Here is a 41,949-nt window from a genome sequence, read left to right as displayed (position 1 = left end):
CCGCCCTCCTGATGCTCTGTCTCGCGGTCGGCTTCGCGCCGCGGCCGGCCCGCGCCGCCGCGGAGGGCGCGACCGAGACGGTGGAGCAGGCCCTGTGCCGGCTGATCGAGGGGTCGGCCCGGGCGCGCGGCCTGCCCGTGCCGTTCCTGACGCGTCTGATCTGGCGCGAGAGCGCGTTCCGCGTCGGCGCGGTCAGTCCCGTCGGCGCGCAGGGGGTCGCCCAGTTCATGCCCGGCACGGCCCGCGAGCGCGGCCTGACCGATCCCTTCGACCCCGAGCAGGCGATCCCGCACGCCGCCCATCTCCTCGCCGACCTGAACCGGCAGTTCGGCAATCTCGGCCTCGCCGCGGCCGCCTATAACGGCGGGCCGGGCCGGGTCTCGGCCTGGCTCGCGGGGACCGGGGGCCTGCCGGCGGAGACCCGGAACTACGTGCTGGCGATCACCGGCACGCCCGCCGAGGCGTGGCGCCCGGGCGCGGCGGTGGAGATGCCGGAGGGCGAGGCGCCGACGAAGGATGCGCCCGCGAAGGACGCTTCGAAGAAGAACCGCGAGGGCCAGGAGGCCGGGGCCAAGCCCGAGACCAAGTCCGAGACCAAGTCCGAGACCAAGTCCGAGACCAAGTCCGAGACCGAGACGAGCTGCCTCAAGGTGACGGCGGCCCTGCGCATTCCCTCGCGCGGCGACCGCTTCGCCCTCGGCGGAAACGAGGGACCGGCGGCACCCTGGGGCATCCAGCTCGCCGGGAACTTCTCGAAGGCCCTGGCGCTGCAGAGCTTCGCCCGGACACGGAAGCTCTACACAAGCGTCATCGGCGATGTTCGCCCGATGATCATCGGCACTCGCCTGCGCAGCCGCGGCACCCGCGCCTTCTACCGCATCCGCATCCCGGCCCAGAGCCGCGAGGCCGCCGACGGCCTGTGCGGCCGGATCCGCCAGGTCGGGGGGGCCTGCCTCGTGCTCAGAACCTGATCGGGAGTCCGATCGCTCCGAAGCGCCGCGATGGCCCCGAGAAACCCCAACCGCGCCATGAATCCGCCGCGCCAGCCCTGTCACAGGGGGAACGCGCCCCAACAGAGAGTTGCATGACCCGGGTTCTTGCCGTCCTTGCCAGCCTCGCCGGTCTCGCGCTCGTCGCGCTCGGCATCACGGCCTGCTCGCCCCTCGCCTTCTTCGACGCGATCGGCCCCCGCGACCAGGGCGGCCGCCTCAGCCTCAAGGACGCGGCGTTCGGTGCCCATCCGCGCCAGCGCCTGGACGTCTTCACCCCCGTGGCCGGCTCCGCCGGGGCGCCCGTGCTGGTGTTCTTCTACGGCGGCTCCTGGAAGAACGGCTCCAAGGAGGATTACGCCTTCGTCGGCCAGGCCCTCGCGGCCCAGGGCTTCGTGACGGTGCTGCCGGATTACCGGCTCTATCCGGAGGTCCGCTTCCCCGATTTCCTCGACGACGGGGCCAAGGCCCTGGCCTGGGTCGAGCAGAACATCGCCGCCTATGGCGGCGACCCGAGCCGGATCGTCCTCGCGGGCCACTCGGCGGGGGCCTACAACGCGGTGATGCTCGGTCTGAACCCGGCCTACCTGCGCCGGGCCGGGGTCGATCCCCGCGTGGTGCGCGCCGTGGCCGGCCTGTCCGGACCCTACGACTTCCTGCCCCTCGATGCCGGCACCGCCACCGAGCTGTTCGGCGAGGCGCCCGACAAGGCCGCGACCCAGCCGATCACCTTCGCGGGCCCGCACTCGCCGCCGGCCTTCCTCGCTTCCGGCGACGGCGACACCACGGTGCGGCCCGCCAACACCCGCAACCTCGCCGCCCGCCTGCGCGCCGCCCGGGTGCCGGTGCAGGAGCGGATCTATGCCGGGCTCGACCATGCCGACACGCTGCTGGCGCTCTCCGTGACCTTCCGCTCGAAGGCGCCGGAACTCGCCGAGATGGCGGCCTTCCTGCGCCAGCACGCCGGCGACCGGCCGCAGCAGGCCCGGATGATCGCCCGCTAGAGCATGGTCTTCACGGTGCGCCGGCCTCCTCCGCGCTCGAACATGCACGGGGAGGTCAGGCGCCGCGCAGGGCCTCCCGCGCCCGGCGGTGGTCCGGCGCGTCCGAGAAGGCCCGGTGCATCGCCGACCAGAGCGGCGTGCGGGCGAAGGTCTCGTCGAGCGGCAGGGCGCGCTGGGTCAGGCCGTCGGCGCGCCGGCGCTCGGGATTGGTGTTGAGCCAGCTGTTGCGGTTGGTGATGTCCCAGGTGAGGACGTCGAGCACGGCCGCCTCGTCCAGCACCACGTCGAGGAACCGTCGGGCGAGGTCGGACACCGCCCGGTCGCGGGCGGCCAGATCGGCCGGGTAGGTCCGGTCGTTGATGTCGAATTCCGTGATCTCGATGGCGAGGCCGAGGCCGGCGACCTCCCGCAGGAAGCGCCGCAGCTTCTCCTGGTTCAGCGGGTGCTTGGCGTAGAGATGCCCCTGCAGCCCGAGGCGGCGGATCGGCACGCCGCGCCGGCGCATCCCCTCGAGGGTGCGCAGCACCATCGCGCGGCGCTGGTCGATCCAGTCTGCGTCGAGTTCGAGGTCGTTCTCGTTCCAGACCCCGGCCGCGTCCGGCGCGACCGCGTGCTGGATCCGGAAGGCGAGATCGACGTAGCCGGGTCCCAGCGCCTCGAGCCAGGGCGTGCGCCGCAGCCCGTCGGCGCGTCCGTCCTGGGGCCCGCAGATCTCGTTGACGACGTCCCAGGCCTCGATGCGGCCGCGATAGCGCCCGGCCATGGCGCCGATCCAGCGTCGCAGGAAGGCCTCGCCCTCCCCCGCCGCGAGCCGGGCCGCCACCCAGGCCGGCAGGCGCTCGTGCCAGACCAGGGTATGGCCGCGCAGGCGCTGGCGGTTGCCCTCCGCGAAGGCCACCACCTCGTCCGCATAGGTGAAGTCGAGGGCATCCGGCGCGCGCCAGGCATAGGTCAGCTTCATCGCGTTCTCGGACACGAGGAGGCCGGCCTCCCGCGCCAGCGCCCGGCCATAGGCCGGGTCCTGCCGCAGGGTCACGCCGTTCACCGCCGAGCCGTAGGCCAGGCCCTTACGCGCGGCCGCCGCCTGGAGGCTGTCGGCGGACCAGGACGGCGACCCGGCGGAGGCGGGGCTTCTGGCTGAGGCGGGACTCCCCGCAAGGCCGAGGGCACCGGCGAGGACGGCCCGGCGGGAGGGCCCGCTTCGGCTCACGCTTCCACGGTCTCGCGCTCCGGCGGAATCACCCGGGGGCGGCGGTCCGCGCCGATCGCCACGAAGGTGAACAGCCCCTCCGTCACCTTCATGGTCTCCTCGCCCTCGCGCTCGCGGCGCCAGACCTCGACCTGGATGCCCATGGAGGTGCGCCCGACCCGCACGATCCAGGCATAGATGCTGACCTCGTCGCCGACGACGACGGGGCGGTGGAAGGTCATCGCCTCCACCGAGATCGTGGCGCAGCGGCCCCGGGAGCGCCGGGCCGCGACGTTGCCGGCGGCGAGATCCATCTGCCCCATCAGCCAGCCGCCGAAGATGTCGCCGGCCGGGTTGGTGTCGGCCGGCATCGCGATGGTGCGGACCACCGGCGGTCCACGGTCCTCGGGCTGGCGCGGTTCGGGGGCGTCGGTCGTCATGGGGAAAGTCTCTAATTGCGCCGGGCCCGACGCAAGGGGCGCGCCGAACCCGTTCCGTCTCATACCCGGCCGCGCTCCGGCGGGCGACGGGCCGACCGCATGGCCGGCCTCGCCTGCAACGGGATGCCCGTCAGTCGACGGCACGCGTCCCGGCCAGCATCGCGTCGCGCATCTGGCGGAGGCATTGCAGGTGCGCCCGGTAGCTGACGAAGGTCTCCTCCTTGTCGGCGATGTCCTCGTGCATCTGCAGGGCATCGATGATGCGGCCCGCCTGCCGGCGGAGACTTTGCTCGGCGGCCACGATGTGCCGGTTGAGAGCCAGAAGATGGTCGATCCATCCGGTATTGGTCGTGATCATGTCGCGCCCGTCGCGGTTTCGATGAATGGGTCGGATGTGAAAGCTTCCACCTTCGGCGTCGCGGCACCGGCCCCGGAGCCGTCCGGCCGATCGCCGGCCGCACCTCGGGTTCGGGCCATCGGACCGCATGCGTGACCGAAACCCCGCAGGCGGTGCGGCCGTGGCCGCCCTACTGGACCAGCACGGCCTGGTCGCAGCGCGTGCCTTCCACGGCGAGATCGGCGTAGCCGAGGCGGAGCCCGAGGACGCGCAGCGTGTTGTCGAGGACCTTGTCGAGGGCTGGGGTCACCCCGGCGAGCGCGGTCGCGACCGTGTTCTTGACGAGACCGGGCGCCAGGAGGCCGACGCCGTTCACCTGCAGGTCGAGGTCGCCGATCAGCCGACCGGTCAGGGATTGCGCGTATCCGGTCGCCGAGACCGAACGGACGGCGTGGCGGGTGATGTCGTCGTCGCTGAAGGTCACCGACTGCGCCGCCGGGCTGCCCAGGGTCAGGCGGCTGCGGCCGGCCACCGAGAGCGCGGGCGCAACCCGCAGCAGGATCGCCGGCTGATCGAGGTCCGGGGTGCGGGCATTCGGATCGAGGAGCGCCTTCGGAATGTCGGCGACCGCGAGATCGGCCACCCCGGTCTGAGCGTCCACGACGACCTGGCGGCTCTGTCGGTTCGACCACGGGCATGTCACCGAACGCAGGCGGCCCTGCGCCTTCGCGACCTGGACATAGAGCGGCAGCCGCAGCGTGCCGAGATCCAGAGGCAGGGTCAGGCTGGCCTCGACGAGAAGCCGGATCTGCGCCGTGGTCACCGTGGCCTTGGCGCTGCCGGGCTGGACGTAGCCGGAACTCTGGCGCTTCTCTCCGATCCCCAGGGTGACCTGTGTCCGCAGCAGGCCCGGCAGGTTGGCGCCGAGATCGGCCGAGACCTGGCGATCGCCGTTGGCGACCAGGAGCGCGGCCGACAGGGTGTCCATCAGGCTCATCGACGGGCCTTTCACGCCGTTGCCCGGCGCGAGGCTGGCCGAATCGCCGAGATCGATGATCTGGCCGAGCCGGACCGTACCGCCGACGCCCCGGGCCACGCCGCTCAACTGCGAGAGAGCGGCCGCGGCGGCACCGTTGCCCGCCGTCGCGCCCGCGACCGACTGCAGAGCCGAGAGCACCTGTCCCAGCGTCGCGTTCGCCGCGACCACGTCGTTGTAGTTGTCGACCTTCAGACCGAGCGTGGGCTGGAGGGCATCGAGCACGCGGAAGCCGTCGACCTGCGCCGCTGCCAGCGCCTCGTAGTCGCTCACCGACAGGGAGACGGGTTTGCCCAGCAACGCGCCGAAGAGGCCGTTGATGACGCCGGCATCCAGGCGCATCAGCCCGGACCCGATGTTGAAGGACGCGAACCGCGCCGAGGCCGCGGTCCCGCGCACATCGATCTGCACGTCGCGCTTGAAGCCGATCGCGGGGGCGAAGAAGGTCGGCGTCCGCGTGCGCAGGTCCACCCGGACGGCGCTCGGCGCGGCCGCGTTGGGGACGAAGCGATCCGCGACGGGGACTTTGGCATCGCCCACGTAGATCCCGGGCTGGACCTTGATCACCGTCTCGGCGCCGAAACCGTTATCGGCCAGGGACTGGCGCGCCAGCAGGTCGGCGCGCTGCGGATCGGACGCCGCGAGGGTCGCGGCGAGATCGACCGCCCCTTGCGCCTTGCGGCGGGCCACCACCATCGCCCCGTAATCGACGCCGATCGCCGTCGCGGCGAGGAGCGTGGAGAGGGCCAGAGCCGTGAAGATCGCGACGGCGCCGCGCTCGTCGCGCGCGATGCGGCCGATCACAGCCCGCCCCGGCGCACGCTCACCGTGGTCTGGATGAGATCCGGCGGCAGGGGAATCAGGCCCGAGAACCCGGAGAAGCCGAGCGACTTCGCATCGAAGGTCAGGGTCACGGTGAAGAGGGACGCATCCGCCGGGTTGGGTCCGACCGACACCAGCACGGTCCCGGGCTTGAACATCGCTCCCTCGGTCAGGGCGTCCGCGACCCGCCGGCGGGCGAGGTCGACCCGCTCCTGGTCGCTGACGCCGGCGATCGAGGCGCGGGCCGCTTCCGAAGCGATATGCTTCAGGTTGTGCGATGCGCCGAAATAGATTCCGAAGGCGACCATGCCGCCGAAAAGGACCAATAAGACTGGGACGATCAATGCGAACTCAATTGCAGCGTTACCGTCCTGTTCTAAAAGAAATCGTCTCTGTGTAATTGTATGATTATAGACGTTCCGCATAGCCGAGCCTCCGACTCGCTCTCAGATCTCGTTCAATTACACAACGATCACATCGAGTTGATAACGGAACCTTTCGGTCGAAATTCGGAAGCAGCGTAGATCTCGACCAGAAAAAAGGAATATTTGCGCCGAGGCACCGAGGGCCGACTCGGCGGTCGCGCTCTACAACCTGGATTATAATCTTATGTTATCTACCCGTCACCGCGGCTCGCCGCAGGATTGCATCGCCCTGCCGCAATCTGCGACATAATGACCAGAAGCAGGGAAATCCGGAAACCTCTCGTGGGGTGCGCAAGAGTTGTGGGGGCGCACCGCGGAGCATCGCCGCGTGCACGCTCGACCACTGGGCACGAGCCCTCGGCATCCCTGCCGCCGGGCTCGCCGGCTTCCGCCGCTCGTCTTGGCCGGCCGCTCAATCCGGCAGCGCGAACACCACCAGCGCATCGCCGGTGCCGAAACCGGAGCCCTTGGTGAAGGAGGCGCCCCCGGCCGCCACCGCGACGTATTGCTTGCCGTCGAGCGCATAGGTGATCGGCGGCCCACCGATCCCGGCCCCGCACTGGAACCGCCAGAGAATCGCGCCGGTCTCGGCGTCGTGGGCATCGAGATGGCCGTCCTCCTCGCCGGAAAAAACGAGGCCGGAGGCGGTGGCCAGCGTCCCGCCGGAGAGGCGGCTGCCGCCCTTCACGGTCCACTTGATCGCCCCGCCCCGGGCGAGATCCACGGCCGTGAGGGTGCTGAAGCTCGGCTCGCCCTTCGCCTCGGCGGTCTCGGTGTAGCGGATCGCCGGGCGGTCGCCGGCGGCGGGCACGGTCCTGACCACGTAGGTGGTCGCTCCGTGACGGACCTGCGCGAAGGCGGTGCCGCCGCGGGGGTCGTAGGCCACCGGATGCCACGAGATCGCCCCGAGGGGACCCGGGCTCACCACGGTGCCGGCCTCGGTCGGCGGGGCGTAGAGGTTCTTCTGTGCGATCAGCGGCTCGGACCGCGCCAGGAGCTTTCCGGTGCTGCGGTCGTGGACGTAGAGCCATCCGGTCTTCGAACCCTGCGCCACGGCCTTGACCGGCCCCTGCGGCGTCGGCTGATCGAGGAGGAAGGGCGGGCTCGCCACGTCGTAGCCCCACTCGTCGTGGGGCACCTGCTGGTAGTACCAGCGCAATTGCCCGGTGCGGACGTCGAGGGCGACGAGGCTCATGGTGTAGAGGTTGTCGCCCGGCCGCGAGAGGCCGAAGTTCTGCGGCGCCGGATTGCCGGTGCCGACATAGATCAGGCCGAGATCCCGGTCGTAGGCCGGGGTCATCCAGAGCGAGCCGCCGCCCACCCGCCAGGCCTCCGGATGGGCCGGAGCGGCGGCTTTCTCGGCGGCGATGTCCCGGTGCAGGGGCACGCCGTCCGGCGTGGTCGCGGAGAAGGCGCCCTCCCAGCCGTCGGCCTTCGTGACGTACCAGCGCCAGCGCTCGGCGCCCGTGGCGGCATCGTAGGCGGCGAGCCAGCCGCGGCGGCCATAGCCGCCCTCGATGCCCACCACCGCGCCGCCGTCGAGGCCACCCTTGGCGTCCTCCACGTGCAGACCGTAGCCCGCGCCGGCCACGCCGACGATGACGAGGCCGTCGGCCACCAGGGGCGGCATCTTGAAGCCGAGGCGGCTCGACCCCTGGACGGCGCCGGCCCCGAGCCGGTCCGCCAGGGCCGAGGCGGTCTCGGACTCGCCCTCCTCCGGGCGCACGGCCTCATGGTCCCACAGGACCTTGCCGGTGGCGGCGTCGAGGGCGATCACCCGCCCGTCCATGGTGGCCTCGAAGACCTTGCCGCCGGAGACCGCGACGCCGCGGTTCGAGGGCGGCCCGAAGATCTTCTCGGTGCGCGCCTTGTGGGTATAGGTCCACAGCACCCGCCCGCTGCGGGCATCGAGGGCGGCGACGTGGTTCTGGGTGGTCGAGACGTAGAGCGTCCCGTCCACCATCACGGGCTCGGCCTGGAAGTAGCCGGTGATGCCGGTCTGGAAGATCCAGGCCGGGCGCAGGGCCTTCACGTTGCCCCGGTCGATCGCGGTGAGCGGCGAGAAGTGCTGGTTGGTGTGGTCGCGTCCGAACATCGGCCAGTCGTCGGCCGCCCGGGCCGCGCCGGGCAGGCTCGCGATCAGGAACGCGGCCAGGCCGCGGCGGAACGTGTTCGACATGGGCATTCCTCACCTGGGTCGCCCCGTGACCGGGCGATCCGCAGCAGATCTTCCGACGGGAACGCGCCGGCTCAGCCCGTTGTGCCCGGGCGCGTCGCCCCGGCGAGCCGGGCGGGGGTGTCGGCCGCCCCCATGGATTCCGCCAGCGACGCGGCGGTCTGGCCGGAGGCGTCCCGGACATCCGGGTCGGCACCGTGGGCGAGCAGCAGGTCGACGATCTCGGTGCGGTTGAACATCGCCGCCGTCATCAGCGCCGTGCGGCTGCCCGTTCCGGTGCCGTCCACCCGGGCCCCGTGGGCGAGGAGCAGGCCCACGATGGCGATGTCTCCCTTGAAGGCGGCGCCGGCGAGCGGCGTCTGGCCCCGGTCGTTGGCGAGTTCCGGATCGCCGCCATGCTCCAGGATCACCCGCGTCGCCTCGGCCTGCCCGTTATAGGCGGCGAGCATCAGCAGGCTGTCGCCCTTGTCGTTGCGCAGGTTCGCCGGCAGGCCCTGCCCGAACAGCTCCGCGAGGTCCTCCGCATGGCCCAGGCGGGCGTATTGGAAGACCCGGGCCGCGAAGGCCAGGGTCTCGGCGTCGAGTTCGGGTTTGGGCGGGCTCTCGGGGTCCATCGGTGCGTCCGGTCTCGGGATGCGGCAGTGATCCCGCCCGGAACCTAGCTCCGTTCGGCCCGGTGTCGAGGAACGGAGATGCGAATCTCGATCGTGCCGTCGTTCAGAACCCGTGCCGGTCGAGGGTCTCGCGCAGGACTGCGATCGGGATCGCGTAGTCGGACTGCATGCCGAGGTCCGGCGCGACGCTGTCGCCGTGGATCGAGACGTAGCGGCCGCCCACGAGGCCGGCGAGGTCGAGGAAGAAGTCGTCGAGCATGTCCTGGTTGGTCAGCATCAGGCAGCGCACGCCCGGCTCGGAGAAGGCGAGGTTGCTGAGGGCGGCCCCCATGCCGCCGATCACGAAGCGCGCGGCGGCGAAGATCTGGACCTGGCGCACGAAGGACTCTTCCTCCGGGTGCACCGTGCGGTAGCCGCGCTCCGCCAGCACGGCGACGACCTCCGCCTCGTTGACGAGCCGCCGGCGGGCGTTGCGGTTGCGGCTGACGTAGATCCGGTCCGGTAGGGGCTCGGGAGGTGGTCCGATCCTCCCGCGAAGCTCCCGTGCGGCGTCGATGACGAGGGGCGACTTGGTGATCGGCTGCAGGGTGATCGGGGTCGGATAGACGAGCTCCTCGAACAGGACCTCGCGCTGGGTCGTCCAGACGATCCTGTCCGCGCCGATGCCGAGGGCCTCGAGCGACTCCCGGTACAGCACCGCCATCGACGGAATGGCCTGGACGGTGACCTTCGCGCCGTCGAGAAGGCCGGCTCGGGCGGCCACGTGCAGGCGCGGCAGGCATTCGATGATCCAGTGCCCGTAATTCTCCGCCCAGAGCTGCCAGAGATGCACCGTGCGGCCGGCGATCCGACGCGGGCGCGGGAGAGTGTGGTGCACCGTGCCCGTGCCGTCGGGCGCCAGCGCCAGCGCGCCGAGATAGCCGGCGCGGTCACGATTGATCAGGCTCTCCTCGACCAGGGCGTCGCCCACCTGGACCAGGGCAGAGCCGAACACGAGCGCGTCCGGGAAGCGGTAGACCCGCGCCTCGGGCGGCGTCGCCTCGGAACCGGAGAAATGCGCCGCGAACGCCGCAATCCGTGGCGGCGCACCGATCAGCTCGGCCGTCGCCCGGCTGTAGCGCGGCGCATCGACCGGAACGGCCGGAGGCGCCGGGATCTCGGCCGCGTGCCGCAGGTGGATCGGCCGGGGCACCCCGTCCGGCTTGCCGACGATGCGGTAGCCGCCCCGGTGGAGAGGAGGCCCGCCGGCTGCGGCGAGCCGCCGGTGGAGGGCGCGTGCCGAGCGTTTGAAGGCGGACAGGCGTGCCCGCAGTAGTCCCGTCGTCTCCCGGATCGCGTAGACGCCGCCGCGCGCGAGCGCCGGGTAGAGGAGGACGAAGGCGCGTGCCCGCGCGGCGTCGGTGCCGGTGCGCTGATCGATGACGAGGCTCGGCCCGTGCACAGCGGCGAGCGCCCGCAGCCAGCGGCGGTCGGCGAAGCGGCCGCAGGCCACCTCCATGCCCGCCGGAGCCATGGCCGAAAGGTCCGGATTCTCGGTGGCGAGACAGATCGGTGCCGCGATGAAGCGCCGGCCGAACGCCTCGAGTTCCGGATCGAGGTGATCGCACAGGACCAGGATCGCGCTCGGCTGGATCGCCATGGCGAGGACGGCCGGAACCGCCGCGAGGCGCGATAAATCGCCCCGTGCGGCACTCCCTGCCCCGGCGGAGCGCAGGCGGGACCCGATCCGGCTCCGGCGCACCCTTTCCCAAGCGGCTGGTAGAAACCATACTTGCAGCATGTCGACTCCGAAGAAGCCACGCGCCGCGTCCGACCCAGCTCCCGACGCCGAGGTTCTGAACAGGAACGTCGAGGATTCCAAGGGCGCGGGGACCAAGACCTCCGGAACGAAGGCCTCCGGAACGAAGGCCTCCGCGCCGCGGACGCCGAACTCGAAGGCGTCGAAGCCTGAGCTCCAACCCCTCGACGAGCACCTGGCCGCGCTGCTCAGCCCGGCGCTGAACCGGAACCGCCTGCCGCCGGTCGAGCCGCCGGCCCCGCCGCGTCCGGGCCAGCCGAAGCCGGCGCGCGGACGCGCCAGATCTCCCGCGGCCTCGACCCAGGCGCCGGCGGCTCCGGACAAGAACTCCGGCATGGGCTTCGGCGAGGCGGCGCAGGCGACCTACGCCCATGGCGAGGCGGCCGACGTCGACCCGCGTCTCGCCCAGGCCCTCGGCCTGCGGGCGCCGGAGGACGGTCCGGTCCCGGAGGGCGCGGACCCGGTCGGATCGGCGCAGGACGGCGACACCTCGCTCGCCACGGACGGCGTCTCCGCCACGGTGGACGCGCTCTCGCGCCTCCTCACCGAGGGCAATCCGCTGTTCCGGGACGGCAAGACCTGGGTGCCGCACCGGCCGGACCGGCCCAAGAAGTCCGAGGGTGGCCTCGCCTTCACGCTGAAATCCGAGTTCGAGCCGGCCGGCGACCAGCCCCGCGCCATCGCCGAGCTGGTGGACGGCGTGCGCAAGGCCGAGCGCGACCAGGTGCTGCTGGGCGTCACCGGCTCCGGCAAGACCTTCACGATGGCCAAGATCATCGCCGAGACCCAGCGCCCGGCCCTGATCCTGGCACCGAACAAGACCCTGGCGGCGCAGCTCTACGGCGAGTTCAAGAGCTTCTTCCCCGACAACGCGGTCGAGTACTTCGTCTCGTACTACGACTATTATCAGCCCGAGGCCTACGTTCCGCGCTCGGACACCTTCATCGAGAAGGAATCCTCGATCAACGAGCAGATCGATCGGATGCGCCATGCCGCCACCCGCGCCCTGCTGGAGCGCGACGACGTCATCATCGTCGCTTCGGTCTCGTGCATCTACGGCATCGGTTCCGTGGAGACCTACACGGCGATGTCGTTCACGGTCTCGCTGGAGGAGAAGATCGAGCAGCGCCAGCTGATCGCCGACCTCGTGGCGCTGCAGTACAAGCGCATCCAGTCGGACTTCGCCCGCGGCACCTTCCGGGTCCGCGGCGACGTGATCGAGCTCTGGCCGGCCCACCTGGAGGACCGCGGCTGGCGCATCGGCCTGTTCGGCGACGAGATCGAGTCGATCACCGAGTTCGATCCGCTCACGGGCAAGAAGATCAACGACCTGAAGTTCGTGAAGGTCTACGCCAACTCGCACTACGTCACGCCGCGCCCGACCCTCCAGCAGGCGGTCAAGGGCATCAAGACCGAGCTGAAGCAGCGGGTCGACGAGCTGACCAAAATGGGCCGCCTGATCGAGGCGCAGCGCATCGAGCAGCGCTGCACCTTCGACATCGAGATGATCGAGGCCACCGGCGCCTGCAACGGCATCGAGAACTATTCGCGCTACCTGACCGGGCGAAAGCCCGGCGAGCCGCCGCCGACCCTGTTCGAGTACCTGCCCGACAACGCCATCGTCTTCACCGACGAGAGCCACGTCACGGTCCCGCAGATCGGCGGCATGTACAAGGGCGACTTCCGCCGCAAGGCGACCCTGGCCGAGTACGGCTTCCGCCTGCCCTCCTGCCTCGACAACCGCCCGCTGCGGTTCGAGGAATGGGACGCCATGCGCCCGCAATCGATCCACGTCTCGGCCACGCCCGCCAAGTGGGAGATGGAGCAGACCGGCGGCGTCTTCGCCGAGCAGGTCATCCGCCCGACCGGCCTCGTCGACCCGGTGATCGAGGTGCGTCCGGCGCGCTCTCAGGTCGACGACCTCCTCGGCGAGGTGCGCGAGGTGGCCCAGGCCGGCTACCGCACCCTGGTGACGACGCTGACCAAGCGCATGGCCGAGGACCTGACCGAGTACCTGCACGAGAACAGCGTCCGCGTGCGCTACATGCACTCGGACATCGACACCCTGGAGCGCATCGAGATCATCCGCGACCTGCGGCTTGGCGCCTTCGACGTGCTGATCGGCATCAACCTCCTGCGCGAGGGCCTCGACATTCCGGAATGCGCCCTCGTGGCCATCCTGGACGCCGACAAGGAGGGCTTCCTGCGCTCCGAGACCTCGCTGGTGCAGACCATCGGCCGCGCGGCCCGCAACGCGGATGCCCGCTGCATCCTCTACGCGGACCAGATCACCGGCTCGATGGAGCGGGCGATGGCCGAGACCGAGCGCCGGCGCCAGAAGCAGCTCGCCTACAACGAGGAGCACGGCATCACGCCGCAGAGCGTGAAGCGCGGCATCGCCGACATCCTCGACAGCGTCTACGAGCGCGACCACGTCCAAGTCGATACCGGGCTCGCAAAGAACGCCGTCACCATCGGCCACAACCTCAAGGCGGTCATGGCCGACCTGGAGAAGCGGATGCGCACGGCGGCCGCCGACCTCGACTTCGAGGAGGCCGCGCGCCTGCGCGACGAGCTCAAGCGCCTGCAGGCCACGGAGCTGCTGGTCTCGGACGATCCCATGGCCCGCCAGGGCGACGTCGAGCGCGAGGCCGGGCGCTTCGGCTCCAAGCAGAGCCGCATCTCGAAGCCGACCCTCGACAACATGGGGCCGGGCACCGACCGCGAATTGCCCGTGGGCGCTCCCGTCTGGCGGGAGCGGCCGAAGGCCCGCTCGACCCAGGGGCTCGGCGGCCAGAAGCCGAAATACAAGGGCGGAGGTGGGCGCAAGCGCGGCTGATCGCGGGGCGCGCCGGCTTATTGCCCGCGGGGGGACCGGAACCCATCGGCGGTGGCGGGGCTTGGTCCGGCATCCGACGTCCCCTCGCTCCCGGAGACCGTCCCATGAGCCGCCCTGCATCTCCCGGCGCTTCGCGTCCGGCCTTCAGGCCCCGCGCCGGCGGCGCCGTCACCGCCCTGTTCCTGTCCGGCCTCGCCCTCTCGGGCGCCGTCGGCCTGCTGGTCGGGCCCGTGAGCCTGCGCCCGGCCACCGCGCAGTCGGTGGCCAACCCCAACGACCAGCCGACCCCCGGCACCCTGCCGGGCCGCGACAATGCGGCGGGCGCGGCCGAGCGGCCGACCGGTCAGGTCGCGCCGCCGAAGGCGATCTCCGCCACCACCGCCGTCACGGCCTCGGACGCCAAGCCCGGCGCGCGCACCAATCCGCTGGATCACCTCCCGGCGAAGGACCGGGCCGGCACAGGCGGGACCCGCCGCGACTAGGATACGGTTCCATCGTCAACACAGGGGAGAAGCGCAATGGGTCTGCTCGATCAAGTCATCGGCGGCGTGCTCGGTCAGGTGCTCGGCGGCGGCCGAGAGTCTGAGCGGGGCGACGACCGCGGCCATGGCGGCGGCGGGGGCGGCATGCTCGGCGGCGCGATGTCGCCGATCGTGCAGGCACTGCTGATGCTGCTGATGTCGAAGGGGGCCGGCGGCCTCGGCGACCTCCTCGGCGGCGGCCATCGCGGTGAGTCGCAGGCGCCGCGCGGCGGCGACGACGGCGACATCGGCGGCTTCGGCCAGGACCGCGGTCCGGGTGCGGGTTCCGGCTACGGCCGCGACACGCGCGACGATGCCCCGCCCCTGCCCGGCCGCGAGGGCGACTTCAGCGACCTCTCCGGCATGCTCGACGGCCCGGGCGACAACGGCCAGGCCCCGGGCGACCGCAGCGCCGGTGCCGGACCCTATGCCCATCTCGACCACGAGGCGCCGGACGGACGCAGCGGACTCGACGGGTTGATCGACCGCTTCCAGCGCGGCGGCCTCGGCGACGTCATGGAATCCTGGATCGGGCATGGCGAGAACCGGCCGGTGGCCCCCGACCGCCTCGCCGACGCCCTCGGCCCCGAGACCGTGAACGCCCTGGAACAGCGCACCGGACTGAATCGCAACGACCTGCTGTCGCAACTCGCCCAGGCCCTGCCCCAGGTGATCAACGGGCTGACCCCGCAGGGCCGGCGGCCCACCGGCGAGGATGTGCGGGGCTGGTGACCGGCCCTCAGCCCGGGCCGAAGCGCATCCCGGGCTCGTAGAGCCGGAAGGTGTTGCGGCCCGCGTCCTTGGCTTGGAACAGGGCGAGGTCGGCGTTGCGGCACAGGAGGTCGGGATCCGTCCCGTCCTGCGGCGCTACGGCGACGCCGATGCTGACGCCCACCGTCACGGCGCTGCCTTCCAGCGCGATCGGCTGGGACACGACCTCGATCAGACGCTGCGCCAGGGTGCGGATGCTGCCGACCACCAGCGGGCCGGTCTGGATGATCATGAACTCGTCGCCGCCGATGCGTGCCACCGTGTCCTCGGCGCGGACCAGTCCACGCAGGCGGGCGGCCACCGCGCAGAGCAGCGCGTCGCCGGCCTGGTGTCCGAGGGTGTCGTTGACGGACTTGAAGCGGTCGAGGTCGAGGCAGAGCACCGCGAAATTGGCGCCGCGGCGGTGGCTCATGCCTAGTTCCTGGACCAAGCGCTCGCGGAACAGGGTCCGGTTCGCCAAGTCGGTCAGGGCGTCGTGGCGCGCCATGTGGGCGATCTGGAACTCCGCCTCCTTACGGGCGCTGATGTCGCGCACGGCCGCCACGTAACCGGTCGCACGCCCGCCCCCGGAATCGTAGGTGAGGTTGAAGTTGACCTCCACCCAGATCCAGTTGCCGTCCTTGCGGCGGTAGCGCTGGGTCGACACCGCCCGGGTGATGCGCCCGGCGCACAGGTCGTCCAGCAGCCGGCCGTAGGCCTCGGCATCGGCCGGATGGACCTGATCCAGGGGCTTCGTGCCGATCAGCTCCTCCGCCTCGCAGCCGAGGAGGGTGCGGGAGGCGGGCGAGACGTAGCGGCGCACGGTGTCGAGCGTCGCCCAGATTACCATGTCGGAGCTGTTCTCGGCGAGCAGGCGGTAATGCGCCTCGCGTTCCCGCAGCTTCGACTTGGCCCGGTGCAGGCTCAGCTGGGCGACGACGACGGAGGCGAGGTCCTGCAGCCGGCTGCGGTCCTCGGGCGTGAACTGGCGCGGCACATGATCGAGGACGCAGAGGATGCCGACCCGCAGGCCGGCCTCGGTGACAAGGGGCGCCCCGGCATAGAAGCGCACGTGCGGCGCATTCATCACGAGGGGGCTGTCGCGGAAGCGCGGGTCGGCGCGGGCGTCCTCCACCACGAACACGGCGTCCGACAGGATGGCGTAGTTGCAGAAGGCGCCCTCGCGCGTCGTCTCGTCGAGATCGAGCCCGCACTTGGCCATGAAGCGCTGGTGATCCGCCGCGACGAGGGAGACGTAGGAGATCGGCATGCCGAACAGGGCCGCTGCCGTCCGGCAGATGGCGTCGAAATGCGGCTCCGGTTCGGAATCGAGGATATCGAGATCCCGCAGGGCCTTGAGGCGATCGGCTTCGGTATGCGCGATGGGGTCCATGGGTGCCCTGGATTCGAGCGGATCGGCCGGCGCTTTCAGACCGGCCCCGCATCCCCTCGGAGGCGGAGCCGGCCGAGTTGTCGCGGCCGAATGCTTTCATCTTGTGGTTGGACGAACAGTCTTCCGAAGATCCGGCCGCCTGTTCGTCGAAAATCACCCTGGCAGCTAATTATCAAATGAGCTTTAACGGCTCACGTCCGCCGAATTGCCGAACGCGCGGCGGCGCCATCACTGTCCACTGCTATTTTGCGGGGCGGGTCTGACAAGTCGCACAGAAGAATGTCGACCGGCCCGACTGGACGATCCTCTCGATTACACCAGTACATCCTTTGGCGCTGCAAGCATGTCCGACCCGGTCATAGACCCGGAAGGCATGCTGGAAGGCGCCGCTGCCACCGTCCGTATGGGCGTAATCGCGCAGGGTCGAGCCGCCGGCCGCCACGGCCTCGGTCAGGACCTTGCCGATCACCCGGGCCAGGCGCCGGGCCTTCGGGGTCGGCGTCCCGTCGGCCTTGGCGAGGAGGCCGGCCCGCATCTCGGGATGCAGGCCCGCCCGGTGCAGGGCCTCGCAGACATAGATGTTGCCGAGGCCGGCGATGAGGCGCTGGTCGAGGAGGGCGGCCTTCAACGGCGTGATCCGGTTGCGGAACAGGCGCGCGACGGCCTCCGGCGTCAGGGCCTCGCTCAGGGGCTCGATGCCCATGCCGGCGAAGTGGCGACTCGCGCCGAGGGCGGGGGTGGCCACGAGATCCATGAAGCCGAAGCGCCGGACGTCGTTGTAGGTCACGGTCGACCCGTTCGACATCGCCATCACGACGTGGTCGTGCTTGGCGTTGCCCTGCGCGCCTTCGAGATAGAAGTCACCCGGCGACAGGTTGCGTCCGTCCGGCAGTGCCACGTCGAAGCGCCCGCTCATGCCGAGATGCATGATCAGCGACTCCCCGGAATCGAGGCCGGCCACGAGGTACTTCGCTCGCCGGGCGAGATCCGTCACGGTGCGGCCCTCGAGGCGCTCGGCGAACCGGTCGGGGAACGGGAAGCGCAGGTTCGGCCGCCGCAGGATGACCCGGCTGAAGCGCGCACCCACCAGGGCGGGGGCGAGGCCCTGACGTACGGTCTCGACTTCGGGAAGTTCCGGCATGGCGTCCTTTACCGCTCGCGGGGGCGTTTTCCACCCAGATGGGCATGGCCGGGGTCGCCAGCCATGGGGGGGCGGCGCTCGACGAAGACGCTTCGTCGCCTCAGTCTCACGTTGTGCAATCATAAGTTGATTAATAATTCGAGGTATTACACGCAGGGTGGTACGGCCGATCGCGCATCGCGTCTTGCTGCGAGGGCCATGCGTCAGGAGTAACACCGTGATCCTGTCCAGGTGTCGGCCCTGACCCTGCTGCGGCAATCCTCTGCACAGACCTCGCTCGGCGCGTTGAATCTCGGCCGCGACGGCCGCCTGTCACCCTCAAGGGGCATCGGCGCGGAGCCCACCGCCGCCGAGGCCAGCGCCGCCCTCTTCGGGGTGAACCGGCCCGATCCCGCCAAGGAGATGGTCGCGCGCCTGAACCGTGTCGGGGAGCTCCTCGGCATCGAACGCGATGCCTACGCCCCGCGATCGAGCTTCCTGTCGGCGGTCGAGGACGCCTTCCGGGAGACGAGGGCCCATCCGGACGACCCGGCCAGAATCGCCGGGAGCGCCGGGCGCCGGCATCTCGATGCCGCCACCGTCGGGGTGCTGAAGCAGGAGAAGACGGCCGGCACGCTCGTCGAGCTCATCGAGAAGGTCCTTGGCCTCGATCGCCTCGGCCTGTCCCTGGCCGAGGTGATCACGGCGGGCAAGGACCCCGGCTCGGGCGCGGCGAGCGCGGTGCCCGCGGTCCCGTTCCGCGCGATGCTGGAGGCCCGGGCCCGAATCACCTCCGACGATCCGGGCCTGTACCATCCGGGCAATGCCATCCGCCGGGCGGCCGCGTCGTCCGGGAGAACCCGACCTGCGCGATCGAGCCTGATGGCACTCTCGACACGGCTTCGCTATGGAGACGGCCATGGAGACGCCCATGGCCACCGACGAGACCACCGATTTCGGCTTCGAGAGCGTCGCGCTCGACGAGAAGCAGGGCCGCGTCGACGACGTCTTCCGCTCCGTCGCCAAGCGCTACGACCTGATGAACGACCTGATGTCGGGCGGCCTCCACCGCGCCTGGAAGTCGCACCTCATCTCGATGCTGCGGCCGCCGCGCAACCGGCCCTTCCACCATCTCGACGTGGCCGGCGGCACCGCCGACATCGCCTTCCGCGCCCTGGAGGCCGGCGGCCCCGCGACGCACACCACGGTGCTCGACATCAACGAGGCGATGCTGCGGGTCGGCGCCGAGCGGGCGGGCGACCGCTTCACCGGGCGCATCGACTTCGTCACGGCCAACGCCGAGGCGCTGCCGCTGCCGGCGGAGCGGTTCGACGCCTACACCATCGCCTTCGGCATCCGGAACGTACCCCGGATCGACCGGGCGCTCGCCGAGGCGCATCGGGTGCTGAAGCCCGGCGGCCGGTTCCTCTGCCTGGAATTTTCGAAGGTCGACCTGCCGGTGCTCGACCGGATCTACGACGCCTACTCGTTCCACGTGATCCCGCGCCTCGGCGCCCAGGTCGCCGGCGACGCGGATTCCTACCGCTACCTCGTGGAATCGATCCGCAAGTTCCCCTCCCCCGGGCGCTTCGCCGGCATGATCGAGGCGGCCGGGTTCCGCCACGTCAGCCACCGGCCGCTGACGGGCGGCATCGTGGCGATCCATTCGGGCTGGAAGGTCTCGTGACGGCGGTGTCGGCACCGCCCCTCCGCACCATGCCCGGGACGGTCTGATGCTCGGCGGCTTCGTCCATCTCTTCCGCGGCGCCCATGTCGGCTACGTGCTCGCCCGCGAGGGCGCGCTGGCCCTCGTCGATTCCGCCGAGCTGCCGCCGCACCTGCGCCTGGTCCTGCGGCTCGGCCGCATGCTGGAGCGCCCGGGCCTCGGGGCCGGCGCCGGACCGTTGCAGCGGGCCCTGACCCGCCTCGGGCCGAGCTACGTCAAGTTCGGCCAGTTCCTCGCGACCCGGCCCGACATCGTCGGCATGCTGGCGGCGCGCGATCTCGAGACCCTTCAGGACCGCGTCCCGCCGTTCCCGCAGGAGACCGCGATCCGCCTGGTCGAGGCGGCGCTCGGCAAGCCGGTGGCGCATCTCTTCGTCTCGTTCAGCCCGCCGATCGCGGCGGCCTCGATCGCGCAGGTCCACAAGGCCCATGTCCTCGACGCCGACGGCACCGAGCGGGTGCTGGCGATCAAGATCATGCGCCCGGGCGTGCGCGAGCGCTTCCAGCGCGACCTCCAGGTCATGCGCTTCATGGCCCGCGTGGTGCACGTGCTGTCGCCCAAGGCCGAGCGCCTGCGCCCCCGCGAGGTGGTGGAGATCCTCGCCCGCTCGGTGATGATGGAGATGGACTTCCGGCTCGAGGCCGCCGCGATGTCCGAGCTCGCCCAGAACACGAGGGACGACGCGGATTTCCGCGTGCCCAGGCCCGACTGGGAACTGACCGCCCGCGACGTGCTGGCCAGCGAGTGGATCGAGGGCATCCGGCTCAACGACCGCGCCGCCATCGAGGCGGCCGGGCACGATGCGAAGGCCCTCGGCCGGGCGGTGATCCAGTCCTTCCTGCGCCATGCCATCCGGGACGGCTTCTTCCACGCCGACATGCATCCCGGGAACCTGTTCATCGACCCGACCGGCACCCTGGTGGCCGTCGATTTCGGCATCATGGGCCGGCTCGGGCACATGGAGCGGCGCTTCCTCGCCGAGATCCTGCTCGGCTTCATCCTGCGCGACTACAAGCGCGTGGCCCAGGTGCATTTCGAGGCGGGCTACGTTCCGGCGCACCATTCGGTCGAGGATTTCGCCCAGGCGATCCGGGCGATCGGCGAGCCGATCCACCAGCGCAAGGCCGACGAGATCTCGATGGCCAAGGTGCTGACCCTGCTGTTCGACATCACCGCCCTGTTCGACATGAGCACCCGCACCGAACTGGTGATGCTGCAGAAGACCATGGTGGTGGTCGAGGGCGTCGCCCGCTCCCTCGATCCGCAGCTCGACATGTGGACCGGGGCCGAGCCGGTGGTGCGCTCCTGGATCGCCCGCAACCTCGGTCCCGTGGGCCGGGTCGAGAGCCTCGGCCGCGCCGCCCTCACCATCACCGACGTGGTCTCGGACATCCCCGACCTCGCCCAGCGCCTGCGCCGCATCCTGGTGCGCCTCGACGAGGCCGGCTCGGGTGACGGCAACCGCCTCGACGCCTTCGCGCGGTCCGAGCGCCGGCGCGCGATCTGGTCGACGGTGGCCCTGTGGGGCATCGCCATCGGTGCGCTGGTGATGGCGTTCCGCTAGCCTGTGCCGACCCGGCAGGCCGCATCGAAGGGTTCCGGACCATGACCCGCCCGCTCCAGAATCGCCGCGTTCTCCTCGTCATCGGCGGCGGCATCGCCGCCTACAAGGCGCTGGACCTGATCCGGCGCCTGCGCGAGCGCGGCGCGCAGGTGCGCCCGCTCCTGACCAAGGGCGCCCAGGAATTCGTGACCCCCCTGGCGGCGGCAGCGCTCGCCGGCGAGCGCGCGCATACCGATCTGTTCGACCGGGCCGAGGAAGCCGATATCGGCCACATCAAGCTGGCGCGGGATGCCGACGCCATCGTGGTCGCCCCCGCCACCGCCAGCCTGATGGCCCGCATGGCCACGGGCGATTCGTCCGACCTCGCCGCCACGGTGCTGCTGGCCACCACCCTGCCGATCCTAATCGCGCCGGCGATGAACGTGCGGATGTGGCAGCACCCCGCCACGCAGCGCAATCTCGCGACCCTGCGCGGTGACGGCGTCCGGGTGGTCGGCCCCAACGAAGGGGCCATGGCCGAGGCGGAGTTCGGCCCCGGCCGCCTCGCCGAGCCGGCCGAGATCGCCGATGCGGTCGAGGCGATGCTGGCCGAGACCCGTCCGGCCTCCGGCTTCGGCTTCCTGGCGGGGCGCGGTGCGACCGCCGAGGCGGCGTTAGGCCCGCTGGCCGGCCGGCGTGTGCTCGTCACCTCGGGTCCGACCCACGAGCCGATCGACCCGGTGCGCTACCTCGCCAACCGGTCCTCCGGGCGCCAGGGCCACGCCATCGCCGCCGCCGCCGCCGCCGCCGGGGCAACCGTGACCCTGGTCTCCGGCCCGGTGGCGATCCCCGATCCGCCGGGCGTGCGGGTCGTGGCGGTCGAGACCGCCCGCGAGATGCTGGCGGCCGTGGAGGCCGCGCTCCCGGCCGACCTCGCGGTCTTCGCCGCGGCGGTGGGCGACTGGCGCCCGGCCGAGACCCGCGACTCCAAGATCAAGAAGGACGGCGCCGCGCCGGCGCCCCTCGCCCTGGTGGAGAACCCCGACATCCTCGCCACCATCGCGGGGCGTTCGGCCGGACGCCCGCGCCTCGTGGTCGGCTTCGCGGCCGAGACCGACACGATCTTGGACAATGCCCGCGCCAAGATCGCCCGCAAGGGCTGCGACCTCCTCGTCGCCAACGACGTTTCGCCCGCCGGCGGGGTGATGGGGGGCAGCGCCAACACCGTCCACCTCGTCGCCCGCGACGGCACCGTCGAGACCTGGCCGACCCTCGACAAGGACGAGGTCGGACGCCGCTTGATCCGGCACTTCGCCGCCCTGCTCGACGCCTGATCCACCGGCGTCCGGAAAAGCCGGCGGAGCCGATCCCGCGCTCGCGCGTTAAGGCTTGACTAACGTCTCCCGCCGCATCATTTCGGCGTCGTTCGCACGTGCAGCACAGATGGCTGTCCGCGCGGCTCCACAGGAACTCCCGACCCTAATGCCCAGCGACAGTAGTCGATGGACCGCGCCGCCGATGGCCCTCCGCGAGACCCGCGCCTGATCGCCTGATCGGGCTCGCCCGCGACCGGCCCCCGATGGCCCGGTCGAACGAGGTGAGCCGATGACCTTCTCGAATGCCCTTCCACGCCTGCGCGGCGCCGTGGCGCCCGTGCGGATCCTGAGCTTCCGACGGGCGGACGGCGCGACGCCGGTGCGCGTCAAGGCGCGCCGCCCGAAAACCCGCAAGGCGGGCTCGGGCGATGCCAACGTCGCCCTGATCATGGCCGTTATGATGACCCTGGTCTTCGGGCCGGTGATCGGCGTGCACCTGATCGCCGCCTACGCTCCCAGCGCCCCGGCCTCCGACGTGGCCGCCCGCACCACCGGTGCGACGCTGCCGCCGGGCTGAGCGCCCGACACCTTCCGCGCGACGGCGGGGATCGGGCCTCCGCGTCAGTCCCGCGCCGCCTCCCGTTCCGCCGACAGCTCCGCCTCGGCCGCCATGATGCTGCGCACTGCCGGGCGCCCTTCGATGCGGGCAAGATAGGCCAGGATCGCGGGCTCCTCCGGAACGAGCTTGAAGCGGGTGGTCCAGCCGAGGGCGGCGCCCCAGAGCACGTCGGCGGCCGAGTGCCGCTCGCCGAGGAGGTAGGGACCCGGCGTCAGGGCATCCACCACCGCCTTCAGCACCGCATCGAAATCGCCGTAGGGCGACATCGCCCTCGGACCGGGCTCGCGCTGCAGCGCCCGGTCGACCACCGCCGGCTCGAAGCTCGAACCGTAGAAGACCATCCAGCGCAGGTAGGGCCCGCGCAGCGGATCGCCGATCGGCGGGGCGAGACCGCGCTCAGGAAACAGGTCGGCGAGGTAGAGGTAGATCGCCGCCTGCTCGGTGATCAGGGCCTCGCCGTGGCGCAGGGCCGGAACCTTCCCCAGGGGATTGACCCGAAGATAGGCCGAGTGCCGCCCCTGTCCCGAGCCGAGGTCGAGCACCTCCAGCCTGTGCGGCGCGCCGAGCTCTTCGAGCAGGATGCGCACCCCGGAGGAGCGCGTCCGGGGCGCGTGGTAGAGGGTGAGGTCGGTGTCCAAGGTCGGCTCCCGGCGAATCGGTCCGCGCGCAGGCTTTCCGCATGGACCCGCGCCGTCAATCGCGCCGGGCCGCCAAGGCCTCCGCCAGCAGGCACAGGATCTCGAAGGCGAGGGTGGCTCCGGCCAGGGCCGTCAGCCCGGAGGGGTCGAGGGGTGGGGCGACCTCGACCACATCGGCGCCGACGAGGTCGAGGCCGCGCAGGCCGCGCACGATCTGCAGCGCCTCGCGGGAGGTGAAGCCGCCCATCTCGGGCGTGCCGGTGCCGGGGGCGTAGGCGGGATCGAGGGCGTCGATGTCGAAGCTCAGATAGGTCGGCGCGTCACCGACGACGGCGCGGGCCTCGGCGAGGACGGATGCCAGGCCGCGCTCGATCACCGCCTCCATGGGCACGATGCGCACGCCCCGGGCCAGGGCCCAATCGAGTTCGTCCGCCGAATCGACGCTGCCGCGCAGGCCGATCTGCACCATCCGCCGCGGATCGAGGACGCCGTCCTCGATGGCGCGGCGGAACGGGGTGCCGTGGGTCAGGCGCGTGCCGTCGTATTGCCCGTCGTCGGTGTCGCTGTGGGCGTCGACGTGGATCAGGCCGACGGGCCGTGTCCGCCCGAGGGCGCGCAGCACCGGATAGGTGACGAAGTGGTCGCCCCCCACCGAGAGGGGCACGATGCCGGCCTCGGCCAGGGGCCGGTGGAAGGCCTCGATCGCCCGGGCCGTGGCCGCCACGTCGATGGGATTGACCGGCACGTCGCCGAGATCGGCGCAGGCGGCGAGATCGTAGGGGGCGATGCCCGTGGCGGCGTTGCGGGCGCGGGTTCCGGTCGAGGCGTCGCGTACGCCGCGCGGACCCAGGCGGGCGCCGGGCCGGTTGGTGGTCGCGCCGTCGAAGGGAATGCCGACGAGACCGATATCGATTCGCCCCGGCGCCTCCGCGGGATCGACGAGGGGCAGGCGCATGAAGCTCGCGAGGCCCGAGAAGCGCGGCGTCGCCATGCCCGAGAGCGGCCGGTGCCGCGCGATCCGTGCCTGGTCCGCCTCGCTCAGCATGGGGTGTCCTCGTGACTCGGGGTGGCGCTGGGGCGGCCCCGGCTTTCCCGCCGGGCCGACGACGGCACGATGACGTTCCGTTGACGGATCGGCAACGCGTGGCTATAGAGCCCACATCGCCGACGGGCGCGCACACCGCGATCGTCGGCTTCGCCATTGCCCGAACAACCTGCACGCGATCCACCGACACTTCAGCCCGCGGGCTCGTCGCGATCGCCTCAAACGTGACGAGGATGCCCCATGGCCAACACCGTGTCGGCCAAGAAAATGACCCGCAAGATTGCGAAGCGCACCGCGGTCAACCGCTCGCGTCGCAGCCGTATGCGCACCTTCGTCCGCAAGGTCGAGGAGGCCATCGCCGCCGGTGATCAGTCGAATGCGCTGACCGCCCTCCGCGCCGCCGAGCCCGAGATCATGCGGGCCGCCCAGCACGGCATCGTGCACAAGAACAACGCCTCCCGGAAGGTCTCGCGCCTCGCCGCGCGGGTGAAGGCGCTCGCCGCCTAAGCCACTCTTCCCCACGAGACGCGAAAAAAGCCCGGCAGCGATGCCGGGCTTTTTTTGTTTCGGCCTTCCGGCCGGGGTCGCGGGCGATGGGGCATCCGGGCTTTGGGGCGTGCGCTGCCCGGCCGGCCCGCGGGTCGTCTTCGGGCAACAGGCCGCACAATTGCGAAGGACTCCCGAATCAGGACGGTTTCGGTGATAAGGCGTTAACGCTAATCGAAATCTGTTTTGTTGCGACCGATCGGGGCCGAGTGTAGCTTAACGATGTGTCACGATGAACCAGCAAATTCCACCTGACTCCGAGTCCAGAGCGAATCGTCCACAAGGTGGGCTCGCCGGCTGGACTCTGGCGGTGAACCCCAGGCCGGAATTGCTGCAATTTTTGCTATCCCCGTAAGTCCCGTTGTTAGGAGAACCGTAGCTTATTGTTGATAGGCTTGCTTCATCGACAAAAGCCACTCCAGAGCCTGTTGACTCTGGCCCGGCAATATGGGTCTCGCGAATACCTCGCGGGGCGCGACGACAGTCAAGTGTGCGTACGTACCGGTGGCGGCTCTCCGCTCTCGGCACGAGGAGAGCGATGATGCATGTCGACGGAAGCGTGTCCGGCAATGCCGAGATGGGCATGAGCGGCGTGAGCGGTCCCGATACGGTGGCTGCCTGGGCCCGGGTGAAGCGTCGCCTGCGGGCGGAGCTCGGCGAGGATGTCTTCGCGAGTTGGTTCGCCCGGCTCGAACTGGTGGAGGTCCTGGACGGAACCGCCCGCCTCACGGTGCCGACCCGATTCCTTAAGAGCTGGATCGAATCCCACTATCTCGACCGGGTGCTGAACACCTTCCGCAGCGAGGTCGAGACCGTTTCGCGCCTCGACGTCTCGGTCCGCGGCCCCTCTGCCGCCGCCCGCCCCGTCCCGAGCGCGCCCAAGACGGCGAGCAGCCCCGCGAGCCCGCTGGCCCGCCTGCAATCCGTCAACGCCGCCTTGCCGTCGCACGGCGACGCGACCGGCGCCTCCGAGAACGAGTCGGCCCCCGCCCATCGCGGCGACGCCGGCGGCGACCTCAACGGCGCCCCCCTCGACAACCGGCTGACCTTCGCGAGCTTCGTCGTCGGCCGCTCGAACGCCCTGGCCCATGCCGCCGCCGAGCGCGTCGCCCGCCACGATGGACAGGGTGCGCTCTACAACCCGCTCTACTTCCATGCCGGCGTCGGCCTGGGGAAGACCCACCTCCTGCACGGCATCGGCCACGCCGCCCGTGAATCCGGCCGCCGGGTGATCTACCTCACCGCCGACCGCTTCATGTACGGCTTCGTCAACGCCCTGAAGACCCAGAACGCCCTCGCCTTCAAGGAACGCCTGCGGGCGATCGACCTGCTCATCCTGGACGACGTGCAGTTCATCCAGGGCAAGTCGATCCAGGCCGAGTTCGGCCACACCATCAACGCCCTGATCGATGCCGGCCGCCAGGTCGTCGTCGCTTCGGACCGGCCGCCCACCGAGCTCGAAGCCCTGGAGGAGCGCGTGCGCTCGCGCCTCGCCGGCGGCCTCGTGGTCGAGATCGGCAGCCTCGACGAGCAGCTGCGCACCTCGATCCTGTCGGCGCGTCTCGCCGCCGTGCAGGTCTCGCATCCGAACTTCGAGGTCTCGCCCACGGTGGCGACCTACGTCGCCCGGGCCATCACGGCCAACGGCCGCGACCTCGAGGGCGCCGTGAACCGGCTCCTGGCGCACGCCACCCTCACGGGCACCGCCGTGACCATGGAGACCGCCGAGACCGCCATTCGCGACCTCGTGAAGAACCGCGAGCCCAAGCGCATCAAGATCGAGGACATCCAGAAGCTGGTGGCCTCGCGCTACAACGTCTCGCGCTCCGATATTCTGTCCGAGCGGCGCACCGCCGCCGTGGTCAAGCCGCGCCAGATCGCGATGTACCTGTCCAAGGTGCTCACCCTGCGCTCGCTGCCCGAGATCGGCCGCCGCTTCGGCGGGCGCGACCACACCACGGTGCTGCACGCCGTGCGCAAGATCGACAAGCTGATCGGCGAGGACAACGTGCTGAACGACGAGGTCGAGCTCCTGAAGCGCATGCTGCAGGATTGAGGCGCGCCGGGGCGCCGCGGGTCGCCGCGACGCCCCGAATCATCTGCGGGATAGCCGGCCTCTCGCACTTGCGTTCGCCGGGAGGCTTCGCCAAGTTCAGCGGCCACGGTGCCAGGGCGCACGCGGGACCGGAGCGCGTCGATCGCGCGCCTCCCGGCGACGCCCGACGAGAGACCACGAGTTCAGACCATGAGAGTCACTGTCGAGCGTGCGGCCCTCCTTCGGTCGCTCGGCCACGTGCACCGCGTGGTGGAGCGGCGCAACACGATCCCGATCCTCTCCAACGTGCTTCTGCGCTGCCACGCGGACGGCCTCGAACTGAAGGCCACCGACCTCGACATCGAGGTCACGGAGACGATTCCCGCCGACGTGGTGGATGCCGGCGCGACCACGGTGCCGGCGCACGTGATCTACGACATCGTCCGCAAGCTGCCGGACGGCGCCCAGGTCTCCCTGGAGACCAGCGGTGAGACCGGCCAGATGACGATCCGCTCCGGCCGCTCGCGCTTCTCCCTCGGCGCCCTGCCCGAGGGCGATTTCCCCGATCTCGCCGCCGGCGAACTGCCGACCCGCTTCGTCATCGCCGCGGCGGATCTGAAGCGCCTGATCGAGAAGACGCAGTTCGCGATCTCCACCGAGGAGACGCGCTACTACCTCAACGGCATCTACCTCCACACCATCGAGGTCGACGGCGCCCTGCGCATGCGCGGCGTCGCCACCGACGGCCACCGCTTGGCCCGGGTCGAGATCGAGGCGCCCGAGGGCAGCCGCGACATGCCGGGCATCATCGTGCCCCGCAAGGCGGTCGCCGAGATCATCAAGCTGGTCGAGGATGGCGGCGAGAGTGTCGAGATCGACCTGTCGCCGGCCAAGATCCGCTTCAAGTTCGCCAGCGGCGTGGTGCTGATCTCGAAGCTGATCGACGGCACCTTCCCGGACTACCAGCGGGTCATCCCCTCCGGGAACGACAAGTTCCTCACCGTCGAGCGCGACGTCTTCGCCAAGGCCGTCGACCGCGTCTCGACCATCTCGTCGGAACGCGGGCGCGCGGTGAAGCTCGCCGTGCAGGAGGGCCGCCTCGCCCTCTCGGTGAACAACCCGGATTCCGGCAGCGCCACCGAGGAACTCGACGTCGATTACGACGCGCCGGCCCTCGATATCGGCTTCAACGCCCGCTACCTCCTCGACATCACGAGCCAGCTGGAGGGCGACACCGCCCTGTTCAAGCTCGCCGATCCGGGTTCGCCGACCCTGATCCAGGACCGCGAGGGCGCGGCGGCGCTCTACGTGCTGATGCCGATGCGGGTGTGACCGGCGCGCCGCCGCGTCGCGATGCGAGACAGGCCCGGGCCGATCGGCTAAGGGCAGACGGGTGCGCCTCACCCGTCTGATCTGCCGCGATTTCCGGAACCACGCCGACCTCGACCTCGCGGTCGGCCGCCGCTTCGTCGCCCTGGTGGGCGAGAACGGGGCCGGCAAGACGAACCTCCTCGAAGCGATCTCGCTGTTCTCCCCCGGGCGCGGCCTGCGCCGTGCGGATCTCGCGGCGATGCCGCGTAGCGGTGGGCCGGGCGGCTTCGCCGTCTCGATGAATTTGGTCGGCGACGAGACCGAGCACCGGATCGGGACCGGCTACGAGCCACCCGGCTTCGACGGGCGCGCCGCCCGCCTGTGCCGCATCGACGGCGCCACCGCGCCCTCCCCCGTGGCCTTCTCGGAATTCTTGCGGGTGGTCTGGCTGACCCCGGATCTCGACGGCCTGTTCCGGGGGCCCGCCGGCGACCGGCGCCGCTTCCTCGACCGGCTCGTGCTGGCGGTGGATGCGACGCACGGTGCCCGCGTCAACGCCATGGAGCGGGCGCTGCGCTCGCGCAACCGCCTCCTGGACGAGCGCCCGAACGACGGCCAGTGGCTCGACGCCATCGAGCGCGAGGTCGCCGAACTCGGGGTGGCCGTGGCTTTGGCCCGGCGCGAGACCGCCGAACGCCTGGACCGCCTCATCGCCGAGGGACGCGACGATTCCCAGCCCTTCCCCTGGGCCGGCCTGCGCCTGGAGGGCGACCTCGACGACCTCGTGGCGGTCTGGCCCGCGATCGAGGCCGAGGACCGGTTCCGCCTGGCCCTGCGCCAGGGCCGCAGCCGCGACCGGGCCGCGGGCCGCACCCTCAGCGGGCCGCAGACCAGCGACCTCGTGGTCCGTCACGGCCCGAAGGACGTGCCTGCCGCCACCGCTTCGACCGGCGAGCAGAAGGCCCTTCTGATCGGTCTGGTGCTCGCCCATGCCCGTCTGGTCCAGGCCATGAGCGGCCTCGCCCCGGTGATCCTCCTCGACGAGGTCGCGGCCCATCTCGATCCACGCCGGCGGGCCGGGCTGTTCGACGCCCTCGACGCCCTCCAGGGCCAGGTCTGGATGACGGGGGCCGATCCGGCGCTGTTCGGCGAGTTGGACGGGCGAGCCGATATGGTCAAGGTCGTGGATGGGCGGATCGCTTCGACCTGAACGCTTGGCGCGCCCGCCAGGTCAGGGCAGGGCCGACGCGATGTCGGTCTGCGAAAAATCGTTGCCGACGAAGAGGAGCGGGACACCCTGCGTCCGCGCGCAGGCATAGGAGAAGCAATCCCCGAAATTGAGTTGGGCCGGGTGGCCCTGTCCCTTGCCGTAACGGGCATAGGCCCCGATCGCCTCGCGCGTTTCGGGCTTGCCCATCGGGATCAAGGCGATGCTGGCTTCCCGTAGGAAAGCCTCGACGACGTCCTCTGCGACGGAGATCGGGACCCTGTCGATCCGGTGCAGGGCGAGTACGGCTTCGAGGACGGACAGGCCGCAGGTCGTGAGGTCCTGCGCCGTCTCCATCCGGGCGATCAGGCGCTGGTGGCCCGCCTCGCGCTTGAGGATCGCCACGATGGCGGACGCGTCGAGGACCATCAGCTGTCCTCGTAAAGGCTGTCGTAGAAGGCCTCGTCGGCGAGGCCGCCCCCCGCATCCGGGTCCGTTCGTGGCGCGGCACTCAGTGCGTCCTGGATGGGACGAAGGCGCTCGGCGAGCGAGGGCCGGCGCTCCAGACGCTCGATCTCGCGCGCCAGCGCCCGGCGCACCGCCTCGGTCTTGCTGACCTTGGCCAGGGCCGCCACCTTCTCGGCGAGGCGGTTGACCTCCTCGCTTCGGATGTTCAGAGGCATTATGCCGACCCCCGGTTGGACCCGTCGCGCGTGTAGACGCTTGGAGGGTATTGCCTACACACCGGGGCCGCAAGCGGACCGCCCGCTCAACCTTCAGGCCAGGATGCCCATGACAAGCCGCCTCGACGAGGCCCGCGCCGCGTTGAAGACCACCTTCGGCTACGACGATTTCCGGCCCGGCCAGGACGAGGTGATCGGTGCCGTCCTCGACGGCACGGACGTGTTCGCCGTGATGCCCACCGGCTCGGGCAAGTCGATGACCTACCAGCTCCCGGCCCTGGTGGAATCCTCGCTGACGGTGGTGGTCTCGCCGCTCATCGCCCTGATGCACGACCAGGTCCAGCAGATGCTCGGCTTCGGCGTCGCCGCCGCGACCCTGAACTCCTCGGTCGCCGAGGCGACCTCGCGCGAGACCTGGCGCCAGATCCGCTCCGGCGACCTGCGCCTGCTCTTCGTCTCGCCCGAGCGCCTGATGATGGAAGGCCTGATGGACGCCCTGCGGGGCGCGGGTGTCCGGCGGCTCGCCGTGGACGAGGCGCATTGCGTCTCGCAATGGGGGCACGACTTCCGGCCCGAATACCGGGATCTCGCCCGGGCCCGCGAGGCGCTCGGCAACGTCCAGACCGTGGCCCTCACCGCCACCGCCGACAAGGCGACCCGGGCCGACATCACCGAGCGGCTGTTTCCGGCCGGCCGCGAACTGAAGGCCTTCGTCCATTCCTTCGACCGGCCGAACATCCGCCTGACCTTCACGCCGAAGGACAACCCGACCCGCCAGATCGAGCGCTTCCTGCGCCACCGCCGCGCCGAGAGCGGGATCATCTACTGCTCGTCGCGCAAGCGCACCGAGCAACTGGCCGAGACCCTGGCCAAGGACGGCTTCAACGCCCTGCCCTACCATGCCGGCCTCGACCAGGGCACGCGCATGAGGAACCAGGACACCTTCCTGCAGGAGGACGGCGTGGTGATGACCGCCACCGTGGCCTTCGGCATGGGCATCAACAAGCCCGACGTGCGCTTCGTCTGCCACGCCGACATGCCCTCCAACGTCGAGGGCTACTACCAGGAGATCGGCCGCGCCGGCCGCGACGGCCTGCCCGCCGACACGCTCACCATCTACGGCCTCGACGACATGGCCCTGCGCCGCCGCCAGATCAACGAGAAGGAGGTGCCGGACGAGCGCCGCCGCGTCGAGCGGCGCAAGCTCGAGGCGATGATCGCGCTGTGCGAGGGCGCCACCTGCCGGCGCCAGTCCCTGCTCGGCTATTTCGGCGAGGCGAGCGAGCCCTGCGGCCGCTGCGACCTCTGCCGCTCCGGCGTCTCGCTCGTCGACGCCACGGTGCCGGCCCAGAAGCTGCTCTCGGCGATCGTGCGCACCGGCCAGCGCTTCGGCGCCGCCTATGTCTGCGACGTCGTCCACGGCAAGGAATCCGACACGATCCGGCGCAACGGCCACACGGCGCTGAAGACCTTCGGGGTCGGCGCCGACAAGCCCATCGCCGCCTGGCGGGCGATGCTGCGCCAGCTTTTCGCCGCGGGCGCCGTGACCGAGAACGGCGACGGCTTCGGCGGCCTCTCGCTCACCGACAAGGGCGAGGCCATCCTGTTCGGCCGCGAGGCCATCCAGATGCGGCCCGACCCCGAGCCCAAGGCGGCCGAGCCCCGCGACCGCAGGCGCGGGGCGTCCCGCGAGGAGGCGAGCCTCGACCTCGATCCCGCCACCGAAGCCCTGTTCCAGCACCTGCGCGGCCTGCGCGCCACCATCGCCCGGACCGAGGGGATCGCCGCCTTCATGGTGTTCCCGGACCGGACCCTGATCGAGATGGCGCGCACCAAGCCGGTCGACCTCTACGCCCTGCGCACGGTGCACGGGGTGGGCGAGCGCAAGCGCGAGGCCTATGGCGAGCGTTTCGTCGCGGCGGTGGCGGATTTCCTGTCGCACGAGCCCGCCGGCCGGTAGGGGCTCGCGGGCGGCGTCCGCCGACCTGATGCGCTTTCGCACTCGTCTATCCGGACGGGCATCGTGTAGGGACGGGCGCGGCCAGGGGCCGCCAACACAGAATCGAACGGATCCTCGTCATCACGCCTTCAGAGCCGTCCGCGCCGGTCCCCCGTCAGGTCTTCTACATGCCGGGCTTCGACCCGCGCGAACCCGAGACCTATTGGGGCCTGTTCCGGCGCGAGGCCCGGCTGACGGCCGTCCGGCGCGGATCGGCGATCACGGTCGGTGATCCGGTGCGGACCGCCGACGGGCTGGCGGTCGACTGGCAGGTCGACCTCGACGGGCACCGGACGCACTACACCCTGCTGCGCTGGGACGACATCGTCGCCGCCCGCTTCCCGCGCTCGAACGGGCGCCGCCTCCTGGAGGTGCCGGCCCTGTGGTGGCGCCTGATCCGGTCGGGCTACATCCGGCCCTTCCGCCGCGAGGCCCGGCGGTTCGCCAGGGTCATCTTCGGCGTCCACCTGATCTACCTGTTCCTCGTCGTCTTGAGCCTCGGCCTCGCCGCGGGTGCCGTCGCGCTGACGCCCGGCCTCGCCTGGCCCTGGGGGCTTCCGGCGGTGCCGGTGCTGGCCTACGGCCTGCTCGCCCTGCTGATGCGGGTGACCCGGGGCAAGCCGTTCTACGTGGCCCACCTCGTGGACGACACCGCCTTCACCCACGATCACGCCAGCGGTGCCGACACCCGCATGCGCGCGCGGCTCGACGCCTTCGCGTCGATCATCCGGGGCGCGGAGGGCAAGGCCTCCGAGATCGTGGTGATCGGCCATTCCTCGTCGAGCTTCCTCGGCCTGGAGGCCCTGGACCGGGTGCTCGTCGCCGATCCCGAATTCGGCCGGCGCGGCACGCCGGTCTCCTTCGTCAGCATCGGCAGCGTGATTCCCTGGATCACCCTCGACCCCCGCGCCGCCGACACCCGCGACGCCCTCGCCCGGGTCGCGGCGAGCGACGCCGTCCGCTGGCTCGACGTGCGGGCGAAGTGGGACTGGCTCTCGGTGCACCAGCGCAACCCGCTTAGCGCCTCGAAGCTGCCGGCGCCCTTCGCCCATCGTCCCGTCGAGATCCACGTCCGGATCGAGGACCTGATCGAGAAACGGATCATCGCGCGGCGCAAGTGGAACCTGTTCCGGATGCACTTCCAGCTGCTGATGTCGAGCCGCGACTCGGAGGCCTTCGACTACATCGCCTTCGTGGCCGGCCCGGAGCCGGTCCACGCCCTGATCCGGCGCTGGCGCGACGTGAAGGAGCAACCCAAGGGCCGTTTCATCGAGGAAAGCCCGGAGGATTAAGGCCCCTAGAGCGGGCCCGATCCGCGATCGCGTGTTGCCAGGGCGCGGCGTTCCGCTTTAGAGCCGTCACGCACGGCCGGACCCGGACGGGGGCCGTGCCGAGAGGGTCGCATGTTCCGCAACGATGTTCCGATCACCCCCGAACTGGTCCGCCAGCACGGCCTGACGCCGGACGAGTTCGAGCGCTTCCGTGGCTTGATCGGGCGCAACCCGACCCTGACCGAGCTCGGCATCGTCTCGGCGATGTGGAACGAGCACTGCTCCTACAAGTCCTCCCGCAAGCACCTGCGCGGACTGCCGACCTCGGCGCCCTGGGTGATCCAGGGACCGGGTGAGAACGCGGGCGTCATCGACATCGGCGACGGGCTCGCCTGCGTCTTCAAGATGGAGAGCCACAACCACCCGAGCTTCATCGAGCCCTACCAGGGCGCGACGACCGGCGTCGGCGGCATTCTTCGCGACGTGTTCACCATGGGCGCGCGTCCGATCGCGGCGCTGAACGCGCTCCGCTTCGGCTCGCCGGACCATCCGCGCACCCGCCACCTCGTGTCCGGCGTGGTCGCGGGCATCGGCGGCTACGGCAATTCCTTCGGCGTGCCGACGGTGGGAGGCGCCATGGGCTTCCACCCGCGCTACGACGGCAACATCCTCGTCAACGCCATGGCGGTGGGCCTCGCCCGCACCGACGGGATCTTCTATGCGGCGGCCACCGGCGTGGGAAATCCCATCGTCTATCTCGGCTCGAAGACCGGCCGGGACGGAATCCACGGCGCCACCATGGCGTCGGCCGAGTTCGACGATGCCTCGGAGTCGAAACGCCCCACCGTGCAGGTCGGCGACCCCTTCGCCGAGAAGCTGCTGCTCGAGGCCTGCCTCGAGCTGATGGCCTCGGGCGCCGTGATCGCGATCCAGGACATGGGGGCCGCCGGCCTCACCTGCTCGGCCGTCGAGATGGGCGCCAAGGGCGACCTCGGCGTCGAGCTCCACATCGAGAAGGTGCCGGCCCGCGAGGCCGGTATGAGCGCCTACGAGATGATGCTCTCCGAGAGCCAGGAGCGCATGCTCATGGTGCTCAAGCCCGGCATGGAAGCCGAGGCCGAGGCCATCTTCGTGAAATGGGGCCTCGATTTCGCGATCATCGGGCACACCACCGACACCCTCCGTTTCGTGGTCAAGCACGACGGCGTCGTCATGGCCGACCTGCCGATCAAGGAACTCGGCGACGAGGCGCCCCTCTACGACCGGCCCCACATCGCCAACACCCACCAACCGGTGCTCGCCGCCGCCGACGTGCCCGAGACGGTGGGCAGCGCCGAGGCCCTGAAGCGCCTCGTCGGTTCGCCCGACCTGTCCTCGAAGCGCTGGGTCTACGAGCAGTACGACCACTTCATCGGCGGCAACACCGTCCAGAAGCCGGGCGGCGACGCCGCCATCGTGCGGGTCGAGGACGGCCCCCGCGGGCTCGCCATGACCGCGGACGTCACCCCGCGCTACTGCGAGGCCGACCCGGTCGAGGGCGGCAAGCAGGCCGTGGCCGAGGCCTGGCGCAACATCACGGCGGTCGGCGGCAGGCCTCTCGCCATTACCGACAACCTGAATTTCGGCAACCCCGAGAAGCCCGAGGTGATGGGCCAGCTCGTCGGCTGCCTCAAGGGCATCGGCGAGGCCTGCAAGGCCCTCGACTTCCCCGTCGTCTCCGGCAACGTCTCCCTCTACAACGAGACCAACGGCGTCGGCATCCTGCCGACCCCGACCATCGGCGGCGTCGGCGTCCTCGACGACGTGACGCGCCACGCCACGATCGCCCTCAAGCGCGCCGGCGACGTGCTCGTGCTGATCGGCGAGACCGCCGGCTGGCTCGGCCAGTCGGTCTACCTCGCGGTCATCGCCGGACGTGAAGAGGGCGCCCCGCCCCCGGTCGACCTCGCCGTCGAGCGCCGCAACGGCGACTTCGTGCGCGGGCTGATCACCGCGGGGCTGGTCGACACGGTCCACGACCTCTCCGACGGCGGCCTCGCCGTGGCGCTCGCCGAGATGGCGATGGCCGGCGGCATCGGTGCCGCCCTCCCCGAGGTGCCGCACGGCCTGGCGGCCCATGCCTACCTCTTCGGCGAGGACCAGGCCCGCTACCTGCTGTCCGTCGATCCCGAGACCGCGCCGGACCTGCTCTACAGCGCCTCGGCGCAGGGAGTGCCGGCCGCGGTGATCGGCGTGACGGGCAACGACCATTTGACCCTGCCGCACGGCGAGACCATATCGGTGGCGGATTTGCGCGAGACGCACGAGGGCTGGCTGCCGGCCTACATGGCGAGCCAGCCGACGGGCGTCCCCGCCTGAAGCCCCCTTACTCGATCGTCAGGAGCCAACCCGATGCCGATGGATGCGCGCGAGATCGAGGCGATGATCCGCGAGGCGCTGCCCGACGCCCGGATCGAGATCAAGGATCTGGCGGGAGACGGCGACCATTACGCCGCCACGGTGCTGTCCTCGGCCTTCAAGGGCAAGACCCGGGTCGCGCAGCACCAGATGGTCTACGGCGCGCTCCAGGGGCGGATGGGGGGTGTGCTGCACGCCCTTGCGCTCACCACCGGCGTCCCGCAGGATTAAGCTCTCCCGGGAGGCGGACCGCATGGACCAGCCGAGCCTCTACGACGACGACATCGTGACCTGGGCCGAGCAGCAGGCCTCGACCCTGCGCGCCCTCGCGCGCCGGCCGGACCTGTCGAACATCCTCGACTGGGAGAACGTCGCCGAGGAGATCGAGAGCGTGGGGCGGTCTCAGATCAGCGCTGTGGAAAGCCTGCTGGCACAGACCTTGGCGCATCTGTTGAAACGGTTGTCCGCGCCGGACGCAGCATCCCTCGATCACTGCTACCAGGAAGCCGGGACGTTCCAAATCGCGGCGATGAATCGATACGAGCGCTCCATGCGGCAGCGCCTGGACTGGGACAAGATCTGGTCGTTCGCGCAATCCTTGGCGAAGCTGAGCCTCAAGCGCTACGGCGATACCCTGCTTCCGAACCTGCCGGCGCAATGCCCACTCGGCCCGGACGAACTTCTCGTGCTTCCGTGTGATCTCGATGCGGCACTGCGTCGGATCGCGGAGTCGACGGCCTTGAAATCCGAGCGAGAATCCTGAAGTCAAGCCAGAGCTCTCCCGACCTGAGACCAACGAGGACCCCCATGACCGACGCGAACACCACCATCGAGAACGAGATCAAGTCCCAGGACGTGGTCGTGTTTATGAAGGGCACGCCGCAATTCCCGATGTGCGGCTTCTCGGGTCAGGTCGTGCAGATCCTCAACTACCTCGAGGTGCCGTTCAAGGGCGTGAACGTCCTCGACGACATGGCGATCCGCGACGGAATCAAGGCCTTCTCCAACTGGCCGACCATCCCGCAGATCTACGTGAAGGGCGAGTTCGTCGGCGGCTGCGACATCACCCGCGAGATGTTCCAGTCGGGCGAGTTGCAGCAGTTCCTGTCCGAGAAGGGCATTCCCGTGAAGGCACCGACCGCCGCCTGAGGCCCGACACACCTGCGAGACGGAACGAGGGCGCGCGAGCGCCCTTTTTCCTGTCTGCTGGGCCGGCGATCGAACATCCGCGCCCCCTGGGCCGTTGAGCCTCGGAAAGTCCGAACCGGGGAGCGTCACGACATGCGCGACGTCATCATCGTCGGCGGCGGCCCCGCGGGGCTTAACGCGGCCCTGATCCTCGGCCGCTGCCGCCGCGACGTGCTGCTCTGCGACGCCGGACGCCCGCGCAATGCGGTTGTCCCGCGAAGCTGGGGTGTGTTCACCCGGGACGGCACGCCACCCCTCGAGCTGCGGGCGCAGGCCGAGGCCGATCTCGCCCGGTACCCGACGGTGGAGCGCCGCGCGGCTGAGGTCACGCGGGCCGAGCGCCGTGACGAAGGCTTCGCCGTCGAACTCGCCGACGGTACCCGCGAGACCTCACGCAAGCTCCTGCTCGCCACCGGACTGCATCAGGCCCTGCCCTCTGTGGAGGGCTTCGAGGAATACTGGGGCCACGGCGTCCATTCCTGCCCCTATTGCGACGGCTACGAGAACCGGGACCGACCTCTTGTCGTCTACGCCCACGGCGATGGGGCCCGGGGTATGGCCTTGGAGCTCACGGTATGGAGCGACGACGTCACCCTCTGCACCGACGCCCATCCGACCGAGTTGCCCGACCACGACCGCGCGCGCCTCGGCCGCCACGGAGTCCGGATCGTCGAGACGCCGCTCCAGCGCCTGGAGGGTGACGGATGCCAGCCCCGGCGGCTCGTCTTCGCGGACGGCACCGACCTGCCCTGCCATGCGGTGTTCCTGATGCCGATGCCGTGCGAGCCCTCGGACCTGATCACCGAGCTCGGCTGCGACCTGACCCGCAAGGGCGTGGTGCCCACGGGCGAGTACGAGAGCACCAACGTGCCCGGCCTGTTCGTGGCCGGGGACGCTTCGCGGCGGGTCCAGTTCGCCGTGGTCGCCGCCGCCGAGGGCGCCATGGCGGCCTTCGCGGTGAATACCGAGCTCCTGCGCGAGGACGTCGCCTGACCGGGCCGGCGAGGGCCGAAAGGCCGATCCTCGGTCGGCTCACCGCGAGCGGCGGTCGGGCCGAATCCGCTCGATGTGGCAAAAGGATGACCGGCTTTTCGTGCGTCGCGGCCGGCGCGCTGGCCGGGTCTGCCGGACGGCGCGAAGACTGTAATCGGGTGCGCTGCCGCACCGCGTTAACCTTTGGCGAGGGGCAAAGGTAAATTAACGGTAAATAATCGAGGGCTTTCGGAACTTATTGCCGTTGTCCACATTATCTGCCAATGACGGGTCTTGCAGCCCCCTCCGGGGGCTATTCAGGACCCCGGGTCCGGTGACCGCCATGCCAGTCTTCGAAGCCAAGAACCTTGATTCCGATTTCGAAGGCTTCGCCTTCCTGAGTGCGATCCTGCATCCTTCCGCGGAGGCGCAGACCCGAGCCCTGACCCATGGCCGCAACCGCGCCGCGCGCGGCTCCATGGTTGCCGATCCGCTGACGGTCGAGCCCCGCTTTCCTGTGCGCAACACCGAGACCGAGATCGAGGCGCAGGCGTCCTGACGCTGCGTCGTTCGCCTTCGCCTCACCCGAGTTCTTGGATGGGCATCACCACGCCTGCGGCGTGATGGTGCCCTGCTTCGTCACGACCACCCAGGTCTTGCCGCGCCGCTCGATGGTCTCGATTCGTCCGACGCCCGGGACGGTATCGCCGGGGCCGACCTCCACGAGGCGGCGCTTGCGGTCTTCGAGGACGGCCACTCCGTCATAGACCTCACGAACGGCCCAGTTCTCGCTGGGCGAGGGTTTCGGCTTGTCCGGGATCGTGCCGGTCTCGGTGGGCTCCGGCGCGGCGGGCTTGGCCGCCTGCGGTGCCGGGGCCGGGGCCGGCGCAGCGACGCGCTTCTCGAGCTGGGCGGTGAGAGCCGCAAGGCGCGCAGTCTGGTCCTTCTCGGCCTGCTCGAGGCGGTCGCCCGTGGCGGCGAGCTTGGTGGTGAGGCTCTGCTCGGCGCGCCCGAGGCGCTCGGCGAGGTTGGTGTGGCGGGCCTTGGCCTCCTGGCGGGCGGCCTCCGCGTTGTCCTGAAGCTGCGCGAGGGCCTTGGCCAGGCGCTCCACCTGCCACTCAGATTCGGTGCGGCCGATCTCCATCTGGCTGCGGATCTGCGCCAGGGTCTCGCCGCCTTCCGTTCCACGCGGCGCGACGAGGCTCATCGCGCCCGCACCCAGAAGCGACCCGAGGCCGAGGGCCGCTGCAGCGACGGCGAGGAGGCGCGGTTCGGGACGGAACCTGCCGGCCGGGGACGAACCGGGTTCGGCCGGCTGGGCCGCGGCCTTCTCGGCCGAGGCGCGGGCGCCGAGGATCGCTTGCTTCAGCAGGGTGTCGGGCGAGGGTTCCGCCGACGCCGCGTGGACCTTATCCGTCATGACCAATGCTTCCTGATGGGGCAGGAAGCATTGGTTAAGGCTGTTTCTTTACGAAACCGTTACCTTGTTCGCGCGTGGTGGAGCCGTCACGCGGCCAGCCCGCGCTGGCGCAGGAGCGGTTCGATGCTCGGCAGGCGGCCGCGGAAGGCGATGTAGGCCTCGCCGGGGTCGCGCAGGTTGCCGGCCCCGTAGACGTATTTGCGCAGGCGTGCCGCCGTCTCCGGGTGGAAGATGTCCCCGGCCTCGCGGAAGGCGTCGAAGGCGTCCGCGTCGAGCACCTCCGACCAGAGGTAGCTGTAGTAGCCGGCGGCATAGCCGTCGCCCGAGAAGATGTGCGCAAAGTGCGGCGTCCGGTGCCGCATCGAGATCTCGGCCGGCATGGCGATGCGCTTCAGGGCATCCGCCTCGAAGGCCGCCACGTCGAGGCCCTCCTCGCCGCCGCTCGACAGGTGCAGGGTCATGTCGACGATGGCCGACGACGTGTACTCGATGGTGGCGAAGCCCTGGTTGAAGGTGCGGGCCGCGAGCAGGCGCTTCAGCAGGTCCTCGGGCATCGGCTCGCCGGTGCGGTGGTGCCGGGCGTGCTTGCGCAAGACCTCCGGCTGCTCGAGCCAGTGCTCGTAGAGCTGCGAGGGCAGCTCCACGAAATCGCCCGCCACCGCGGTGCCCGCCAGCAGCGGGTAGGTCACGTCGGAGAGAAGGCCGTGCAGGGCATGGCCGAACTCGTGGAACAGCGTGCGGGCGTCGTCGAAGGAGAGCAGCGTCGCCTCGCCCTCCGGCGCCTTGGCGAAGTTCATCACGTTGACGATGATCGGCTTGATGTCGCCGTTCAGGCGTTCCTGCGAGCGGAAGGCGCTCATCCAGGCTCCGCTGCGCTTGGTGGCGCGGGCGAAGTAGTCGCCGAGGAACAGCCCGACCTCCGAGCCGTCGGCGTTGCGCACGACCCAGGCCCGCACGTCCGGATGGTAGCGCGGCACCTCCTGCAGTTCCGCGAAGCGCAGGCCGAACAGACGCTCGGCCGTGTCGAAGGCCGCCGCGATCACGCCGTCCAGGGGCAGGTACGGCTTGATCTCGCTCTCGTCGAGATCGTGCTCGGCCCGGCGCAGCTTCTCGGCGTAGTGGCGCCAGTCGTGCTTCGCCAGATCGAAATTGTGGCCCTCGGCCTGGACCAGCGCCTGGAGCCGGTCGCGCTCGGCGGCGGCCTGGTGGTGGGCCGGCGTCCAGACGTTGCGCAGCAGGTCCATCGCCCGGTCGGGCGAACCCGCCATCGTGTCCGAGAGCTTGAAATGGGCGAAGCTGTCGTAGCCGAGGAGCCGGGCACGCTCGGCCCGCAGGGAGACGATCTCGGCGATGATGCCGCGATTGTCGGTGGGGCCCCCGCCCTCGCCCCGGCGGGTCCAGGCCTCGTAGGCCTTCTCGCGCAGGTCCCGGCGCGTCGAGAACACTAGGAACGGCTCGATCAGCGAGCGCGACAGGGTGATGACGTGGCCATGCGCGCTGCCGCGCTCGCGGGCGGCCGAGGCCGCGGCGGCGCGCAGGAAGGGCGGCAGCCCGGCGAGATCGTCCTCGCTCTCCAGGGGCAGCGCGAAGGCGCTCTCGTCGGCCAGCAGGTTCTGGCTGAAGGTGGTGCCGAGTTCGGCCATGCGCGCGGCGATCTCCGCCATCCGGGCCTTGGCCTCGGGGCCGAGGTCGGCGCCCGAGCGGCGGAAGCGCGTCCGGTAGCGGTCGAGCACCCGGCGTTCCTCCGGCCCGAGCTGCTCGGCCTCGGCGTCGACGGCGGAGATGCGCGCCCAGAGGGCGGCGTCGAGGTAGATCGCGCTGCCGTGGCGGGCGAGGCGCGGGGTGATGGCGCGCTCGACGGCCTGGAGTTCGGGGTTGGTGTGGCTACCGCTCAGGTTGAAGAACACCGAGGCGACGCGGTCGAGGTCGTGGCCGGCCCGCTCCAGGGCGGCGACGGTGTTGGCGAAAGTGGCCGGGGCGGTATCGGCCGCGATGGCGTCGATCTCGGCCCGGTGGCTCGCCAGCGCCGCCTCGAAGGCCGGAAGGTAATGGGCCGGCGCGATCGCTTCGAACGGCGGCAGGCCGTGCGGCGTCGACCAGCTCCGCTCCGCGAAGGGCCCGATCCCGATCGGGGCGGAAGCGGTCTCGTGAACGGTCTCCCGGGGAGCGTCGGGCGTGCCAATGGTCATTCGGATTCCTTCGTGCCGTGCGTCGGGCTTCGGCCTGCAAGGTAAGCCTGCGGACGCCGTGCGCAAAGGCGGTCCCAACGGCCCCGGCGACGCCGCGTGGCATCCGTCACGCGCTCGGGCTCGAACTCTCGGGTCGTTCCGGCCGTTACAGGCCGTCCGCGGAGACGGACCAGATTGGGAACGAGATGCCCCTGCGCCACCGACCTGCCCCGCGTCTCATCGCGGCCCTGCTCCTCATCCTGTCCGGGGGATCGACCCTGACCGGCGCCGCGAGGGCCGAGGACAGGGGCGTGCCCTCCGACGCCACCGCGATCCCGATGCCTCCACCGGCTCCGCCCCCGCGGCCGGCCGAACTCGTGACCCCGCCCCCCGCGGAGGCGCCGCGCCCGGC

At 70.7% G+C, this 41,949-nt stretch carries 38 protein-coding genes and 1 pseudogene; 22 read left to right on the top strand and 17 right to left on the bottom strand.

Features of this window, described 5'->3' with window-relative positions:
* Nucleotides 1–971: lytic transglycosylase domain-containing protein (locus AC3WLN_RS14720; protein WP_492482375.1), on the top strand; the 971-nt coding region annotated here is incomplete at its 5' end.
* 113 nt (nt 972–1,084) lie between these two features.
* On the top strand, nt 1,085–1,993 hold the full coding sequence (locus AC3WLN_RS14715) for an alpha/beta hydrolase (protein WP_492482372.1): 909 nt from the start codon (nt 1,085–1,087) through the stop codon (nt 1,991–1,993).
* A gap of 55 nt (nt 1,994–2,048) precedes the next feature.
* Here the strand turns inward: AC3WLN_RS14715 and AC3WLN_RS14710 are convergent, their stop codons facing one another.
* The 8 genes from AC3WLN_RS14710 to AC3WLN_RS14675 form a co-directional block, all read right to left on the bottom strand.
* The gene (locus AC3WLN_RS14710) at nt 2,049–3,203 is read right to left on the bottom strand and encodes an endo-1,4-beta-xylanase (RefSeq protein ID WP_492482371.1); all 1,155 of its coding nucleotides are present in this window, start codon (nt 3,201–3,203) and stop codon (nt 2,049–2,051) included.
* Nucleotides 3,200–3,622, bottom strand: a complete 423-nt coding sequence (locus AC3WLN_RS14705) for an acyl-CoA thioesterase (protein WP_492482369.1) — start codon at nt 3,620–3,622, stop codon at nt 3,200–3,202. The genes AC3WLN_RS14710 and AC3WLN_RS14705 overlap by 4 nt, the downstream gene beginning before the upstream one ends.
* 130 nt (nt 3,623–3,752) lie before the next feature.
* On the bottom strand, nt 3,753–3,980 hold the full coding sequence (locus AC3WLN_RS14700; RefSeq protein ID WP_492482367.1) for a hypothetical protein: 228 nt from the start codon (nt 3,978–3,980) through the stop codon (nt 3,753–3,755).
* 169 nt (nt 3,981–4,149) lie between these two features.
* The gene (locus tag AC3WLN_RS14695; RefSeq protein ID WP_492482365.1) at nt 4,150–5,799 is read right to left on the bottom strand and encodes a TadG family pilus assembly protein; all 1,650 of its coding nucleotides are present in this window, start codon (nt 5,797–5,799) and stop codon (nt 4,150–4,152) included.
* Complete coding sequence (locus AC3WLN_RS14690) at nt 5,796–6,242, bottom strand: TadE/TadG family type IV pilus assembly protein (protein ID WP_492482363.1); 447 nt, start codon at nt 6,240–6,242, stop codon at nt 5,796–5,798. The genes AC3WLN_RS14695 and AC3WLN_RS14690 overlap by 4 nt, the downstream gene beginning before the upstream one ends.
* A 412-nt stretch (nt 6,243–6,654) precedes the next feature.
* Nucleotides 6,655–8,427, bottom strand: a complete 1,773-nt coding sequence (locus AC3WLN_RS14685; protein WP_492482361.1) for a pyrroloquinoline quinone-dependent dehydrogenase — start codon at nt 8,425–8,427, stop codon at nt 6,655–6,657.
* A gap of 65 nt (nt 8,428–8,492) precedes the next feature.
* A complete protein-coding gene (locus AC3WLN_RS14680) occupies nt 8,493–9,032 on the bottom strand; it encodes an ankyrin repeat domain-containing protein (RefSeq protein ID WP_492482359.1) in 540 nt (179 codons plus the stop codon).
* Nucleotides 9,033–9,135: 103 nt separating this feature from the next.
* Complete coding sequence (locus tag AC3WLN_RS14675; protein WP_492482358.1) at nt 9,136–10,671, bottom strand: glycosyltransferase family 61 protein; 1,536 nt, start codon at nt 10,669–10,671, stop codon at nt 9,136–9,138.
* A gap of 139 nt (nt 10,672–10,810) precedes the next feature.
* Here AC3WLN_RS14675 and uvrB point away from each other — a divergent pair, with 139 nt between their 5' ends.
* The 3 genes from uvrB to AC3WLN_RS14660 all read left to right on the top strand — a co-directional run bounded on the left by uvrB (nt 10,811) and on the right by AC3WLN_RS14660 (nt 14,922).
* Nucleotides 10,811–13,669, top strand: a complete 2,859-nt coding sequence (gene uvrB / locus AC3WLN_RS14670; protein ID WP_492482356.1) for an excinuclease ABC subunit UvrB — start codon at nt 10,811–10,813, stop codon at nt 13,667–13,669.
* A 104-nt stretch (nt 13,670–13,773) separates the two neighbouring features.
* The gene (locus AC3WLN_RS14665) at nt 13,774–14,151 is read left to right on the top strand and encodes a hypothetical protein (RefSeq protein ID WP_463775661.1); all 378 of its coding nucleotides are present in this window, start codon (nt 13,774–13,776) and stop codon (nt 14,149–14,151) included.
* 36 nt (nt 14,152–14,187) lie between these two features.
* Nucleotides 14,188–14,922 carry a YidB family protein gene (locus AC3WLN_RS14660; RefSeq protein WP_492482354.1) on the top strand — a complete coding sequence of 245 codons (735 nt, stop codon included), beginning with the start codon at nt 14,188–14,190 and terminating at the stop codon, nt 14,920–14,922.
* A gap of 7 nt (nt 14,923–14,929) precedes the next feature.
* Here AC3WLN_RS14660 and AC3WLN_RS14655 read toward each other — a convergent pair whose 3' ends face one another.
* The 3 genes from AC3WLN_RS14655 to AC3WLN_RS14645 form a co-directional block, all read right to left on the bottom strand.
* Complete coding sequence (locus AC3WLN_RS14655) at nt 14,930–16,333, bottom strand: diguanylate cyclase domain-containing protein (RefSeq protein WP_492482352.1); 1,404 nt, start codon at nt 16,331–16,333, stop codon at nt 14,930–14,932.
* Between the two features lie 241 nt (nt 16,334–16,574).
* A complete protein-coding gene (gene mutM, locus AC3WLN_RS14650; protein ID WP_492482350.1) occupies nt 16,575–17,474 on the bottom strand; it encodes a bifunctional DNA-formamidopyrimidine glycosylase/DNA-(apurinic or apyrimidinic site) lyase in 900 nt (299 codons plus the stop codon).
* 318 nt (nt 17,475–17,792) lie between these two features.
* Nucleotides 17,793–18,269 (bottom strand): hypothetical protein, encoded by a 477-nt coding sequence (locus AC3WLN_RS14645; protein WP_492482348.1) that lies wholly within the window; start codon nt 18,267–18,269, stop codon nt 17,793–17,795.
* A 115-nt stretch (nt 18,270–18,384) separates the two neighbouring features.
* Between AC3WLN_RS14645 and ubiE the strand changes: the two genes are divergently transcribed.
* The 4 genes from ubiE (at nt 18,385) to AC3WLN_RS14625 (ending at nt 22,615) form a co-directional block, all read left to right on the top strand.
* The gene (gene ubiE / locus AC3WLN_RS14640) at nt 18,385–19,140 is read left to right on the top strand and encodes a bifunctional demethylmenaquinone methyltransferase/2-methoxy-6-polyprenyl-1,4-benzoquinol methylase UbiE (protein WP_492482379.1); all 756 of its coding nucleotides are present in this window, start codon (nt 18,385–18,387) and stop codon (nt 19,138–19,140) included.
* Between the two features lie 46 nt (nt 19,141–19,186).
* A complete protein-coding gene (gene ubiB / locus AC3WLN_RS14635; RefSeq protein WP_492482346.1) occupies nt 19,187–20,743 on the top strand; it encodes a 2-polyprenylphenol 6-hydroxylase in 1,557 nt (518 codons plus the stop codon).
* 41 nt (nt 20,744–20,784) lie between these two features.
* A complete protein-coding gene (gene coaBC, locus AC3WLN_RS14630; protein WP_492482344.1) occupies nt 20,785–22,056 on the top strand; it encodes a bifunctional phosphopantothenoylcysteine decarboxylase/phosphopantothenate--cysteine ligase CoaBC in 1,272 nt (423 codons plus the stop codon).
* 271 nt (nt 22,057–22,327) lie between these two features.
* Complete coding sequence (locus AC3WLN_RS14625; protein WP_492482342.1) at nt 22,328–22,615, top strand: hypothetical protein; 288 nt, start codon at nt 22,328–22,330, stop codon at nt 22,613–22,615.
* 44 nt (nt 22,616–22,659) lie between these two features.
* Here the strand turns inward: AC3WLN_RS14625 and AC3WLN_RS14620 are convergent, their stop codons facing one another.
* Together AC3WLN_RS14620 and speB are read right to left on the bottom strand one after the other, a co-directional pair.
* Nucleotides 22,660–23,295, bottom strand: a complete 636-nt coding sequence (locus AC3WLN_RS14620; protein ID WP_492482340.1) for a glutathione S-transferase family protein — start codon at nt 23,293–23,295, stop codon at nt 22,660–22,662.
* A 55-nt stretch (nt 23,296–23,350) separates the two neighbouring features.
* A complete protein-coding gene (gene speB / locus AC3WLN_RS14615; protein WP_492482338.1) occupies nt 23,351–24,340 on the bottom strand; it encodes an agmatinase in 990 nt (329 codons plus the stop codon).
* Nucleotides 24,341–24,580: 240 nt separating this feature from the next.
* Here speB and rpsT point away from each other — a divergent pair, with 240 nt between their 5' ends.
* From rpsT to recF, 4 genes are all read left to right on the top strand, one after another.
* Nucleotides 24,581–24,847 carry a 30S ribosomal protein S20 gene (gene rpsT / locus AC3WLN_RS14610; RefSeq protein WP_055951936.1) on the top strand — a complete coding sequence of 89 codons (267 nt, stop codon included), beginning with the start codon at nt 24,581–24,583 and terminating at the stop codon, nt 24,845–24,847.
* A 580-nt stretch (nt 24,848–25,427) separates the two neighbouring features.
* Nucleotides 25,428–26,942: a chromosomal replication initiator protein DnaA gene (gene dnaA, locus AC3WLN_RS14605; RefSeq protein WP_492482377.1), complete on the top strand. Its 1,515-nt coding sequence runs from the start codon at nt 25,428–25,430 to the stop codon at nt 26,940–26,942.
* 189 nt (nt 26,943–27,131) lie between these two features.
* Nucleotides 27,132–28,253, top strand: a complete 1,122-nt coding sequence (gene dnaN / locus AC3WLN_RS14600; RefSeq protein WP_492482336.1) for a DNA polymerase III subunit beta — start codon at nt 27,132–27,134, stop codon at nt 28,251–28,253.
* A 61-nt stretch (nt 28,254–28,314) separates the two neighbouring features.
* Nucleotides 28,315–29,442, top strand: a complete 1,128-nt coding sequence (gene recF / locus AC3WLN_RS14595; protein WP_492482334.1) for a DNA replication/repair protein RecF — start codon at nt 28,315–28,317, stop codon at nt 29,440–29,442.
* Between the two features lie 21 nt (nt 29,443–29,463).
* Here the strand turns inward: recF and AC3WLN_RS14590 are convergent, their stop codons facing one another.
* Together AC3WLN_RS14590 and AC3WLN_RS14585 are read right to left on the bottom strand one after the other, a co-directional pair.
* Nucleotides 29,464–29,868, bottom strand: coding sequence for a type II toxin-antitoxin system VapC family toxin (locus tag AC3WLN_RS14590; protein ID WP_492482332.1), 405 nt, complete (start codon nt 29,866–29,868; stop codon nt 29,464–29,466).
* Nucleotides 29,868–30,122, bottom strand: coding sequence for a type II toxin-antitoxin system VapB family antitoxin (locus tag AC3WLN_RS14585; protein ID WP_492482330.1), 255 nt, complete (start codon nt 30,120–30,122; stop codon nt 29,868–29,870). Before AC3WLN_RS14585 ends, AC3WLN_RS14590 begins: the two co-directional genes overlap by 1 nt.
* Nucleotides 30,123–30,231: 109 nt before the next feature.
* On the opposite strand from AC3WLN_RS14585, the gene recQ reads away from it, so the two are divergent.
* The 8 genes from recQ to AC3WLN_RS14545 all read left to right on the top strand — a co-directional run bounded on the left by recQ (nt 30,232) and on the right by AC3WLN_RS14545 (nt 38,508).
* The gene (gene recQ / locus AC3WLN_RS14580) at nt 30,232–32,082 is read left to right on the top strand and encodes a DNA helicase RecQ (RefSeq protein WP_492482328.1); all 1,851 of its coding nucleotides are present in this window, start codon (nt 30,232–30,234) and stop codon (nt 32,080–32,082) included.
* A 167-nt stretch (nt 32,083–32,249) separates the two neighbouring features.
* A complete protein-coding gene (locus tag AC3WLN_RS14575; RefSeq protein ID WP_492482326.1) occupies nt 32,250–33,413 on the top strand; it encodes a hydrolase in 1,164 nt (387 codons plus the stop codon).
* Between the two features lie 111 nt (nt 33,414–33,524).
* The gene (gene purL / locus AC3WLN_RS14570) at nt 33,525–35,750 is read left to right on the top strand and encodes a phosphoribosylformylglycinamidine synthase subunit PurL (RefSeq protein ID WP_492482324.1); all 2,226 of its coding nucleotides are present in this window, start codon (nt 33,525–33,527) and stop codon (nt 35,748–35,750) included.
* Nucleotides 35,751–35,783: 33 nt separating this feature from the next.
* On the top strand, nt 35,784–36,020 hold the full coding sequence (locus tag AC3WLN_RS14565; RefSeq protein ID WP_055951915.1) for a BolA family protein: 237 nt from the start codon (nt 35,784–35,786) through the stop codon (nt 36,018–36,020).
* Between the two features lie 22 nt (nt 36,021–36,042).
* Complete coding sequence (locus AC3WLN_RS14560) at nt 36,043–36,552, top strand: DUF29 domain-containing protein (RefSeq protein ID WP_492482322.1); 510 nt, start codon at nt 36,043–36,045, stop codon at nt 36,550–36,552.
* 44 nt (nt 36,553–36,596) lie between these two features.
* On the top strand, nt 36,597–36,938 hold the full coding sequence (grxD, locus tag AC3WLN_RS14555) for a Grx4 family monothiol glutaredoxin (protein WP_492482320.1): 342 nt from the start codon (nt 36,597–36,599) through the stop codon (nt 36,936–36,938).
* A 132-nt stretch (nt 36,939–37,070) separates the two neighbouring features.
* On the top strand, nt 37,071–37,970 hold the full coding sequence (locus AC3WLN_RS14550) for an NAD(P)/FAD-dependent oxidoreductase (protein WP_492482318.1): 900 nt from the start codon (nt 37,071–37,073) through the stop codon (nt 37,968–37,970).
* 322 nt (nt 37,971–38,292) lie between these two features.
* Entirely contained in the window at nt 38,293–38,508 is a 216-nt protein-coding gene (locus AC3WLN_RS14545; RefSeq protein WP_463775577.1) for a hypothetical protein, read from the top strand.
* Between the two features lie 45 nt (nt 38,509–38,553).
* On the opposite strand, the gene AC3WLN_RS14540 is transcribed toward AC3WLN_RS14545, so the two are convergent.
* Both AC3WLN_RS14540 and AC3WLN_RS14535 read right to left on the bottom strand, forming a co-directional pair.
* Nucleotides 38,554–39,369 (bottom strand): hypothetical protein, encoded by an 816-nt coding sequence (locus tag AC3WLN_RS14540; protein WP_492482316.1) that lies wholly within the window; start codon nt 39,367–39,369, stop codon nt 38,554–38,556.
* A gap of 86 nt (nt 39,370–39,455) precedes the next feature.
* Entirely contained in the window at nt 39,456–41,558 is a 2,103-nt protein-coding gene (locus tag AC3WLN_RS14535; protein WP_492482315.1) for a M3 family metallopeptidase, read from the bottom strand.
* A 185-nt stretch (nt 41,559–41,743) separates the two neighbouring features.
* Here AC3WLN_RS14535 and AC3WLN_RS14530 point away from each other — a divergent pair.
* Nucleotides 41,744–41,949 (top strand): annotated as a pseudogene (locus tag AC3WLN_RS14530) (hypothetical protein); the annotation flags it as partial.

The sequence above is a fragment of the Methylobacterium sp. FW306-05-D genome, assembly GCF_058782155.1.
The sequence above is the reverse complement of the archived record's forward strand: the minus strand, read 5'-3'. Positions and strand labels throughout refer to the sequence as shown.

Bases quoted from the DNA above. Each gene is read 5' to 3' on its own strand.
- AC3WLN_RS14715 (WP_492482372.1), top strand. From the start codon at position 1,085: ATGACCCGGGTTCTTGCCGTCCTTGCCAGCCTCGCCGGTCTCGCGCTC.
- AC3WLN_RS14705 (WP_492482369.1), bottom strand. From the start codon at position 3,622: ATGACGACCGACGCCCCCGAACCGCGCCAGCCCGAGGACCGTGGACCG.
- AC3WLN_RS14700 (WP_492482367.1), bottom strand. From the start codon at position 3,980: ATGATCACGACCAATACCGGATGGATCGACCATCTTCTGGCTCTCAAC.
- AC3WLN_RS14690 (WP_492482363.1), bottom strand. From the start codon at position 6,242: ATGCGGAACGTCTATAATCATACAATTACACAGAGACGATTTCTTTTA.
- AC3WLN_RS14685 (WP_492482361.1), bottom strand. From the start codon at position 8,427: ATGCCCATGTCGAACACGTTCCGCCGCGGCCTGGCCGCGTTCCTGATC.
- AC3WLN_RS14680 (WP_492482359.1), bottom strand. From the start codon at position 9,032: ATGGACCCCGAGAGCCCGCCCAAACCCGAACTCGACGCCGAGACCCTG.
- AC3WLN_RS14675 (WP_492482358.1), bottom strand. From the start codon at position 10,671: ATGGCGATCCAGCCGAGCGCGATCCTGGTCCTGTGCGATCACCTCGAT.
- uvrB (WP_492482356.1), top strand. From the start codon at position 10,811: ATGTCGACTCCGAAGAAGCCACGCGCCGCGTCCGACCCAGCTCCCGAC.
- AC3WLN_RS14665 (WP_463775661.1), top strand. From the start codon at position 13,774: ATGAGCCGCCCTGCATCTCCCGGCGCTTCGCGTCCGGCCTTCAGGCCC.
- AC3WLN_RS14660 (WP_492482354.1), top strand. From the start codon at position 14,188: ATGGGTCTGCTCGATCAAGTCATCGGCGGCGTGCTCGGTCAGGTGCTC.
- AC3WLN_RS14655 (WP_492482352.1), bottom strand. From the start codon at position 16,333: ATGGACCCCATCGCGCATACCGAAGCCGATCGCCTCAAGGCCCTGCGG.
- mutM (WP_492482350.1), bottom strand. From the start codon at position 17,474: ATGCCGGAACTTCCCGAAGTCGAGACCGTACGTCAGGGCCTCGCCCCC.
- AC3WLN_RS14645 (WP_492482348.1), bottom strand. From the start codon at position 18,269: ATGGTACAGGCCCGGATCGTCGGAGGTGATTCGGGCCCGGGCCTCCAG.
- ubiE (WP_492482379.1), top strand. From the start codon at position 18,385: ATGGCCACCGACGAGACCACCGATTTCGGCTTCGAGAGCGTCGCGCTC.
- ubiB (WP_492482346.1), top strand. From the start codon at position 19,187: ATGCTCGGCGGCTTCGTCCATCTCTTCCGCGGCGCCCATGTCGGCTAC.
- coaBC (WP_492482344.1), top strand. From the start codon at position 20,785: ATGACCCGCCCGCTCCAGAATCGCCGCGTTCTCCTCGTCATCGGCGGC.
- AC3WLN_RS14625 (WP_492482342.1), top strand. From the start codon at position 22,328: ATGACCTTCTCGAATGCCCTTCCACGCCTGCGCGGCGCCGTGGCGCCC.
- speB (WP_492482338.1), bottom strand. From the start codon at position 24,340: ATGCTGAGCGAGGCGGACCAGGCACGGATCGCGCGGCACCGGCCGCTC.
- rpsT (WP_055951936.1), top strand. From the start codon at position 24,581: ATGGCCAACACCGTGTCGGCCAAGAAAATGACCCGCAAGATTGCGAAG.
- dnaA (WP_492482377.1), top strand. From the start codon at position 25,428: ATGCATGTCGACGGAAGCGTGTCCGGCAATGCCGAGATGGGCATGAGC.
- dnaN (WP_492482336.1), top strand. From the start codon at position 27,132: ATGAGAGTCACTGTCGAGCGTGCGGCCCTCCTTCGGTCGCTCGGCCAC.
- AC3WLN_RS14590 (WP_492482332.1), bottom strand. From the start codon at position 29,868: ATGGTCCTCGACGCGTCCGCCATCGTGGCGATCCTCAAGCGCGAGGCG.
- AC3WLN_RS14585 (WP_492482330.1), bottom strand. From the start codon at position 30,122: ATGCCTCTGAACATCCGAAGCGAGGAGGTCAACCGCCTCGCCGAGAAG.
- recQ (WP_492482328.1), top strand. From the start codon at position 30,232: ATGACAAGCCGCCTCGACGAGGCCCGCGCCGCGTTGAAGACCACCTTC.
- AC3WLN_RS14575 (WP_492482326.1), top strand. From the start codon at position 32,250: ATGCCGGGCTTCGACCCGCGCGAACCCGAGACCTATTGGGGCCTGTTC.
- purL (WP_492482324.1), top strand. From the start codon at position 33,525: ATGTTCCGCAACGATGTTCCGATCACCCCCGAACTGGTCCGCCAGCAC.
- AC3WLN_RS14565 (WP_055951915.1), top strand. From the start codon at position 35,784: ATGCCGATGGATGCGCGCGAGATCGAGGCGATGATCCGCGAGGCGCTG.
- AC3WLN_RS14560 (WP_492482322.1), top strand. From the start codon at position 36,043: ATGGACCAGCCGAGCCTCTACGACGACGACATCGTGACCTGGGCCGAG.
- grxD (WP_492482320.1), top strand. From the start codon at position 36,597: ATGACCGACGCGAACACCACCATCGAGAACGAGATCAAGTCCCAGGAC.
- AC3WLN_RS14550 (WP_492482318.1), top strand. From the start codon at position 37,071: ATGCGCGACGTCATCATCGTCGGCGGCGGCCCCGCGGGGCTTAACGCG.
- AC3WLN_RS14545 (WP_463775577.1), top strand. From the start codon at position 38,293: ATGCCAGTCTTCGAAGCCAAGAACCTTGATTCCGATTTCGAAGGCTTC.
- AC3WLN_RS14540 (WP_492482316.1), bottom strand. From the start codon at position 39,369: ATGACGGATAAGGTCCACGCGGCGTCGGCGGAACCCTCGCCCGACACC.
- AC3WLN_RS14535 (WP_492482315.1), bottom strand. From the start codon at position 41,558: ATGACCATTGGCACGCCCGACGCTCCCCGGGAGACCGTTCACGAGACC.